At 44.5% G+C, this 57,671-nt stretch carries 47 protein-coding genes and 2 tRNA genes (1 of these 49 running past the window's edge); 30 read left to right on the plus strand and 19 right to left on the minus strand.

Features of this window, described 5'->3' with window-relative positions; translation table 11 throughout:
- Positions 1 to 708 precede the first annotated feature (708 nt).
- The 7 genes from NB504_RS17835 (at position 709) to choV (ending at position 8,576) form a co-directional block, all read left to right on the plus strand.
- Positions 709 to 1,497 carry a lipase family protein gene (locus NB504_RS17835; protein WP_094131632.1) on the plus strand — a complete coding sequence of 263 codons (789 nt, stop codon included), beginning with the start codon at positions 709 to 711 and terminating at the stop codon, positions 1,495 to 1,497.
- Between the two features lie 215 nt (positions 1,498 to 1,712).
- Complete coding sequence (betI, locus tag NB504_RS17840) at positions 1,713 to 2,306, plus strand: transcriptional regulator BetI (RefSeq protein ID WP_017046103.1); 594 nt, start codon at positions 1,713 to 1,715, stop codon at positions 2,304 to 2,306.
- A 21-nt stretch (positions 2,307 to 2,327) separates the two neighbouring features.
- Positions 2,328 to 3,788: a betaine-aldehyde dehydrogenase gene (gene betB / locus NB504_RS17845; RefSeq protein WP_258429520.1), complete on the plus strand. Its 1,461-nt coding sequence runs from the start codon at positions 2,328 to 2,330 to the stop codon at positions 3,786 to 3,788.
- A gap of 18 nt (positions 3,789 to 3,806) precedes the next feature.
- On the plus strand, positions 3,807 to 5,507 hold the full coding sequence (gene betA, locus NB504_RS17850) for a choline dehydrogenase (RefSeq protein ID WP_258429521.1): 1,701 nt from the start codon (positions 3,807 to 3,809) through the stop codon (positions 5,505 to 5,507).
- A 36-nt stretch (positions 5,508 to 5,543) separates the two neighbouring features.
- Entirely contained in the window at positions 5,544 to 6,488 is a 945-nt protein-coding gene (locus NB504_RS17855; protein WP_129533019.1) for a choline ABC transporter substrate-binding protein, read from the plus strand.
- A 49-nt stretch (positions 6,489 to 6,537) separates the two neighbouring features.
- Entirely contained in the window at positions 6,538 to 7,386 is an 849-nt protein-coding gene (gene choW, locus NB504_RS17860; RefSeq protein WP_017048787.1) for a choline ABC transporter permease subunit, read from the plus strand.
- A 2-nt stretch (positions 7,387 to 7,388) separates the two neighbouring features.
- Entirely contained in the window at positions 7,389 to 8,576 is a 1,188-nt protein-coding gene (gene choV / locus NB504_RS17865) for a choline ABC transporter ATP-binding protein (RefSeq protein ID WP_199867367.1), read from the plus strand.
- A gap of 132 nt (positions 8,577 to 8,708) precedes the next feature.
- On the opposite strand, the gene NB504_RS17870 is transcribed toward choV, so the two are convergent.
- The 4 genes from NB504_RS17870 to NB504_RS17885 all read right to left on the minus strand — a co-directional run bounded on the left by NB504_RS17870 (position 8,709) and on the right by NB504_RS17885 (position 12,366).
- A tRNA-Cys gene (locus tag NB504_RS17870) sits at positions 8,709 to 8,782 on the minus strand.
- 37 nt (positions 8,783 to 8,819) lie between these two features.
- Positions 8,820 to 8,906 (minus strand) — tRNA-Leu (locus NB504_RS17875).
- 346 nt (positions 8,907 to 9,252) lie between these two features.
- A complete protein-coding gene (viaA, locus tag NB504_RS17880; RefSeq protein WP_019283198.1) occupies positions 9,253 to 10,698 on the minus strand; it encodes an ATPase RavA stimulator ViaA in 1,446 nt (481 codons plus the stop codon).
- A 9-nt stretch (positions 10,699 to 10,707) separates the two neighbouring features.
- Complete coding sequence (locus tag NB504_RS17885) at positions 10,708 to 12,366, minus strand: ATPase RavA domain-containing protein (protein WP_258429529.1); 1,659 nt, start codon at positions 12,364 to 12,366, stop codon at positions 10,708 to 10,710.
- A 277-nt stretch (positions 12,367 to 12,643) separates the two neighbouring features.
- On the opposite strand from NB504_RS17885, the gene NB504_RS17890 reads away from it, so the two are divergent.
- From NB504_RS17890 to NB504_RS17900, 3 genes are all read left to right on the plus strand, one after another.
- A complete protein-coding gene (locus NB504_RS17890) occupies positions 12,644 to 13,159 on the plus strand; it encodes an NUDIX hydrolase (protein WP_017046096.1) in 516 nt (171 codons plus the stop codon).
- Positions 13,160 to 13,286: 127 nt separating this feature from the next.
- Positions 13,287 to 14,300 carry a low-specificity L-threonine aldolase gene (gene ltaE / locus NB504_RS17895; RefSeq protein WP_094125724.1) on the plus strand — a complete coding sequence of 338 codons (1,014 nt, stop codon included), beginning with the start codon at positions 13,287 to 13,289 and terminating at the stop codon, positions 14,298 to 14,300.
- Positions 14,301 to 14,414: 114 nt separating this feature from the next.
- Complete coding sequence (locus tag NB504_RS17900; RefSeq protein ID WP_013867941.1) at positions 14,415 to 15,125, plus strand: TetR/AcrR family transcriptional regulator; 711 nt, start codon at positions 14,415 to 14,417, stop codon at positions 15,123 to 15,125.
- A gap of 10 nt (positions 15,126 to 15,135) precedes the next feature.
- Here the strand turns inward: NB504_RS17900 and NB504_RS17905 are convergent, their stop codons facing one another.
- Complete coding sequence (locus NB504_RS17905) at positions 15,136 to 16,401, minus strand: DEAD/DEAH box helicase (protein ID WP_094125726.1); 1,266 nt, start codon at positions 16,399 to 16,401, stop codon at positions 15,136 to 15,138.
- Positions 16,402 to 17,009: 608 nt separating this feature from the next.
- Here NB504_RS17905 and NB504_RS17910 point away from each other — a divergent pair.
- On the plus strand, positions 17,010 to 18,227 hold the full coding sequence (locus NB504_RS17910) for an aromatic amino acid transport family protein (protein WP_017047351.1): 1,218 nt from the start codon (positions 17,010 to 17,012) through the stop codon (positions 18,225 to 18,227).
- A 187-nt stretch (positions 18,228 to 18,414) separates the two neighbouring features.
- Positions 18,415 to 19,842, plus strand: coding sequence for a methyl-accepting chemotaxis protein (locus NB504_RS17915; protein ID WP_161437648.1), 1,428 nt, complete (start codon positions 18,415 to 18,417; stop codon positions 19,840 to 19,842).
- A gap of 95 nt (positions 19,843 to 19,937) precedes the next feature.
- On the opposite strand, the gene galE is transcribed toward NB504_RS17915, so the two are convergent.
- A complete protein-coding gene (galE, locus tag NB504_RS17920) occupies positions 19,938 to 20,954 on the minus strand; it encodes a UDP-glucose 4-epimerase GalE (protein ID WP_129533013.1) in 1,017 nt (338 codons plus the stop codon).
- A 208-nt stretch (positions 20,955 to 21,162) separates the two neighbouring features.
- Between galE and NB504_RS17925 the strand changes: the two genes are divergently transcribed.
- From NB504_RS17925 to NB504_RS17935, 3 genes are read left to right on the plus strand one after another with little or no spacing between them, the layout of a single operon-like run.
- Positions 21,163 to 21,906, plus strand: coding sequence for a 5-oxoprolinase subunit PxpA (locus NB504_RS17925; protein ID WP_194567358.1), 744 nt, complete (start codon positions 21,163 to 21,165; stop codon positions 21,904 to 21,906).
- A gap of 53 nt (positions 21,907 to 21,959) precedes the next feature.
- Positions 21,960 to 22,679, plus strand: coding sequence for an allophanate hydrolase subunit 1 (locus NB504_RS17930; protein WP_258429533.1), 720 nt, complete (start codon positions 21,960 to 21,962; stop codon positions 22,677 to 22,679).
- Positions 22,676 to 23,605, plus strand: a complete 930-nt coding sequence (locus NB504_RS17935) for a biotin-dependent carboxyltransferase family protein (protein WP_258429536.1) — start codon at positions 22,676 to 22,678, stop codon at positions 23,603 to 23,605. The genes NB504_RS17930 and NB504_RS17935 overlap by 4 nt, the downstream gene beginning before the upstream one ends.
- Before the next feature lie 44 nt (positions 23,606 to 23,649).
- Here the strand turns inward: NB504_RS17935 and NB504_RS17940 are convergent, their stop codons facing one another.
- The 3 genes from NB504_RS17940 to NB504_RS17950 form a co-directional block, all read right to left on the minus strand.
- A complete protein-coding gene (locus NB504_RS17940) occupies positions 23,650 to 25,131 on the minus strand; it encodes an FAD-dependent oxidoreductase (RefSeq protein ID WP_405054822.1) in 1,482 nt (493 codons plus the stop codon).
- Positions 25,132 to 25,406: 275 nt separating this feature from the next.
- Complete coding sequence (locus tag NB504_RS17945; protein ID WP_258429538.1) at positions 25,407 to 27,848, minus strand: ABC transporter permease; 2,442 nt, start codon at positions 27,846 to 27,848, stop codon at positions 25,407 to 25,409.
- The gene (locus NB504_RS17950; protein WP_064626272.1) at positions 27,848 to 28,522 is read right to left on the minus strand and encodes an ABC transporter ATP-binding protein; all 675 of its coding nucleotides are present in this window, start codon (positions 28,520 to 28,522) and stop codon (positions 27,848 to 27,850) included. Before NB504_RS17950 ends, NB504_RS17945 begins: the two co-directional genes overlap by 1 nt.
- On the opposite strand from NB504_RS17950, the gene tesA reads away from it, so the two are divergent.
- From tesA to NB504_RS17970, 4 genes are all read left to right on the plus strand, one after another.
- Positions 28,521 to 29,123 (plus strand): multifunctional acyl-CoA thioesterase I/protease I/lysophospholipase L1, encoded by a 603-nt coding sequence (gene tesA / locus NB504_RS17955; protein ID WP_017046085.1) that lies wholly within the window; start codon positions 28,521 to 28,523, stop codon positions 29,121 to 29,123. The genes NB504_RS17950 and tesA overlap by 2 nt on opposite strands.
- Positions 29,124 to 29,204: 81 nt before the next feature.
- Positions 29,205 to 30,404 carry an enoyl-ACP reductase FabV gene (fabV, locus tag NB504_RS17960; RefSeq protein WP_258429540.1) on the plus strand — a complete coding sequence of 400 codons (1,200 nt, stop codon included), beginning with the start codon at positions 29,205 to 29,207 and terminating at the stop codon, positions 30,402 to 30,404.
- Positions 30,405 to 30,604: 200 nt separating this feature from the next.
- On the plus strand, positions 30,605 to 32,515 hold the full coding sequence (locus tag NB504_RS17965) for an EAL domain-containing protein (RefSeq protein ID WP_258429541.1): 1,911 nt from the start codon (positions 30,605 to 30,607) through the stop codon (positions 32,513 to 32,515).
- A gap of 87 nt (positions 32,516 to 32,602) precedes the next feature.
- Positions 32,603 to 34,258, plus strand: a complete 1,656-nt coding sequence (locus NB504_RS17970; protein WP_026028209.1) for an ABC-ATPase domain-containing protein — start codon at positions 32,603 to 32,605, stop codon at positions 34,256 to 34,258.
- A gap of 166 nt (positions 34,259 to 34,424) precedes the next feature.
- Here the strand turns inward: NB504_RS17970 and NB504_RS17975 are convergent, their stop codons facing one another.
- Positions 34,425 to 35,048 carry a DNA-J related domain-containing protein gene (locus NB504_RS17975; RefSeq protein ID WP_170900289.1) on the minus strand — a complete coding sequence of 208 codons (624 nt, stop codon included), beginning with the start codon at positions 35,046 to 35,048 and terminating at the stop codon, positions 34,425 to 34,427.
- A 306-nt stretch (positions 35,049 to 35,354) separates the two neighbouring features.
- On the opposite strand from NB504_RS17975, the gene NB504_RS17980 reads away from it, so the two are divergent.
- On the plus strand, positions 35,355 to 36,023 hold the full coding sequence (locus NB504_RS17980) for a DUF2238 domain-containing protein (protein WP_258429542.1): 669 nt from the start codon (positions 35,355 to 35,357) through the stop codon (positions 36,021 to 36,023).
- Positions 36,024 to 36,137: 114 nt separating this feature from the next.
- Positions 36,138 to 36,350 carry a transcription initiation factor TFIIIB gene (locus NB504_RS18485; RefSeq protein ID WP_309303457.1) on the plus strand — a complete coding sequence of 71 codons (213 nt, stop codon included), beginning with the start codon at positions 36,138 to 36,140 and terminating at the stop codon, positions 36,348 to 36,350.
- Here the strand turns inward: NB504_RS18485 and NB504_RS17985 are convergent.
- From NB504_RS17985 to NB504_RS17995, 3 genes are all read right to left on the minus strand, one after another.
- Positions 36,307 to 36,999 carry an HAD family phosphatase gene (locus NB504_RS17985; RefSeq protein WP_258429543.1) on the minus strand — a complete coding sequence of 231 codons (693 nt, stop codon included), beginning with the start codon at positions 36,997 to 36,999 and terminating at the stop codon, positions 36,307 to 36,309. The genes NB504_RS18485 and NB504_RS17985 overlap by 44 nt on opposite strands.
- 140 nt (positions 37,000 to 37,139) lie before the next feature.
- Positions 37,140 to 38,930, minus strand: a complete 1,791-nt coding sequence (locus NB504_RS17990) for an HD domain-containing phosphohydrolase (protein WP_258429545.1) — start codon at positions 38,928 to 38,930, stop codon at positions 37,140 to 37,142.
- A gap of 70 nt (positions 38,931 to 39,000) precedes the next feature.
- Positions 39,001 to 39,510: a hypothetical protein gene (locus NB504_RS17995; RefSeq protein ID WP_013867962.1), complete on the minus strand. Its 510-nt coding sequence runs from the start codon at positions 39,508 to 39,510 to the stop codon at positions 39,001 to 39,003.
- A 188-nt stretch (positions 39,511 to 39,698) separates the two neighbouring features.
- Between NB504_RS17995 and NB504_RS18000 the strand changes: the two genes are divergently transcribed.
- From NB504_RS18000 to NB504_RS18010, 3 genes are all read left to right on the plus strand, one after another.
- Entirely contained in the window at positions 39,699 to 40,175 is a 477-nt protein-coding gene (locus NB504_RS18000; RefSeq protein WP_026028212.1) for a CreA family protein, read from the plus strand.
- 113 nt (positions 40,176 to 40,288) lie between these two features.
- Positions 40,289 to 41,593 (plus strand): inosine/guanosine kinase, encoded by a 1,305-nt coding sequence (locus tag NB504_RS18005; RefSeq protein WP_258429546.1) that lies wholly within the window; start codon positions 40,289 to 40,291, stop codon positions 41,591 to 41,593.
- 292 nt (positions 41,594 to 41,885) lie between these two features.
- Positions 41,886 to 43,601 (plus strand): bifunctional diguanylate cyclase/phosphodiesterase, encoded by a 1,716-nt coding sequence (locus NB504_RS18010; protein ID WP_258429547.1) that lies wholly within the window; start codon positions 41,886 to 41,888, stop codon positions 43,599 to 43,601.
- A 120-nt stretch (positions 43,602 to 43,721) separates the two neighbouring features.
- Here NB504_RS18010 and NB504_RS18015 read toward each other — a convergent pair whose 3' ends face one another.
- The 6 genes from NB504_RS18015 to NB504_RS18040 form a co-directional block, all read right to left on the minus strand.
- Positions 43,722 to 44,441, minus strand: a complete 720-nt coding sequence (locus tag NB504_RS18015; protein WP_258429548.1) for a carbonic anhydrase — start codon at positions 44,439 to 44,441, stop codon at positions 43,722 to 43,724.
- A 158-nt stretch (positions 44,442 to 44,599) separates the two neighbouring features.
- Entirely contained in the window at positions 44,600 to 46,282 is a 1,683-nt protein-coding gene (locus NB504_RS18020; protein WP_258429549.1) for a pyridoxal-dependent decarboxylase, read from the minus strand.
- 53 nt (positions 46,283 to 46,335) lie between these two features.
- Positions 46,336 to 48,246, minus strand: a complete 1,911-nt coding sequence (locus NB504_RS18025) for a methyl-accepting chemotaxis protein (protein WP_258429550.1) — start codon at positions 48,244 to 48,246, stop codon at positions 46,336 to 46,338.
- A 269-nt stretch (positions 48,247 to 48,515) separates the two neighbouring features.
- Positions 48,516 to 49,445 carry an agmatinase gene (gene speB / locus NB504_RS18030; RefSeq protein WP_013867969.1) on the minus strand — a complete coding sequence of 310 codons (930 nt, stop codon included), beginning with the start codon at positions 49,443 to 49,445 and terminating at the stop codon, positions 48,516 to 48,518.
- Entirely contained in the window at positions 49,446 to 51,356 is a 1,911-nt protein-coding gene (gene speA / locus NB504_RS18035) for an arginine decarboxylase (protein ID WP_026027469.1), read from the minus strand.
- A gap of 187 nt (positions 51,357 to 51,543) precedes the next feature.
- Positions 51,544 to 52,368, minus strand: coding sequence for a tetratricopeptide repeat protein (locus tag NB504_RS18040; RefSeq protein ID WP_405054823.1), 825 nt, complete (start codon positions 52,366 to 52,368; stop codon positions 51,544 to 51,546).
- Positions 52,369 to 52,707: 339 nt separating this feature from the next.
- On the opposite strand from NB504_RS18040, the gene proV reads away from it, so the two are divergent.
- The 6 genes from proV to NB504_RS18070 form a co-directional block, all read left to right on the plus strand.
- Positions 52,708 to 53,895: a glycine betaine/L-proline ABC transporter ATP-binding protein ProV gene (gene proV, locus NB504_RS18045; RefSeq protein ID WP_013867972.1), complete on the plus strand. Its 1,188-nt coding sequence runs from the start codon at positions 52,708 to 52,710 to the stop codon at positions 53,893 to 53,895.
- Between the two features lie 2 nt (positions 53,896 to 53,897).
- A complete protein-coding gene (proW, locus tag NB504_RS18050) occupies positions 53,898 to 55,004 on the plus strand; it encodes a glycine betaine/L-proline ABC transporter permease ProW (RefSeq protein WP_105976986.1) in 1,107 nt (368 codons plus the stop codon).
- Entirely contained in the window at positions 55,001 to 56,008 is a 1,008-nt protein-coding gene (proX, locus tag NB504_RS18055; protein ID WP_258429553.1) for a glycine betaine/L-proline ABC transporter substrate-binding protein ProX, read from the plus strand. The genes proW and proX overlap by 4 nt, the downstream gene beginning before the upstream one ends.
- 4 nt (positions 56,009 to 56,012) lie before the next feature.
- Positions 56,013 to 56,543 (plus strand): MarR family winged helix-turn-helix transcriptional regulator, encoded by a 531-nt coding sequence (locus NB504_RS18060; protein ID WP_013867975.1) that lies wholly within the window; start codon positions 56,013 to 56,015, stop codon positions 56,541 to 56,543.
- A gap of 136 nt (positions 56,544 to 56,679) precedes the next feature.
- A complete protein-coding gene (locus tag NB504_RS18065; RefSeq protein ID WP_013867977.1) occupies positions 56,680 to 57,246 on the plus strand; it encodes a mechanosensitive ion channel domain-containing protein in 567 nt (188 codons plus the stop codon).
- Positions 57,243 to 57,671: the start of a magnesium transporter gene (locus NB504_RS18070; RefSeq protein WP_017046070.1), read on the plus strand. It continues 918 nt past the right edge of the window; the window shows 429 of its 1,347 coding nt (coding positions 1–429); it begins with the start codon at positions 57,243 to 57,245; the stop codon falls past the right edge of the window. Before NB504_RS18065 ends, NB504_RS18070 begins: the two co-directional genes overlap by 4 nt.

Below are 57,671 nucleotides of genomic sequence, written 5' to 3' on the forward strand. Positions count from 1 at the left end.
TTTGGCTAAGGTACTGATCTAAATGGATGTTATACAACTTTCTTGATGACATGGATTTCCCTCTCAATTATAAATCTTGGTGCAGTAAAACATATTTCAGTGCATCTATTTAAAGGGAAACTGTAACTAAATATTGCCTTACGTCAATAGTATTTAACAACCCTTACCTTTTATCAACATGTTGCGTATTTCTACAAGACTAGATAAAGAACTGGTGTTTGGGTCTGCAATATCCGTTAGTTATCGACTCTCATACCAAACTCAAGTGACAAAAACGTTGGGACTAGTACATAAAATCCTCAATTAGTTATGGAAATATCACTTTATTGTTGTAATAGATGAATAAATTTGGCCACTAGATTAGAGATTTTTCGATACCCAAGATAATCCGTTAAATACTAATTTAGTGAAGGATGTAACTCAGAATTGTCCAAACTTTTGTCAGGCCGATCTTCGCTGGCTCATTTTTGCCCCATTATGCTCCAGAGTGGAAGCTGAACCGTTCTGTTCCTCCCCCTTTCAGGGGGAGGTTAGGAGGGGGTGTGCAGGCCCTACCCCTTGAAGGGGAGGGAATTTTGACATTCTGTCCTTCGCATCTTTATGGCTGACAGCATTTAAATATAAATACTCCCCCACCCAAAACTGCATCATTCATAAAGCATTCACATTCAATCGCTACGTTAGCTCAATATCTTCGAGAGCTGTCATGTGAAACCACTTAAACGCTATCAATACGAACGCTATGCCGTGCTGTGCAACCTTGCTTATCCCAGAGTGTTTAGGCAGACACGTTACGGTTTTGATCCGAACGGTCAGCACATCATCCGTAACCAGTTTGGTAAAATCATGATTCGAGTGCTGTGGAGTAAAAACCAAGAAGAGGCCGTGGTGGTCATCAAAGGTTCGCACAGTGTCAGTGATTGGCTTTTGAACTTTGCAATGTGGACACGCAGTTGCAAACACTTAGGATTGGATTACCGTATCCATGCGGGCTTTTACCATCTCCTGCATCAAGAGAGCCTGCCAACGCGCAACGAAGATAAACTCGGCCTATCGGTTTTACAACGGCTGGAAGCCGTCGTTGTTCCTCTGATCGAGAGCGGCAAACGCATTGCCATCACTGGTCACTCTTCGGGTGGGGCTATTGGGTGTATTTTTGCTGACTACATCGAAAAGAAATACCCAAAATGCATCAAACGCATTGTGACATTCGGCCAACCCGCGATTGGTAATTGGCGTTTTCGTCAACGCTACGCGCTTAGCCACAAAACCTATCGTATTTGTTGTGACCTCGATATCGTCACCTTTATGCCACCCATTCCTTTAATCTATTGGCATGTGGGTAAATTGCTGTGGCTTTACAATGGGCGTATTTACGAAAACACACCAACGTTCATTCGATTAGGCAGGTCTTTATTGAGCTGGCTAGTTCGCCCCTTCTCTTACCACCTCATGAGTAAATACATCCGCAATAAGGATTTCTTCGATGAACGATAGAAGCTAGCACCGAACAAAAAACACGGTGACTTCAAATATTTTTCACACTAAGCAATTATGAAAAATTAATTGTAATCAATTGAATTAAAGCAATATTTATCATTAACCATATAAATTTAATGGCAATTATCACTCAAAATAGATTTGAACTCTAAACATTATCGTGGCATTTTATATTTAACTAATCGTTCAATATAAAATAATCAGGATGAATTATGCCAAAGGTAGGGATGCCAGACATACGCAAACCTCAACTTGTCGCCGCAACAATGACAGTCATTGAACGCGTTGGATTACATGGCGCAAGCATCGCTTTAATCAGCAAAGAAGCGGGTGTCTCGACAGGGATTATCAATCACTACTTTGGCGGCAAGCATGGATTATTGGAAGAGACAATGCGTGTTGTTTTACGTGAGCTTTCAACCACCATCACTCAGCATTTAAACCAACTCCCAAAAGAGGCTCATTACGAACGCATTAATGCCATCGTAACCGGCAATTTCAAAGGGTTCCAAGCGGAAAACCAAGTTGTTAAAACATGGTTAGCGTTTTGGGCTTACTCCATGCACGACGCACAGTTAAATCGCCTGCAATACGTCAATGAACAGCGTTTACTTTCTCATCTTAAGATTGAACTCAAGCCGCTGCTCCCATCAGAACAAGTCAACCTCGTGGCTCATGGTATCGCGTCACTGATTGATGGCATTTGGCTACGCGGAGCATTAAACCCCAAAGGGATCGACCCTGCTCAAGCACATTCCATCATTAACGATTACCTCAATAAACAATTAGCGTTTTACGCGCAATAACAACCCACTTCAGGCCTTAAAATGGAAATACAATCGCTTTATATCAACGGAACGCTCCGATCTGCGACTTCAGGAGAACGTTTCGATACCTACAACCCAGCAACAGGTGAAGTGATAGCAAGATTGCAGCACGCCAGTGCCAATGACATTGAACAAGCTATCACCTCTGCCAAGCAAGGATTCGCGGTATGGTCAAGAATGACCGCAACAGAACGCAGCCGTATTTTGCTAAAAGCAGTAAAAATACTTAGAGAACGAAACGATGAACTTGCTGTACTTGAAGTTCTCGATACCGGTAAGCCGATTCAAGAAGCCAATTGCGTTGATATTGCTACTGGCGCAGACGTCATTGAGTACTTTGCAAATTTAGCCCCATCGCTTCAAGGCGAACAACAGCCGCTCAACGACCATCAGTTTTTTTATACTCGCCGCGAACCATTAGGCATCTGCGCGGGCATTGGCGCATGGAATTATCCGATTCAAATCGCGATGTGGAAATCAGCGCCAGCACTGGCTGCCGGCAATGTGATGATTTTCAAGCCCTCAGAGGAAACGCCATTAAGCGCATTAAAACTGGCAGAGATCTTCAGTGAAGCCGGAGTGCCAGACGGCGTCTTTAACGTGGTTCAAGGTGATTACCGCGTAGGTCAAATGCTGACAGCCCACCCTGACATTGCCAAAGTCTCTTTTACCGGTGAATCGGGTACCGGGAAAGCCGTAATGGCGGACAGCGCTCGCAGCTTGAAGTCTGTCACCATGGAATTGGGTGGCAAGTCACCGCTCATTATTTTTGATGATGCCAAGCTTGATCAAGCTGTCTCCGCTGCCATGGTGGCAAACTTTTATACCCAAGGCGAAGTGTGTACCCATGGGACGCGCGTTTTCGTGCACAACAGCCTCTACGATGCGTTTGTCGCTCAGCTTAAGCTGCGTACTGAACAATTAGTGATTGGCGATCCTATGGATATCAACACCCAGATTGGCGCGTTAATTTCCAAACCTCATTTAAACAAAGTGCTCACAGCCATTGAACAAGCCAAAGCTAGCCAAGCAACTTTGCTCACTGGTGGTTATCAAGTTACCGATAACGGCCTAAATAAGGGCAATTTTGTTGCACCAACTGTTTTCATTGATTGCACTGATGACATGGCTCACGTGCAGCAAGAAATCTTTGGCCCTGTGATGTCAGTGCTTAAGTTTAGCGATGAAGACGAAGTGATCGCGCGCGCGAATGGCACTCAATATGGCTTAGCTGCAGGAGTGTTCACACAGAACCTTTCTCGTGCACACCGAATAATTCACCAACTTCAAGCCGGGATCTGCTGGATAAATACCTGGGGAGACTCTCCGGCAGAAATGCCTGTCGGTGGTTATAAGCATTCTGGGATTGGCCGTGAAAATGGCATAGAAACCCTTAAGCATTATACCCAAACCAAGAGCATTTTAGTGGAGCTAGATGATTTTGCTAGCCCATATGCTTAATAGTCAAAGGAGCCTTCTATGTTAAATCACTTTGATTACATTATCGTCGGTGCGGGCTCAGCGGGTTGTGTTCTTGCCGATCGCTTAACCGAGTCTGGCGAACATCAGGTTTTACTGCTCGAAGCTGGCGGAAGCGATAAAAGCATTTTCATTCAAATGCCCACCGCCCTTTCTTACCCGATGAACAGCGAAAAATACGCATGGCAATTTGAAACCGAATCAGAGCCCGATCTTGGCGGGCGTCAGTTACATTGTCCACGGGGAAAAGTACTCGGTGGCAGCTCGTCTATTAATGGCATGGTGTACGTTCGTGGCCACGCTTGCGATTTTGATGAATGGGAATCACTGGGCGCTAAAGGTTGGAATTATCAAAATTGTTTACCCTATTTTCGCCGCGCCGAATCTTGGATAGGTGGCGAGAACGCTTATCGTGGCGGCAACGGGCCCGTCGGTACTTGTAACGGTAACGACATGCAATTGAACCCACTTTATCAAGCCTTCATCGATGCGGGCAAAGAAGCCGGTTATCCAGAAACTGACGATTACAATGCTTATCAGCAGGAAGGTTTCGGACCAATGCATATGACGGTAGATTCTGGAGTTCGCGCCTCAACGTCCAATGCCTATTTACGCCGCGCGATGAAGCGACCGAACCTCACCGTAAAGACAAGAATTGTGGCACATAAGATCTTGATTGAAGAGCAAAAGGCCATCGGCGTTGAGTTTGAAAAATCAGGCAAGATCCAACAAGCGTTTTGCTTGCGAGAAGTGATATCAAGTGCTGGTTCTATAGGATCTCCTCAACTTTTGCAACTTTCGGGTATTGGCCCTAAAGCGCTGCTTGAACAAGTTGGTGTGAAACTGAAGCAAGACCTGCCTGGCGTGGGTCAAAACCTGCAAGATCACTTAGAGATCTATTTTCAATACCATTGTAAACAGCCGATCACACTAAACAGTAAACTCGGTTTAATCAGCAAAGGGCTTATCGGCACTGAATGGATCTTAACTCGTAAAGGATTAGGGGCAACCAACCACTTCGAGTCATGCGCGTTTATTCGCTCTCGCGCAGGGCTCAAATGGCCAAATATTCAATACCACTTTTTACCTGCTGCGATGCGTTACGACGGCCAAGCGGCCTTTGATGGTCACGGCTTCCAAGTTCATGTGGGACCCAATAAGCCAGAAAGCCGAGGACAAGTACAAATTGTCTCTCGCGATCCAACGGTTTCACCCTCTATCGCATTTAATTACCTATCAACCGAACAAGATCGCCAAGATTGGCGCGATTGCATTCGTCTCACCCGCGAAATTCTAGCGCAACCAGCATTGGATAGTTATCGGGGCGAAGAAATTCAACCGGGGGAAGAGATCCAAAACGATGACGATATTGATTCATGGGTCAAACAGAATGTGGAAAGCGCTTATCACCCCTCTTGCAGCTGCAAAATGGGCGCAGATGACGACCCAATGGCCGTGGTGAATGACCAATGCCAAGTGCGCGGAATTCAAGCTTTACGCGTGGTGGATTCCTCGATATTCCCAAGCATTCCCAACGGGAACCTGAATGCGCCAACCATCATGGTCGCAGAGCGCGCCGCCGATCTTATTTTAGGCAAACCGCTATTAGCCAGTACTGAAGCTCCAGTATGGATTGCACCAGACTGGCAAACCAAACAAAGAATAAAACCACCAATGAGAAAGCCGGACGCTTACTCATAAAATTTATAAAGTCAGTCAAAAATACAAGGAAATAACATGTCTATTACTAAAAAAACCGTGCTCACACTTGCAATGACGACTCTGCTCAGCGCCAACGCTTACGCCAATCAATGCGATACGGTGCGCTTTGCTGATGTGGGTTGGACAGACATTACCGCCACGACGGCAATAACCACAGAGCTGCTCAAAGGGTTAGGCTATCAGACAAAAATCGATTTACTCTCAGTACCGGTGACCTACTCATCTATGGCGAACGGTGACATTGATGTATTCCTCGGTAATTGGATGCCAACCATGGAAGGCGATATTGCCAAATACCGTGAAGCTGGAACGGTTGAAACTCTGCGCGCTAACTTGGAAGGAGCAAAATACACACTCGCTGTGCCTAAGTACGTTTATGATGCCGGTGTCCAATCGTTTGCTGATATCGCTCAATTTTCAGATAAATTTCGCGGCAAAATCTATGGTATTGAACCGGGCAATGACGGTAATCGCTTGATCCAATCGATGGTTGATGAAAACGCTTTTGAGCTGAAAGATTTTAGCGTTGTTGAGTCAAGTGAAGCGGGCATGGTGTCACAAGTGGCACGCTCGGTACGTCGTAATCAGTGGATTGTGTTTCTAGGTTGGGCTCCGCACCCAATGAACAGCAATGTTGAAATGGAATACCTTGATGGCGGTGACGATTACTTTGGCCCAAACTACGGTGGTGCAAATGTCTACACCAATGTGCGTCAAAACTACCTAGCACAATGCCCAAATGTCGGTAATTTATTAAAAAACCTATCCTTCTCGCTTGAAATGGAAAACCAACTGATGGAATCCATTCTCAACCAAGGCGTGTTACCAGAACAAGCCGCTCGCCAATGGTTAATCAAACATCCAGAAAGTATTGTTCCATGGCTAAAGAATGTAAAAACCAAAGCTGGAGCACCTGCACAACAAGCTATTAGCAACTATTTAGCGCCATTTAAAGCATAAATTAATTTAAAGGAGGAGGTGAGCATTTCACCTTCCAAAAGGCTATACCGTGAATTTTATTACAGAGAACAAAATCCCCTTAGGTCGTTGGATGGAAAGTGGCGTTGACTGGCTGACCATCCATGCAGCCACATTTTTTGATACTGTTTCCTACTTACTTGAGACCATCATTTTATCTTTAGTTGATGTGTTTAAATGGATGCCCCCTGCCGTGCCGATTTTAGTCACCGCAGCCATTGCATGGTATCTGCATCGTCAGATTTCATTGGTGGTATTTGTTATTGCTGCCCTACTGCTTATTCTAAACCTTGGCTACTGGCAAGAAATGCTGGAAACCTTTGTCTTGGTGTTTGCCGCGACAACGATTTCCGTATTAATTGGCGTACCATTGGGCATTATCGCCGCGCATCGACCATGGCTTTATACGCTGATGCGCCCAATTCTTGACTTAATGCAAACGGTACCAACCTTTGTTTACCTCATTCCAACGCTAGTTCTGTTCGGTTTGGGTATTGTTCCGGGGCTCATTTCGACCATTATCTTTGCCATCGCCGCCCCCATTCGCCTCACCTATCTTGGGATTACTAAGGTACCGGAAGAGTTAGTTGAAGCGGGTAAAGCATTCGGCTCTAGCCGTATGAACTTACTGCTCAAAGTGGAGTTGCCAGCAGCGCTACCCAGCATAATGGCAGGGATCACTCAGTGCATTATGTTATCACTCTCAATGGTTGTGATTGCCGCCTTAGTTGGGGCTGACGGCCTTGGCAAACCCGTGATTCGTGCACTCAACACCGTCAATATTTCTCAAGGTTTTGAAGCTGGTTTAGCCATCGTTTTAGTCGCCATCATTCTTGATCGTTTATGCAAAACCCCACATCAAAATAATAAGGACGCATAATCATGGACGCAATTAACATTAAAAACCTCGATGTTATCTTTGGTCAGAACCCAAATGAAGCACTGCAACGACTCGACGCGGGTGAATCTCGCCAAGAGATTATCGATGCCTGCGGTCAAGTCGTAGGGGTAAACAATGTCAGCCTTACTGTTAAAGAAGGCGAGATTTGCGTCTTGATGGGGCTGTCTGGTTCAGGGAAATCGAGCTTGCTACGCGCGGTGAATGGCTTGAATACCATCAGCCGGGGATCATTAGAATTAAAAGATGGCGAACGCTTTGTTGACCTTGCCAGCTGTGATAAAGCAACGCTTCAGCATTTAAGGACGAATCGTGTCTCGATGGTGTTTCAAAAGTTTGCCCTTATGCCTTGGTTATCGGTTTTAGATAACGTGGCGTTTGGCTTAGAAATGCAAGGAATGAGCAAGAAAAGACGCCACCAACATGCCCGTGCACAGCTTTCGATGGTTGGTCTTGCTGAATGGGAAGATAAATTCCCCCACGAACTTTCTGGCGGCATGCAGCAACGTGTCGGTTTAGCGCGTGCTTTTGCAATGGACAGTGACATCCTGTTAATGGACGAACCGTTCTCAGCACTTGATCCGCTGATTCGTGCGCAACTGCAAGATGAGTTATTAGATCTACAAAGCAAACTCAACAAAACCATCTTATTTGTTAGCCACGACTTAGATGAAGCGCTAAAAATAGGCAATAACATCGCGATTATGGAGTCAGGAAAACTGATTCAGCACGGTAAGCCAGAAGAAATAGTCCTTACACCCAAAACGGACTACGTTAAAGAGTTTGTGGCACACACTAACCCTCTTAACGTACTAAAAGGACGTTCGTTAATGCAGCCCATCGAACAGTTAAAGCAACAAGACGAACGTTGGCAGGTCTGCAAAAAACAGGATGTTTGGGTCGCACAACATGATAAAACTCTGACACTATATGGAGCAACGTCGACCGCTCTTATCCACTGGGATACCCAAGTCAGCGATATGTCGAACATTGATTCATCGATGATGATTATTACAACACCTGATATTGATATGCGTAGCGCGATTGAGTTGAAACATCGAACTCAAAATCCGATTCTTCTGATGGAAAATAATCAGCTCGTCGGCGTCTTAAGCGACCAAGAAATTTACAGTGCCCTACTGGGAAATTATCAAACCGAAAAGGCGGCTTAACACTCACCTCTGTGCATTGCTGTCAATGTCATGTTAACGCCATCATACCGATGGCGTTATTTTCTAAGCAGGCTGTTGATTCTTAATCACACAGATCAAAAAAAGACGCTAAAAAGCGTCTTTTTTTGTTTTTGGAGGCGCGACCCGGAGTCGAACCGAGGTCCACGGATTTGCAATCCGCTGCATAACCAGTCTGCCATCGCGCCTTTAATTTTTTGTTGCTCTTAATGAGCAAAGAATAGATGGTGCCCCGGGCCGGACTTGAACCGGCACGACTCGAAAGTCGAGGGATTTTAAATCCCTTGTGTCTACCAATTTCACCACCAGGGCACGCAATTCTGGATTGCGATGCCGTCAACTGAATCAGTTACACACCATCGAAAATTTTTTGAAGTACATTCGCTAGCTTTGTTATTAACAACATTTGGTTATTAACAAAATTTTTTATTAAACATTGCTTTTCAGCTTTTAATAACTCTGCTCACTTTGCTGAGCAACTAACTCCTGATATTGTTCTTTCGAGCTTTGCCGTGAGAACGAGGCGTACTTTAACGGATTAAGAAAATGAGTCAACAATAAATTTTCCACTTATGAATCAAGTGACTAAGAATCGACCTGCAAAGGATAGAAGGCGAACAATTAGAGCAACAATCCATCAGTTTTTATCAAGTAATCGTTACCATTTTTTCATCAGTCGCCCGACGAGATTAGGATGGTATGCCCAGCAGTGATCAAACATCGCCATCAACTGTGGATTACCATAGCGAGACAAACTCACCGCATGGAAACGATTTTTTTGATGTTTTAAGGTCGCGATTTTTTCTAGCAGAGCTTCCGGCGGTTTAGGTGCGATGAAATCCGACAATACGACCAAATCTGCATTGCGGTATTTGTCACTGTTCATCAGTTCAACCGATTGTTCTAGCACAGGGTCTAAATCCGTTCCGCCGTGAAATGAATAACTTAAAAAATCACTCGCTTCACGCAAGCCATCTTGCTTGGTCAGCTCATAGGTAATTTGCTGAGTAGAAAATAGCATCACGTAGCACTCGCGCCTCTCAGCCAGAGCGATCTGCATCAGAGCATAAGCCATCGCTTTAGCACACTGTTCTGGGAAACCACTCATGGAACCAGAAGCGTCCACACATACGATGAACGGCCCTTTTTCAATCTCAAACTGTTTGTGCTCTGGTTGGTAGGCTTTGACTTTACGCAAGGTGCGAGACTTGCCTTGCATGCGATAGTTCATCAAGCGCTTATCCACTAAATGCTTGTAGAAAACCACCTCAAGTTCAGGATAGGCAAGAAACATGGTTTCGTTGGGTAGCAGTTTGTTCAGATCATCACTTTCGTGGATGCCGACGATGTCATCCGTCGCTTCGTCCGATTTTTCCTCCACCATTTGCAGCGCTTCGGCTGGAGTACGGTTGAGATCCGGGTCATCTACTTCGCCAGCCATGCGCCCAAGCTGTTCAGCAATCTCTTGCAATCCTTTGTTCTTTTTCAAAAATTCCGCATGGCGTTTCATGACACTAATGTCTGTTTTACTGAGCTTCGCCGATGCCATATCCCACAAGCGACCGACGCTGCTTTCATCACCCGATTCCGTGACTTTATCCATGTTTTTCATGGTTTCCATACGCTGGTACAAATCGGCCAACACTTTTTCTTTGTTACTTTCAAGTTCGTTGATTTGCGCTTGTTTAATCGCATGGCAAAGGCTTTGATACCATTGGTCACAAAAGAAATGAGGGAACATGGGGTTATGCAACCCCTTGTTTTTTTCGATTAAACGACGTGCTTGGAGATAAAATGCTGAGTGCCATTCCAACTGTTTGATTATCTCGTTAATCCGGGTAAAGAAGGTCTCTTCATCCCAGTGAATTACTTCTTGGTATAAGGTCAGCTCTTGTTGAAAACGCTCAGTTTCACACACTTTTGTAATGCGTTTTTTGACACTACCACGCCACTTAGTTAGGTGATTTTTAACTGAATTCGCCACGCCGCGGTTTTCAGCCATCATCATCACTTGCGAGCGCGCAAGCAAATCATTCACTGCCGTATCAATGATGCCCGAATCGGCAATCATTAACGCTAAATTTAAACCATCGGCACCAAGCATCTTCTCTCCTTACGCAAAAAACTGGTTTAGGTTTTTAAAACGAAGCACCGTTTTTTCGCATTCGGTATGAGTCGATTCAAGTAATTGCTGCAGATGCTGCAGCGTCGCTTCCATAGCGGTGGGCAACTCCGGATCAATGAAGTTATGCGGCAAAGCGCCGTGAAACTTAGAACGCACTTTACGCAAATGGTGTTCGGCATGTTGCAACTGTGCAACGGCTTGATCCGCTTTCGTAAGCCACTCTTGATAAAGACTTTCGTCTAAACCTTGCTCAGTCACCAAACTCACCAACACCGAGCGATTAGCAATATCTTTCAGAACGAGGTTATTACCAGCATCTAAATCAAATCTTAAACGGCACAAATTGGTATTTTGATTCACATAACCATACACATCGCCATGCCCCTCTTTGATCGTTCTTTCAAGCTCGCTTTTAGGCACATAAACCCAGCGGCTATCGCCTTTTTCGGCCTCAGAGACGGACATATTGCTTTGCAGCAATACCAATTTGACCAAGTCATGAGCGGTGCCTACCTGATAGGTTTTTGCCGATTTGGTATCAAACTGATGCACTTGCTTTTTAATCAAACCCGATGATGTTTCCAGCGAGAGCAACATGCCAAATTCAGACTCTAGCTCTTCTTGAATCTCAGCCAGCTCTTCACGACACACTACGATTTGATGTTCAACTTCTTGTTGGTCAAAAGCATGTTTCAACGCAAAGTCGCGTATAACGCGGCGCACAATATCGCGAGAATCGGGGCTATTCCAAAGACAATCTTGCAGCAGCAGTAAATCAAGCGGGTTGATTGAGTCGCGGCCATTAAAAAACGCACTCGCTTTGAGCAGCTTCACCGCTTTTTTCCAACGACGATCTGAAACGTACATATCAATACTTGCCGCTGCGGGCTGGTTTTCAACGGCATGCTCTAGCATGTTTTTCAGCTCAAATAACTTTTCAAACACGTCATCTGTCAACAGTAAATCGTCAAGTTGTCGCTGCCATGAGTGATACTCTTCATCGGTAATCGCAAGCCCTTCAGGGATGCGCGCTTCTTGTGGCGTACCGACGGTCAGCATCGATTTGAAATTCTGCTTATTTTGAATACGATTGACAAACACACGCACTAACATGCGATCGTACAAGGCGTCTAAACCACTCTCTTCATCCGGCAATTCGTTCGATGCCGAAACCAGAAGACGCATTGGTACACGTTCAATATCGCTCCCATTTTTGAAGGTCTTTTCATTCACTACCGTTAATAAGGTATTCAAAATGGCGGGGCCTGCTTTCCAAATTTCATCAAGAAAAACCACTTGTGCGGTAGGAAGATAGCCTTTGGTTAGGCGAACATAGCGCCCATTATCTTTTAATTCTTGAATGCTTAATGGACCAAATACCTCTTCTGGTGTTGAGAAACGCGTCATGAGGTATTCAAAATAACTGCTGTTATCGAAGGCTTGGATCAGACGTTTCGCAATCAAACTTTTTGCAATACCAGGAGGGCCGAGTAGGAAAACACTTTCCCCCGCTAAAGCAGCCAGTAGACAAAGTTTGATGGTGTCTTCACGCTCATAAACACCATCCGATAAAGACTTAGCAAGCTTATTTATGCGCTCTGAAAGTAGCGCTTTTTGCGCATGAGATGCAGGAGTAAAATTGATCACTTAAGCGCTCCAAATGGTTTGTATACATAACTTTATACGACTGTTATTGTTTTGTTACAAATAGATTTTAGTATAAGCGCCCACTTATAGCAGATCTCTTTTCTGTGAAATTCTTCGAAATCAATGTTTGCATATATGAGACTGACATCACTGATTGTGCAAGCAATATTGATACTTAGGTTATCGTTTTACTTTGTCTTAGCCACAGATTCTCGGTAAGGTTGAACCCTTATCACCATATCAGTCATTGGCTAGCCACAATTAAAGAAGAGTTTGCATGAGCAAAACCATACATACATGGAAAACCATTTCATTAGTGCAAGAGGATGTCACCCTTCCTACGGGCAAAAGCATTGAGCACACCACCATAGTCCATCCGGGCGCGGCCGTGATTTTGCCGATCACAGAACAAGGCGATATTATTCTGATTAATCAGTTTCGCCCCTCACTCAAAAAGTGGTTGTTAGAGCTCCCAGCAGGCACTTTAGAAAAGGGAGAGCTTCCAGCCGAATGCGCGCACCGTGAGCTTGAAGAAGAGACAGGGTACAGTGCAAGTGAGCTGATCACTTTAGGGCAAGTCACACCATTAGCTGGATTTTGTGACGAAATACAGCACCTGTTTGTCGCTAAACAGTTGAGCAAAACTGCACGATTATCATGCGACGATGATGAAGTCATTGAGGTGGTGACGCTTTCGATCCAGGAATTGGAGCAAAAAATCATCATTGGGCAAATCACAGATTCAAAAACCATTGCCTGCCTAAGTAAGGCGAAGCTGTGTGGCTATCTATAAAATACTTAGCTATCGATAAAGTGCTTAGTTATCAATAAAGCACAAGCACAAGCACAAGCACAAGCACAGATAAACATTGAAGTGAAAATGCTTCTAGCAAAAATAGAAAAACGCATGAGGAGATTATATGGATTTTCGATCAGATACCGTTACTAAACCCACCGCTGCGATGCGTGAAGCAATGGCTAATGCCGACGTGGGTGATGATGTGTATGGCGATGACCCAACCGTCAACGCCTTAGAAGAGTGGGCCGCGCAGCGACACGGTTTTGAAGCGGCGCTATTTACCACGTCAGGCACACAAGCCAACCTGCTGGGTTTAATGTCACATTGTGAGCGTGGCGATGAGTACCTGTGTGGCCAACAAGCGCACAACTACAAATATGAAGCGGGTGGCGCCGCGGTTCTTGGCTCTATTCAGCCGCAGCCAATCGAAAATAACCCTGATGGCACGTTAGACTTCGATAAACTGCGCGCGGCCATTAAACCTGATGATGCCCACTTTGCTCGCACTCGATTACTTAGCCTTGAAAACACCATCAATGGCAAAGTTCTACCACTCGCCTATTTAGCGCAAGCGCGAACGTTTGTTGATCAACACCATTTGGCACTGCATTTAGATGGCGCGCGCGTATACAACGCCGCTGTAGCGCTGGATGTGGATGTTAAAGAGATTGCGCAATACTTTGACTCAATGACGGTCTGTTTATCTAAAGGGCTTTCAGCTCCTATCGGCTCGCTGCTGTTGGGTTCAAAAACCTACATTGCCAAGGCTCGACGTTTAAGAAAAATGCTCGGTGGCGGCATGCGTCAAGCAGGCATTTTGGCCGCAGCAGGCCATCTTGCATTGACTGAACAAGTCACTCAGCTGAAGACTGATCACGACAATGCCCAATATTTAGCGCGCAAATTAGCGGACTTAAACGGGTTTTCCGTCAATCCAGATTTAGTGCAAACTAACATCGTATTTGCCAAATTAGCTGATTCTATCGATATCCATACAATTACCAATCAGTTGGCGCAAGATGGAATAAAAGTTTCGCCAGGTAATCCGGTACGTTTTGTGACCCATAAAGACGTCTCACGCGATGATATTGATTTTCTAATCAGCAAACTCTCCCTTTATCTCCGATCCAATTAACATTGTGCAGTCATAACCTTATCATCGGCTATGACTGCCAAAGCGTTTTTTCCGTGAAACTACCTCTCAAATCTGGTACAACTGCGCTCGTTAAAAAATGAGACGAGTTAAAAAATGACCAAAAGACAAGGCCGCCGAAGTGCCACTGATGCCCAAAAAACCAAAAGAGACATTCTAGTGGTCGCTGCGGATCTGTTTTGCGAGCTAGGTTATGCACGAGTGTCATTACGAACGATCAGCGAAAAAGCTGGGGTTTCGCACAGTTTGCTGCGTCATCATTTCGGTAGTAAAGAGCAAATATGGCGCAGTATCAGCGATGGTCTCCATCTTTATATGGAGAATTATTTACGTCATATATTGAAAGAGATCCCAGCCAACACCCCCGCCAACGTGCAGTTGTATTTGTTCATTGTACGGCTGCTCGCGCATATGCTGACCGTCAAACAGCCGATTCAACTGATCGCCGATGCGGTAAGACAAGAAGATGCTCTTTTTGATTATTTTATCGACAGTGCAGGTGAAATTGAGCAGCTCGTCGAACAACTTGCCGAGCAATATAACCGTGAATTTTCAGCCACACCAATAAAGGTGTGGGAGATAAAATGGCAGATGATCATGTACGCGCACGGCGCGGCGAGCCTCACGCCATTTTTAAAAGAAACATGGTCAGATGAAACTCAAGATGTGAACCAATGCTTACTAAAACATTGGCAACTCTTTAATGACTTGATGATCGCCAAGTTCCATATCGACGAAGCTCAGACGCTCTGTCCGAACTCCATCAATGAGTTGCTGTATGATATTGAATGTGACTGGGCCAGATAAAGCGGGCGCTTTATCGCTTACCTCTACCTGCATGGATGTTTAGTTTTGCTTTCATCTTTCTTTTTTCCGCTGAACGGCTAGGTTTACGGCTGCTACGCTCAGTCGGTAAGGCTTCCAACAAACTCGGCTCAAACCCTTTTAACCACTCTTGTGGCAGGCGTTGATTGAGTAAGGCCTCTATCGCTTCAAGCAGATACTCTTCATCTCGGCTCATCAAGGAGACCGCGAAGCCCGTTAGCCCGGCCCGGCCTGTGCGACCAATCCGGTGCACGTAATCTTCCGCTTTATAGGGCATGTCGTAGTTAACCACTTGCTCAAGTTGCTGAATGTCAATTCCACGAGCCGCAACATCGGTAGCGATCAACGCTCTAACTTTACCTGATTTAAAATCATCCAATGCTTTTTGGCGCGCCCCTTGGCTTTTATCGCCATTGATCGAGGCCGCTTTGATGCCGTCCAATTTCAGTTCTTTGGCTAGTTCATCGCTACCTTGTTTAGTTTTGGTAAATACCAAGACTTGCTGCCAATTACGTGAACCAATTAGATAAGCTAATAACTCGCTTTTACGTTTTTTATCCACTGGATAAACGATCTGTTTTACAGTATCAGCGGTCGCATTGGCTGGTGAAATTTGCACGCCGACAGGGTCACGCATCATTTTGTGTGCTAATGCTTTGATTTTGTCATCAAAGGTGGCCGAGAAAAATAGCGTTTGGCGTTCATCATTCATGCGTTTCAAAATACGTTGGATATCAGGCAAAAAACCCATATCGAGCATGCGATCGGCTTCATCCAGCACCAACACTTCGGTTTGCGTCAGGATAATGTTGCGCACAAACAGATGGTCAATTAACCGCCCAGGCGTCGCAATTAAAATATCCGCACCGCCACGTAAATTACGTGTTTGCACTTGCATGCTGGTTCCACCGTACGCGGTGACGATCTTCAATGTAGTGCTTTGTGCATAAGCACTTAAGCTATCAAACACTTGTTGAGCCAGCTCACGAGTCGGAACCAAAACAAGCGCGCGCACAACTTTACTATTGGTTTCTCGCTCGGCTTGGTTATCAAGAAAACGTTGCAAAATAGGTAAACCGAAAGCTGCCGTTTTGCCGGTACCCGTTTGCGCCCCAGCCATGACATCTTTACCAGCCAAAACATGCGGGATAGCTTGAGATTGAACATCCGTCGGTTGTTCAAAACCTAAAGATTGCAGAGCGCTAACTAATGTGGTTGAAAGTCCTAAACGTTGGAATGGGTGCACAGTATCAGACATTGCAGCTTACCTATTGGAAATCAGGGCGCGGATTGTAACAAAGCACAAGGTAATCGCCTATTCAAAATCAGCGGAAATCAATGGTGTTAGGGAATTGATACACGAGGGGGGAATGTAAGGAGCATAGCCAGCATAGGCTGCTGGCTGGTACTATTCTGCGCTCTGTTCAGAGCATTCATGAGATACAGAGTCATAATCGGATAAATCAAATCCGATCTCCATGGCGTCGAGCCACTCTAAGCACTCATCGTTTTTATATTGGTCACTCATTAATCGACCTCCTTTGATATTTACTGAGACGGGATTATCACGTCGCAAGATCCTTTTTAAATGATTTATATGACAGTTTTTTGAAAGCGAATAGTCAAATTAATCATCACCACAATATCTATCACAGCGAAACGATTTCGACCACTCTTATTTGTGCCGCCATCTTGCCATGTAAACAAAAAAATACACTCATGGATTTTTATTTTTACAAAGCTGTTGAAAATGAATCCGAAGTTCTACAATATAGTCCAAAATGAGTGGATTAATGGTCAACACCCCGTTGTATTCATATATATCACTCCCTGAAACACAACATAACGTATAAAGAACTTTACACCATGACTCAATCAAAGATTTTCGGCAGTACTTTGATCATCGCAGGGACCACTATCGGTGCAGGCATGCTAGCTCTACCGCTCGCTTCTGCAGGTATCGGCTTTGGCACATCATTACTGATTATGATCGCCCTCTGGGCATTAATGGCTTTCACTGCATTGTTAATGGTTGAAATCCATCAATATGCAGACAAAGACGCCACCTTACATACATTGGCTAAACAGATCTTAGGGCAAAAAGGAAAATGGGTAGCGAGCTTTGCTATGCTATTTTTGTTCTATTCGCTTTGTGCAGCTTACATTGCCGGTGGCGGCGCACAATTCACTCATCGCCTGACAGAGTTTGCTGGCATTGAGATCAGCAATCCGCTAGGCACCTTGCTTTTTACTTTACTGGTTGCACTTGTGGTGACGATCGGCACCAGCACGGTTGATAAAGTGAACCGCCTGCTGTTTGCCGGTAAAATGGTCGCGATGATTATAGTGCTCTCATTTCTTGCACCTAATGTTTCTCAGTCATACTTGCTTAGTATGCCACTTGAGCAAGGCTTAATCGTTGCTGCAATTCCCGTCATTTTCACCTCATTCGGTTTCCATGGCAGTATTCCGGCGATTGTGAATTACTTAGATGGCGACACCCCTTCGCTGCGCAAAGCCATCTTAATTGGTTCTGCTATCCCGTTGATTATTTACATTTTTTGGCAGATCGTCACGTTAGGTGTCGTTAGCCAACCTCAGCTGGTTGAGAATTCCGGCCTGAGTGCGCTAATTGTGACATTAGGGCAAACCGTTCATCAATCCAATTTAAGCAGCATTATTGGCGTGTTTGCCGACCTTGCACTTTTGACGTCATTCTTAGGCGTAAGCTTGGGCTTGTTTGAATTCATGGGCGATACGATTAAGAAAAAGAACATTCCATTGCACCGTATGGCTGCCTCCGTCATCACCTATCTGCCACCATTAGTCTTTGCGCTATTTTACCCTCAAGGCTTTATTATGGCGCTCGGTTACGCGGCTATTGCGTTGACTATTTTGGCCATATTCTTACCGATTGTGATGGTGATTAAAGTGCGTTCAAACCAAGTATTCCAACCGCAGGGTGGAACACAATATCAAGTCAGAGGCGGCAAACTGGCTCTGACCATGACAGCAACCATTGGTTTGATGATCGTCACTTCGCAAATCTTTATTAGCCTTGGTGTACTACCCGCTCTGGGTTAATCAATTAAAGTTAAAAGTGGGGAGAGTAATATTACTCTCCCCACTTTTTTTAACCTAAAATAAGATCAAAGTCTCAATCTTGATATTTAAGTCAACATTCATTTCATAAAATTCTGCACGAACACACACATTTAGCCTTAGTATATTTATAAAATTTACTATTACTTTTTTGCATATCGGAGCAGCAATGAAAGAAGTTCAGTTCAGGACGATTGACCGCGTGTTCATTAAAATGTCAATTAATGACAAGATGTGGGTGATCTTCGCTTTATTCCTCACCGCTTTAAGCTTTGTCGCAGGAAATCGCTATGTTGATTCACTGGCCCAGATAGAAGCGCAATCGAAGTTGGCCGTTGAGTACAAACTGCAAGGTCTGCTTGCCAGCGGCGCAGATCCACAAACCCTTTCAGCGGTTGAAACTCGCCATTCTTTAGCCGCAACTAGTTATCAAAAAGGGGTGATTACCGCCACAGCAAAACACAGCGATGGCAAAGTTTACGCACTGACAGAGAATCTCTCTTATCTTGAAAAAGACGCTCAGCGATCGGCACTCTCGACTTTTCTGTTGAGCTATTTGTGGGCAATCCCTTTTGCTATTTTCCTCTATTGGGTCGCTACTTTTATTGGCGGTGCATTGTGGGTGCTATACACAACAACCTTGAAAATTTCAAAAGGTGATTTAACTTCACGATTAGGTTTTCATCCCGGTCGAGATGAGTTTGGTACCATCGGCTGCGCGCTCGATAACGCCATGGATACCTTGACCGAACTGGTAGTTTCAGTAAAACAAAACGCTACTACTCTCGGTGAAACATCCAGCTCTTTTGCCCATGAGATGAAAGAGAGCGAGCAACAAATCAGTAGCCAATACGCTTCCTTGGATTCCGTCGCCACGGCCATGGAAGAGATGACGGCCTCGGCGCAAGAAGTGTCCACCATTTCCCAACAAGCCAATCGGCAAGCCGATCAAGATTCAAAACAAGCGGAAGAGAGCTCACAGCTAGTCCAGCAAGCAATTAATGAAATTTCCCAGTTGTCAAAATTCATTGAGCAAGCTTCTCATTCGGTTTCAACATTGAATGAAAATACGGCGCAGATTAACGATGTGATCACCACCATCAATGCCATTTCGCAACAGACAAACTTACTGGCATTGAACGCTGCGATTGAAGCGGCACGTGCTGGTGAACAAGGGCGCGGTTTCGCCGTGGTAGCCGATGAAGTTCGCACCTTAGCTAGCCGCACGCAAGCGGCTACTGTTGAAATTCAATCCATGATTGAGAAGCTGCAAACCGAAAGCCAAGATATCGCACGCATTACTGAGCAAACGGTTAGTCAAGCTCAAACCAGTAGTGATTTAGTCGCTAACATCGGCAATAACGTCAATCAAATTGCTGAATCAGCAAAAATGATCAATGACATGAGTATTCAAATTTCAACTTCAGCCGAGGAGCAAAGCGCCGTTGCTAATGATATTGCTGCTGAGCTGAGTGATATTCGTACACAATCCAATGCGATTCGCAGTGTTGCGCAAACCTCATCGCAAGGTGTCGCTAGCCTTGCAAACGCTTCGCGCAACCTTGGTGAAATTTTAAGCCGTTATCGGACCAACTGATCATTGGATTGCTTGAGTAACCAAGTCAGATCAAAATAGCCAGTCATTTGACTGGCTATTTATTTCATTCATCGCAGAGAAGTTGAAGCAAGAGCTTAAGACTCAGGATAACCTTGTGGATTATTTGACTGCCAACGCCACGTATCTTGTGTCATCGCTTCTAGGCTGCGAGTCGCTTTCCAACCTAGATCCGCCATCGCTTTGCTTGGATCTGCCCAACACTCCGCAATATCACCAGCGCGGCGTTCGACCAATTGGTACGGCACGCTTTTACCTGACGCTTGTTCAAACGCTTTCACCATCTCTAGTACACTGTAGCCATTTCCTGTGCCTAGGTTATAAATGTGCAAGCCTGCTTGTTGGCCTACTTTTTCCAGCGCAGCAATATGACCATCGGCTAGGTCCATTACGTGAATATAATCGCGAACACCTGTGCCGTCTTTAGTTGGGTAATCACTGCCAAAAACAGAGAGAAATGCTCTTCGACCCACGGCCACTTGCGAGACAAAAGGCATTAGGTTGTTCGGAATGCCTTGTGGATCTTCACCTAACTCGCCTGATGGATGTGAACCTACAGGGTTAAAATAGCGCAGCAGTGTAATGCTCCAATCTGGGTTGGCTTTATGGAAATCGGCCAAGCACTCTTCAACCATTAACTTACTACGGCCATAAGGGTTCGTCGCGCTGGTTGGGAAATCTTCGGTAATAGGCACTGAGGCTGGGTCACCGTATACGGTTGCAGATGAACTAAAAACAAGTGCCTTCACGCCAGCTTCACGCATGGCCGCCACCAGTACCAATGTGCCATTCACATTGTTATCGTAATATTCCAATGGCTTTTCTACTGACTCACCGACTGCTTTTAAGCCTGCGAAATGGATCACCGCTTGAATATTTTGCGCTTTCATCACTTCAACCAGTTGTGCTTGGTTGCGTACATCACCATGGACGAACATCGGCTTCACACCGGACACTTTTTCGATGCGCTCTAAAACCGATGCTTTACTATTGTATAAGTTGTCAAAAATTACGGGTGTCATACCGGCGTAGATCATTTGAATGCAGGTATGGCTGCCGATATACCCCATCCCGCCTGTCACTAATACTTTCATTGTTTTTACCTTCTGACATTGGTTGTGCAAGTTTAACGACTTTCAACCTAAACTTCACTTATAAATCAATCTGCTTTAATGTTTGTCTATCAGGCCAATTCGCTCTCTTTCGGCCCATACTTATCGCCAAACAATGAATCGGATCACTGTATATTGCTTTTGATTACGGCAAGTTACTCAACATGGACACTCAAGGATGATGCAACCCGTGACAAAAAGAACAATCACTCTCAATTGTGACATGGGCGAGAGCTTCGGTGCATGGCAAATGGGCGCTGATGAGTTGGTGATGCCTTGGATTGACATGGCCAATATTGCGTGTGGCTTTCATGCCTCTGACCCACACGTGATGAGCCGAACGATTGAGCTGGCGATTCAATTTGATGTAATGATTGGCGCTCACCCGGGTTACCCCGATTTGCAAGGTTTTGGTCGCCGTTCAATGAGTTTTAACGAAGAAGAGATATGCGAGTTACTGATTTACCAGATTGGCGCACTCAAGGCATTATGTGAGAGCAAAAATGCCGAGATAAGCTACGTTAAACCTCATGGGGCTTTATATAACGATATGATGCGTGACAAATCTGTCTTTCGCGCAGTGGTCGATGCAGTTTCTTGCTTCAATGTGCCCTTGATGATCTTAGCTTCAGGCAATAACCAAGATTACCTTGATATCGCCGATGCTTATGACGTGCCATTGCTGTTTGAAGCCTTTGCCGACCGAACTTATCTCGCTAATGGTATGCTCACTCCAAGAGGCCAAGCCAATGCAGTGCTGACGAATGAAGAAGCGATCATCAATCAAATTAAACAACTGGTTGATTACGGAAAAGTGACCAGCTCGGATGGCTTTGTGATCCCTATCGAAGCCGATACGATTTGCGTGCATGGCGATAACCCGGCGGCGATTGAACTGATAGAAAAAATCCGAATTTGTCTACGAGAGCGTTGAACCATTACTCGTATATCTCCTAGCAGCCACAACGTCATCACAAGGAGTGTTCAGTGACATTGAACTACAGCATTGAGCCCGTTGCGGAATGCAGCCTCTTATTGCGTTTTGCTCACCCGCCATCGGCCGAACTGTCACTCGATATCGGACAAATTGCGCAACAGATCATGGTGCAGTTTTCTGCTTACCTGATGAATGTCACCCCTTCTTACACTACCATTTTGATCGATTACCTTCCTTATCGTATAAGTCAAAGGGAGCTAGAGCAGCAATTGATCACAGCGATCTCGGCCTTATCTTTCGCTGTGGAAGCCACCCACAATTTGGTTGAGCTTGGCGCTTACTACGATGAAAGTGTCGGCCCAGATTTAAAGCGCTACCATGCGCTTGGTTTATCCACGCAACAAGTTATCGCGCTGCACACTCAAACGGTCTACACCGTTTGTGCCGTCGGTTTTGCACCAGGCTTTGCCTTTATGGCTGAAGTAGATGAACAATTACGCTTACCGCGCCATGCCACCCCACGCCTTAGTGTGGTCAAAGGCAGCGTCGCGATTGCAGAACAGCAAACGGCCGTCTATCCGAACAACTCTCCCGGAGGATGGAATATCATCGCCAATTGCCCCCATGCGCTCTTTTCTCCTCATCAAACAGCGATGACGCCTTTTTCAATTGGAACTAAAGTGAAGTTTACAGCGATGACTCGCGAGGAATTTTTATCATTGGGAGGTGAAATACCTCAATTAGCCGCGCAGTGGGAGCACCATTCATGAGCCCCCTACTACAGGTGATAAAACCCGGTCAACTGAGCTTAATTCAAGATTTTGGCCGCTTTGGTCTCAGTCATATCGGTGTTACTCAATCAGGACCAGTCGATGATTACGCCTACAGTTGGGCCAACCATTTACTGGGTAACCGAGTCAATTTAGCAACGCTTGAAATCACGCTTGGTCAGGCGGAATTTCATGTTAAACATCCATGTATGCTGGCAATTGCAGGTGGTGATTTATCGGCCACGTTAGATGGCAAAGTTATTGGTAATTGGCGAAGCTTTAGCGCGCAAGCCGGGCAAACACTGAAATTTGGCCTAGCCAAAAATGGCTTAAGAGCTTATTTGACCGTGCGCGGAGGGTTCATTGTGCCTCACCATTTAGGTAGTGTTGCCACCGTACCCAAAGAACAGCTTGGTGGGTTAACGCAAAACGGTGTACCACTGCAAGCGGGCGATTCACTGCACTTTAATCCCCACGCTATCGATAACAAACCCGTACACATTACTTTTCGTTATAAGCCTGATTATAATCTGCCACTTAAATTACGCGTCATTGAAGGCTACCAAGCCCTGCAATTTTCATCGCAGCAACTCGATCGCTTTTATCAAACCAGCTTCACTGTCAGTCAGCATGCCGATCGCATGGGCTATCGTCTTAATGGCGATACGGTTACCCCACCCGCGACACCTATTTTATCGGAAGGAATTGCTTTGGGGGCGATTCAAATCCCGCCAGATGGCCAACCGATCATTTTACTCAACGATCGCCAAACCATCGGCGGTTACCCTAAATTAGGGTGTGTGGCTCGCATTGATCTGCCCCGTTTGGCACAAGCAAAACCGGGGCAAAAAATACGTTTTGTCAAAGGTGATATACAAGGCCTGCAAGAGGTTTGGTGCCAATGGGCGCGTTATTTCGGCTACTAACAACTATCACCTTGCTCCTTTAGAAAACCGCAAGGTGTCACCAATCAAACCATACCGACAATTTTTGCCAATGCTTCAGGATAAGCGCGTGCCTTAGCTAACGCGATAGCTTTCTCTTCCACCTGTTCAAGAGCCAAACTCATGCTGATTGGGTGACGAGCTTCTATCGATTGTAGCAAGTCTTCATCGTTCACTAACTGCCAATGCTGAACAATTTTAGTTGCCGCTTCCAACGCGGATGAACCTTTAACCACTTCGATCCGCGCATAATTATGAGCTTCAAACGTAACATCAGCGGCTCGTAATGTGGCATCTTGGCCGGGAATTTGCTGCGCACCAAACAGTGGCTTACCAGCCACTTGTGCTTGAATATACTGTGGGATGAACTGACTCATGTGGTGTATGGCTCGTTCACTGCGCTCTTGCAGTGCGTCCTGTTGCCAACCGTTCTTAATTTTGCGTTCGAGATAATCAGGCAATACGGGCTGTGATGATCCAGCTTGCGAGGCCACTAACCCATCTTTAAATAACGTGATTCCCTCAGTCATACCATGCAACTGAAATAGACCATCAGCATACGGTGTTAACTGAGCCATTCCTTGTGGGGTGCCTCTTGGCCCGTGAAAAATCACTTCTGGCCATTGCTGATCGCATTCTGCCCAACGGGTAACGTAGGCCGCTTTAAATTCCACCAAGCGTTGACGCGGAGCCTTAGCCAAATCATCGACTATTCCCGTTTCATAACCACATGCATTGACTAAATAATCGGCATGAATAACGTGTTCATGCTTTTGAGCATCCAGATAAACGAGCTGCCATTGCTCATCAATAAAATCAGATTTGATTAATTGAGCGTGCGTTAAAACTTGGCAATGAGGTATCGCCGCTAACGCAAGCTCAGCACTGGCCGCCAGCCGAAAAACACTCCAACCGTATTCTTGCACCGCAATGACTGGGTACTTCAACTGATTTAAATCTGCATGTTGAGCAAAAGGGATCACCCAATCATCGAATGATGTCGGTTGATCACTCTGTTGCTGAGTTGCTAATACCTGCAGTGCTTCACGGCTGTAGAGTTTGAAATACTCTTGGGGTTGACCAAGCTGCTGATTACGTGGGTCTTCATCAACCAATTGTTGATAGCTGCGCTGAATAAGCTCTAGCCTTGGCAATAAGGCTTGCGGCTCACCGCCATCACTATGCGGAACAGCAATCACAGTCGGTCGCTTATTCAGCGTGTGGGGATAGAGCCTGACGGTTTCAATCGACTGCTTAAGTAACTCAAGACACTGCTGCTGCGAAATTTCGCGATAGAGGTTACCGCCCGCGTGCAGATGGCAAATCGGCGGCCCATTGACGAGACCGGCGCTTTTTTCCAAAAGCAGCACATTGAGCCCCAGTTCTCCCATATGAACGGCGGCAGTGGCACCAGCCACACCCCCACCAATAATTGCGACACATGGAGAATCTGTATTGAACTTTTTATATGACATAAGATACGAGTACTCTGGAAAACCCGGATGCATTCTAAAGCTTGTAAAGCGTTATTAAAATCACATTTTTCACGTGGTCTTATCTGTTTTACGACTAACAAGCAATACGCATAATCGACAAATAACTTAAAAAATTGCTTGACTCAATAAAGCCAAAACGACGTTTTTTCAACCTTGTGAATAACAAAACTGCGCAACCCAAGGTAACTACGGGGCTAAGCGCAAATAGGCCGTTATCAAGCCGTCGAGTTATCCCAAACTTTATCCACTGTTTTTGTGGATAACTCAGTCTGGGATTATGGATATCGCTAGTTAAACTCTTTATTTATAGGGGTTAACAGCCGCTTAATTAAACTACTCACGACCAGCGATAATGTGCAAAACGTCGCCAAGGGTAGCACCAACCACATGCTGTAATGCGCCATAGGTTCTAGTTCAAAACCGAACTTCATGACGCAGGCCACCACCGCGTCAGAGCCAAGGCTTGCGACAACTCCGGCAATGAGCGCCATCAAACCGTATTCAGCCCAAATAGTCTGCTCGACGCGGCGCTTGCTGGCCCCTAAAGTGCGGTATAAGCGAATTTCTTGTTGCCTCTGGCTTAAACTTAAACGCAACAGAGTAAAAATCAGCAAAATACCAGCAATCACACCCATTGCAGCCAGCACTGTCACTGACCAGATAATTTGCGTCAGCAAAGTTTGAATCTTATCGCCCATTGCACGGATATCCATCAAACTGACCGTAGGGTAAGTGCGAGCAAGGGTGGCAAGCAAGGCGTTATCTTGATCTTGCGCTCTGAAACTCACCAGCCACGTGGCAGGGATCTCCTGCAATAGGTCTGGGGTAAAAATGAAATAGAAGTTAGGCTTCATTTCTCGCCACTCGACTTGGCGAATGGAATTTACTTTCGCTTCCACGGTTTGGCTATTGATCACAAACCCCAAACTATCACCCAGTTTCAGCCCCAAATCACGAGCAACGTCGGATTCAACCGAAACGCCACCTTGCTCTGTCCACGCTCCTGCCGTCAGTTGGTTGTTGCTGGGTAGCGATTCTCCCCAAGTGAAATTGAGCTCTCGCCTCAACGCATCACTCCCCTCTTCACCTTGAGCTTGTTGCTTGGCCTCTATGCCATTAATAGTCGATAAACGCCCTCGGATGATCGGATAGGCTTGCGAACGCACAATGTTGGCGCTGTCTAACGTGTTAAGGTAATCATTAACTTCATTTGGTGAAATGTTGAGTGCAAATGCGTTATGAGCATCGCTGGGTAAGGTTCGCTGCCAATCAGAGAGTAAATCGGTACGCACCAACCAGATGATCGCCAATAACATTAACGATAATCCTAACGCACCAAACTGGACTCCGGTCGTGATTGCCGAACGATTGATTCGGCTGAGCGCTAATTTAAGCGCGGTAGAGAGCGGAAGACGTCCTAAACTACGAGCCACCAAAACACTGACCACAGCAAGCACCGCAAAAAGCGTCACGATCCCAGCCAACACAATCCACACTAAGAGATTATTCCAATAAGCCCACAGCATCGGCACTAACGGAATCAAGATGAGCAACCCATTACGGCGATGATTCGGTTTCGCTCGCTCTGTTTGCATGACATTGAGCGCACTGGTATCTAGCAAATGCAGTAAAGGAATGCCGAGTGCAGGAAAAGCGATCAATACACTCGCCATCAGCGCAATAAAAGCGGGTTTAGCGCCATAACTCGGTAAAGGCGTAGGCAATAAATCCACCAGCGGCACGCGTAATAAAGACTCTAGGCCAATGCCGATCAATACCCCAAGCACCGCAGCAGAAACAAACAAAATCACCACTTGTACGATCAACCATTGGCGGATCCAACGTTTGCTCGCTCCAAGGCTTTTTAACATGGCGATGGTTTTTTGCCGCGTAGAAACATAGTGCTGACAAGTCAGGACTAATGTGGTTGCCGCCATGATGATCACAATCGCTACGGTTAACGACAAATATTGCTCTGTGCGTTCAAAAACCTCATTCGTTCGGCTGGCGCTATTTCGGTCGCGCCAACGATCGCTAGGCGTTAAAGTAACGGGCTGTTTTACTGCTTCAATCTGTCCATCATCACCATTAATGAACACGCTAAATTGCACTCGGCTCCCCAATTGAAGTGCACCAGTACGAGCCACATCGTCTTGGTGGATCAACACCGCTGGCATCTGTTGAAACGGATTAAAGCTGAGTCCCGGCTCCTCAAGGATGCGTCCCGATACCGTAAAGTCGGCATCGCCCAGCGTGACCTGATCACCAATTTGAACGTCTAATTGCGCAAACACTCGTTCATCTAACCACAGTTGATTCGGCGCAAGGTGCTGAAATGTCGTCACATCATCAGAAAGACGCATTTCACCGCGTAGCGGATAAGCACTATCCACTGCTTTGACAGTGACTAACTGCATACCGCGCTCACTGAATGCCATTGTCGCGTAACGCGTAAGTTGTGAAGACGGCAGTTGCAAGCGCTCGATCTGATCGAGCAATGACGCTGGGGGTGGGTTTGCGGAAACAAACACACTATCGGCAGTGAGTGCGTCTTTACCTTGTTTAACAATCACTTGCTCCATACGCTCAGCTAAGGCAGTCAGCGCAAAAATACAAGCAATGATCAAGGTTAACGCCACTGAAATAGGCCATAGCTGTCCGTGGCGGATCTCACCTAAGCTCCAGCGAATTAATCGTTTATTGAGTGAACGGTTCGACATCTCGCTCATTACCGCTCCTCCAACATACCGGCTTGCATGTGGAAAATGCGGTCACATTGCGCCGCAAGAACGGGATCATGGGTAACCAGCACTAAGGTCGTTCCGTGCTGCTTATTTAATTCAAACAGCAATGAAACCACTTTCGCCGCGGTTTCTTGATCAAGGTTGCCAGTAGGCTCATCGGCAAACAGCACTTTCGGATTGATCATAAAGGCTCTTGCTAGCGCGACTCGTTGCTGCTCGCCCCCTGAAAGTTGTGCAGGAGAGTGATGCATTCGATGCGATAAACCAACGGCCGTCAACAAGGATTTAGCACGATCCACATCCTCTTTTTCGCCTTTTAACAAACAAGGTAGCGTCACGTTCTCTAACGCAGACAAGCTTGGGATCAGCAAAAAGCTTTGAAACACAAAGCCAACAGATTGACTGCGGATCGCCGCACGTCCTTCATCGTCCAGTTGAGACAATGGCTGACCCAATAGCTCTACCTCTCCGCGTGTCGGCGTATCAAGCCCAGCCAACAGCGTCATCAGGGTTGATTTCCCCGCACCAGACGTTCCGACTATCGCCACGCTTTCACCACTTTTGATCTCTAGGTTTACCTCTTTTAGGATTGTTAAATGCTCTTGATTGGTAGAGACTGTTTTAGATAATGAATGTGCTCTAATAACGGATGTTTGCATGACTCGACTTCTTTCCTTGATTTGTATTTTATTATTCTCGGCTAGCGCTAGTAGTACCACACTCTTGATATTGGGTGATAGTTTAAGCGCCGGTTACCAAATGCCGATTGAAAACGCTTGGCCTAGCTTGCTACCTAATGCGTTGCAAGCTGAAGGTAAATCAGACATTGATGTCATTAATGCCAGTATTTCTGGCGATACAACGGGCAATGGCCTAGCCCGCTTACCGTCACTACTCACCCTACATACCCCTGATGCGGTGCTTATTGAGCTTGGTGCAAACGACGGATTGCGTGGCTTTCCACCTCAATTGATCAGCAGCAATTTAACCGCCATTATTGGCCAAATAAAAAAAGCAGGCTCAACCCCTCTTTTGATGCAGATTCGCATTCCACCAAATTATGGCAAACGCTACAGCGATGCCTTTTATAGCCTCTATTCTGAGCTTAGCCTCCAACACACTGTGCCGTTGCTGCCTTTTTTCTTAGAGCAAGTGATCATTAAACCCGAGTGGATGATGGCCGATGGCTTACATCCGACGGTCGACGCTCAGCCGTGGATCGCCAATTTTGTTGCGCAACATTTAGCAGAGCATCTCTGATTTTAATGCCTCAGCTCAATGAACTTTACCTAGTTTTACGATATTTTTTAGACCATTCCCCTAACCGCAAAGGTACAAACTATGCACATTGAACCTGTGATCAAAGGTGTGGTCGCTCGCTCTGCTCATCCACTCGGATGCGAACAAGCTGTGTTACAACAGATTAATTACGTAAAATCTTGCAGACCGATCACTCACGGGCCAAAACGAGTTCTCATTTTAGGCGCATCTTCAGGCTTTGGGCTCGCCGCCCGCATTGCCCTAACCTTTGGTGGTTCAGAAGCCGATACGATTGGCGTTTCCTTTGAAAAAACGCCATCAGAAAAAGGGGTTGGTAGTGCTGGTTGGTACAACAATCTCTTTTTTAAACAACAGGCCGAGCAAGCGGGTCGAGTCGCCGTCAATATCGATGGGGATGTTTTTTCACCATCAGTACGCGAGCAAGTGATTGAAGCGATAGAGACCTATTTTGAAGGGGAAGTCGATTTAGTCATTTACAGTATCGCCAGCGGCATGAGACCAAAACCCAATTCAGATCAGTATTGGCGCTCCGCCATCAAACCGATTGGTGAGGCCGTTTCTGGTGCGACGATATTACTAGAAAACGATACGTGGGTAGAAACCACCATTGCCCCTGCAAATGACGAAGAGATCGAAAGTACACTGAAAGTGATGGGTGGCGAGGATTGGGAAAACTGGATAGATACGCTGATCAACGCTGAATCGATTGCACAAGGGTGTAAAACCATTGCTTTTTCATACATCGGCCCTCAGATTACTCACCCCATTTATCTTGACGGTACACTGGGACGCGCCAAAATTGATTTGCACCAAACCAGCCACTCTCTCAACCTAAAATTGTCTAACTATGGCGGCGGGGCTTATGCAACTGTTTGTAAAGCTTTAGTCACGAAGGCGAGCGTGTTCATTCCCAATTTAAGCCCTTACATTGTCGCATTGTATAAGGTGATGAAAGAAAAAGAGACGCACGAAGGATGTATCGAGCAGATGCAGCGTCTGTTTAGCGAAAAACTCTCTAGCAAAGGCAAAGTACCCGTTGATAGCGAACGACTGATCCGTATGGACGATTGGGAGCTCAACCCAGATACTCAGCAAAAAGTGGCCGATTTACTGGAGAAAATGGATCAGTACAACTTTAAGCAACTAGGTGACTATAAGGGCTTTAAGCGAGAATTCATGCAGCTCAATGGCTTCGACTTTGACTGTGTTGATTATGCTCAAGAAATTAATATCGACCATTATATCAAGCAAGCCGATTAACTCCTTCCGTATCATTTACGAGACACAGCTAACTATCTCAATGCCCCAATATTTTATTGGGGCTTTTTTTTGTTACATTGGCGGCGCGTTCTTATTCTTAATACCATACTATGGTCATAGGAGCGGATCTTGTCATCGTCAGTCTAGAGCAATGAATGCTCGGCTTTTTTAAGCTTTGTCGTCCAAAGGAATTTGATAATATGTCGAAAATAAAGACACATGAGATGCTCATCCCCTCTTCAATGATGGATGGATGGCAACGCATTGTGAATTTACTCGCTGAAATTTTAAACGTCCCGAGCGCATTGATCATGCGTGCTAGCCAGCAAAAACTCGAAATATTCTGTAAAAATACCAACGTCGACAACCCCTATCAAACCGGACATAAAGAACCCTTAGGACAAGGTCTGTACTGTGAAACTGTGATGCAAACACAGCAGGAACTATTGGTCCCGAATGCTTTAGCCGATAAAAAATGGATGCATAATCCAGATGTACCACTGGGCATGATTGCCTATTGTGGCATCCCATTAAAGTGGCCGAATGGTGATATGTTTGGCACCATTTGCGTACTCGATAGCAAGGAGAACCATTTTGGCCCCACCTATCGGCAGTTACTGGAGAGTTTTCGCGATACCATTGAATCCCAGCTCACCACCTTATACCAACAAGTAAGACTTCAGCAGCTCAATGATGAGCTTCAGCTTCGCGTCGATAACCGAACACAAGATCTTGCTGATCTCAACTACTCGCTCACGCAAGAGATCGATAAACGCCGCGCCGCAGAACAACAGATTCAATATCAAAAGTGGCATGACGTCAGCACAGGTTTTTTAAATCGCAACGCACTTGAATTGGAACTCAAAAATAGCCTTTTACAAGCAACAAAACAGCACACCGAAGTTGCCGCCATTCATATTGGTTTCACTAATGCTCGTCATATTCAATCTCACTTTGGCTACCGAGCATGGGATCAAGTCATCGCTCGATATCGTGAGCGACTAGGCCGCTGCGATAAAATTGAAATATTGACCGCTCGACCCACGTCGACAGATTTAGTCTTGATCGTCAAAACAAAACTATTAGCGCGTCACTTGGAAAAGTTGTGCCATAAATTGGTCGAAATCGGTCATTCTGAATTTAAGCTCGATGACCATAATGTTCATCTTCATTCCTATATTGGTATTGCAACGAGTTTAGACACTGACAATGCTATAGAACTGCTCAAACAAGCTTCTGCTGCCATGGTCTCTTGCAAAGATTCCGGTCATAAGTTTTGCTATCACTCGCAAGTGTTCAGTGACTCACTCCGGCAAATCAACCAATTAGAAAGCTACTTATTACGAGCAGTGCGCAACGATGAGCTCATGCTCTATTTTCAACCTAAGGTCTCTCCAACCACTCATCGCTGGACGGGGGCAGAAGCGCTACTACGTTGGCGGCATCCCGTATTGGGCGATATATCCAATGAAACCTTAATTCACATGGCCGAACAAAATGGACTGATTTTTGAAGTGGGTAACTTTGTCCTGCGATCGGCCATCGAAAAAACGAGCCAATGGGCAAAACAGGTCGATAATTTCAAAATGGCTATTAACGTTTCAGCCGTCCAATTGAAGAATGCCCAATTCGCAGACCAAGTTCGTGAGCTACTGAACACCTACCAACTTCCAGCTCGATACTTAGAGTTGGAAGTAACAGAAAGCTGTTTGATTGCGGATGAAGTGGTGGCTCGCAACACACTGCGAATTCTACACCAACTAGGCGTGACGTTGTCACTTGATGATTTCGGCACGGGCTACGCCTCTTTCAGCTATTTGAAAAAATTTCCCTTCGATTGCATAAAAATAGATAAAAGCTTTGTACATCAATTGGATCAAAGTGAGGAAGATAAAGAAATTGTTCGCTCAATCATTCACGTTGCCAAAAAATTAAAGCTGAAAGTGATCCTCGAAGGGATTGAAAATCAAAGCCAAGAAGACTTTATCATCAGTGAAGGGTGTGAGTTTGGCCAAGGCTATTTCTATGGTAAACCAATGCCTTGTGACGAGTTTGAGGCTGGGCTACTGAACCAAAATTATGCACACCCTGTCGAGACAAAGGTTTTGTAGGATAAAGGAATCCCTTATCATGTCTTTACTCTCAGTGTGGCGGTTCCTATAATCGCCGCCTTTCCTTTCCAAACGAGCGATATCGAGATGGATTTATTAACATCAATTCTCAAAAAGCTAGAAAAACAGAACTACCGCGCCTATCAGCAGATCAAAGGTCAATACGAATTTGGTGATTTCACCTTGCATATCGATCATATCCAAGCGGACCCTTACGCTTCTGCATCTCGCTTTCGCGCTACTCGAGCATGGTCTCTGACCGGTCTGGAATGGTTAAAAGAGAAATCACCGGCTTATCAAATGGCTGCAAGAGATTTTATCGCTCGTAGTTTTGCGGAGTTTGCTAAGCAAGAGAACCATATTGCCATCGCATTGACGGGCCAAACGGTGCTTGATAGTACAGCTGTTCTCTTTACGGAGCATGGTATTGAGCTTCGTTTTCGCATCAATTTACCCGCTGAAGGTCGTGACATTCTGGCCAAGAAAGCGCTCAACATCATCACCTTCTACCTGCCAAAATTCATTCGCAGGGCCACCATTGAACGTGAACTGGATAAAGATGCCCTACTTGAGCATTGCGCTGTGATCGAAGATCAAGAAGCAATGCGTGCACAACTGGCACAGCACAATCTGGTTGCTTTTGTGGCCAATGGCAGCGTATTACCTCGCTTAGCAGGTAACTGTGATCTGCCGATGAAAGACGCCGTTACTTTCCAAGCCCCCACATCGTTAGAAGTTGAGCTTGAGACACCAAACCAAGGAAAAATTAAAGGACTCGGCATCCCCAAAGGTATAACCCTTATCGTCGGCGGTGGTTTTCACGGTAAATCGACTTTGTTAACGGCGATTGAGCGTTCAATTTACAACCATATTCCCGGCGATGGCCGTGAGCGAATTGTTACGGATCATCAAGCCATGAAAATTCGCGCTGAAGATGGCCGTTGCGTACATAATTTAAATTTGTCCAACTACATCAATCACCTACCTATGGGTAAAGAAACCTCCGATTTCAGCACTCAAGATGCGTCTGGTTCAACATCGCAAGCTGCGTGGTTACAAGAATCCATTGAATCTGGCGCTAGTACATTACTAATTGATGAAGATACTTCCGCCACCAACTTCATGATCCGTGATGAGCGTATGCAAGCGCTGGTTAGTAAAGGTGATGAGCCCATTACACCATTGGTTGATCGTATCGGGCAACTTCGCGATGATTTGGATATCTCAACACTGATTGTTATGGGGGGATCCGGTGATTACTTAGATGTCGCCGATACTGTCATCCAGATGCATGACTACCACGCCGTTGATGTGACTAACAAAGCTAAAGAAGTCATCAAACAGCATCCAACTGCTCGTCACAACGAGTGTGAAACGCCACTGGCTATTTTCCCAGAACGCGCGGTGAATCGCACTGCGCTGCAAAAATTACTGGTTGATGGTAAATTCCGAGTCTCTGCCAAAGGCGTTGATTCGCTTCGCTTTGGCAAAGAATTTACCGATTTAAATGCGTTAGAACAATTGGAGTCACCTTCTGAAGTCAATGCGATTGGCTGGACTTGGTTCCAGTTTGCGCAGACACCGGGGTGGTCAGCGCAACCAAGCAAAGAGATGATGGCTTTATTAGCAGGAACATGGCACCAAAATATGCCAAACCACGGTGATTTGGCGAAACCACGCGTCATCGATGTGATGGCGGCGTTGAACCGTATGCGCAAGTCGCAATTTAAAAACCACCAGTAAAGATTAACTCCCCTACAACAAAAGCAAAAAGAAGCGAGAGATCGCTTCTTTTTTACTTCAATACCTTATTGCTTCAGTACATTACAGGTAGTTAGCTTAGGTATGCCTTACAGTGCCAGTTGACCTTATTCGACAAATATCTTGTCTAGAGTTTAAGGTTTGGGCTTTAACTATTTTGCCGCAAAATATTCCATGCTTCACACAACACTCGAAACGTTTCAGCATTGCCATTGTCTCTATCTGGATGCCACTTTAGTGCCAACTTGCGCCATGTTTTTCGGATTTCAATTTGCGTCGCTTCCACTGGTAATTTAAACAGCCTCAATGCTTGAAGACGATTCATATTAAGGTTACTCGTTCCACCCATTGCTTTACGGTAACGAGTCCAAAATTCGTTCAACAAGCGGCGCACTTCTCCTTCATCAGCCTCATAATTTTTCCACTGAGTGTAATAATCACGCAATGGATCATCTGGGTCGATCTCGCAACTAACGGCACGATGCGCAGGCATTAGTACAATGTCCATTGCTGATACTTGTAACCACTTTTCAGGGTAAAGCGTCTCTTGAAGCTGATAGAGCGCGTTCATGATCAAAAAATTACGCTTAAAGAGGTCTTTTTCAGGTGCGCTATCAAGTACAGGCATGAATCCCTGTTCACTTAAATGTGCCGCTAACGTATGGACTTTCCAACCGGAAGGCTGTTTACGCAACACCTCCAACATTGGCCAAAGCAGCGGATTTTCCATGTAAGATTGAAACTGAGCGGTAAGTTCTAAACTTTCAGACATACTTTCGGGCCTACTTTGGGACATAGTCTCGACGTTCACATTAAGGTTCTCTCTTCATTCAAATCCAATATCGCTTTTTTGTCGAGTTTCTTACCGCATATTATCTTGGCTTTTTGAACTAGAGTCCGTTTATCACACGCACTATCTATCAATACATAAAAAGAGAAAGATCGAGTTGTTGCATGATCTTCTCCACCTTGCTGATCTCTTTGCCAAGACAATGCGAAAATCAATCACAAAACGAAGGTAGATACGCACATCTCAAACACAAATTTCTACGTCTATAAGATACAGAATTCAACAAAATTGAACATCGTGCAAAATAGTGGCACTATCCATCGGTATTTTGTGATAGGAAAAAACATGTCTCTCAACTTCTCACGCACGCTTTTATTTTTGACGGCGATCTACGGTGTACTCTTTCTATTTTCAGCGATCGCGCCGGTTTCTCGTGCTGTCTGGTTAGCAGAAATCATCCCAGCGCTAGGGATCTTAGCACTCGTCTATTGGGCTTCAACAAAACTACGCTTTAGCTCAACGGCTTATATTCTGATGTTTGTGTGGCTTAGTTTGCACACCATTGGGGCTAAATATACATTTGCAGATGTTCCGTTTGCTTGGTTCAACGAACTGATCGGATCATCTCGTAATAATTTTGATCGCGTCGCTCATTTCTCAATTGGCTTTTATGCCTACCCTATCGCTGAATATTTAATTAGAAAGCAGCTCTGTAAACCGCTAATTGCCTCATTGTTCGGGCTTTTCTCTATCATGAGTATCGCAGCAGGTTACGAAATTATTGAATGGTGTTATGCCTCAATCGCGGGTGGTGATGAGGGAATCGCTTTTCTGGGTTCACAAGGCGACATTTGGGACGCACAAAAAGACATGTTATGCGATACCCTTGGGGCAATGACGGCACTTTGCCTATTATGGTTTAGGCCAAAATCAAACATTCCTTACAGTGAAGTATGAAATGCCTCTAATTTTTGGAACTAAGGTAAATATTACCGAGAGCAAGTTTTGATTAGTGTTTATTCTGTGAGTACGGAGAACATGACTCTCCCTTTTTGCTGCTGAGAATTGATTATGAAAAATATAAATAAAACACTTGAAAAAATAGACTGCTGTCCACTTTGTCAACATGACGAATACTTTATTTCCACAAACAATGAAAAGTTTATCTGCGCACAATGTGGTTTTAAAACCGACCACTTACAAAGCGTCCAGCAAATGATTGGTGTACACACAGCGCTAATCAGTCATAAACACATTCATTGCTTGTCCAACAATGTGCATTGAGCCATGGTTTAAGCTCGAGTAATGTGTCGATAACAACGACATTAGGCGCTTGAGAAAAACCCTGTGGGTTAAGAGGTGCTAGCTGAACGGTTGGTACCTCTGCATTGATACCCGCTTCAACCCCTTTTGCTGAATCATCCACATAAATACATTCTTGCAAAAGAAATCCCATATTCATCGCACAATAACGAATCAAATCAGGTTCAGGCTTCCAGCTATTCGCATCAAAGGCTGAAAAAATGCGTCCTTCAAACAAAGGGAGCAAACCGCTCCGTTGTAAAATTGATGATATTTTTTCTTTAGGTGCATTAGAGGTAACACAGTATTCAATACCCTGCTGGCGTAAATACTCAAGTAGTTCTATCGCACCATCCATGGGTGAAAGATATTGCTCGAAGAGCTCATTAACTTTATCCCGATAAAGGTTCTCTAAAAGATCAAGATCGGCGTTAATGTTCGTATGTTCAAGTGCCTGAAACAGTATGTCCGCAATCTTCCCACCTTCAAAATGGTTACTCACTTGTGCAAAAGTAAGGTGGGCTCCTAGTTGGTTCAATACATTGACTAGCGCTTCGCAGCACAAACGCTCACTATCAACTAAAGTACCTTCACAGTCGAAAATAATACATTTTATTTTTTTCTCAGTCATAAACACTTCCTTCATCCAATGCTTAATTTTAACCGCTGGGTGAATGTATAAAATGATTGAGTTAACAGAATGAAACGAAGATAAGAGTTGATATGCATAACTTATAGCCACATCACTCTTTGATACTCAATGGGGCGTATTTAGCCGGCTCTGTAGTAGCTTGTCGTATCGGGATACAAATTACGGATTTGGATAAAATCATCCAAATGATTAAGCAATAAATTGGCTAAAGTAGGGTCAAACTGAAAACCGCATTCACGTTCAAATAAACTTACTACATTCTCAAGCGGCCACGCTTCTTTATAACAACGTTCACTTAGCAAAGCATCAAACACATCCACTATCGCAGTAATGCGAGCAAATATATGAATGTCTGTGCCTTTTTTCTGATTAGGATAACCTTTACCATCCCAACGCTCATGGTGCTCATGCGCGACAATCGCAGCTAATTTAGTTATATCACCTTCGCTTGTATTGAGGATGTTATAACCAGCGGTAGTGTGAGTCTGCATGATTTCCCACTCATCTGGTGTTAATTTTCCAGGCTTATCCAAAATCGACTCTGGAATCGCAATTTTTCCCACATCATGCATTGGGCTGATGATCTCGATCATTTCTACCTCGCGCTGCGTTAACCCGCACAAACGAGCCAGCAGCGCAGAGAGCCTTGTTACCCGCTTAACATGATTACCGGTTTCACCAGAGCGCGTTTCTATTGCTTCTCCGAGTAAATGAATCATTTCCCGCTGTACGGCTAATGTACGCTCTTGCAATACCACTATTTTACGGTTTTTGACGCCAAGCTCTCTTTTTTGTCTGAGGGTCACCCCTTGCATAACAATCACAACCAGCAAACAGAGAATAATAAAGCTAGCCGCGAGTAACACTTTCCAATGCTGTTCAAAATAAGAGAGAGGACGATTAAGAACCAACACATCCTGTGGCAAGGCTTTCATGTCAATCTGATGTCGCTGCATGGCTTGGTAATCAAAAACCGCTCTTGCACTACTGATTTGCATGTCAACTGCGGAGGCTAAATCTAGTGAGACAAATTGGTTTAACGCCATCAAGATATCATTTCCCAGTTGCTCAGAACGGTTAACATACCCTCCAACAATACCATCACGAATATAAAACTCCCACAGTACAAAAATGGGGGCAGCGCTAGCTTGTGCTAGGCGGTAGGAAATCTCTTGATAAGTATGGTAAACACCTTGATTTATCTCTGTATTAAAGTGCGATAGCAGTACCGCATCATCAGGGGAAATCTGGAATAGAACCTTTTCTGCTTCAGCCAAAGTGATGGAGTTAATATCGATAAACTCGATACCTTTTAAAAGATCCGTAGCCAGCACTTCATCGACTTTTTTTCGGATCAATTGCGAAGTATGACTTTGATCTGATAAATAATAGATTTTCTTGAGTTTTGGCCGTAATGATTTGATTAAATGGAAGTTTTCTATGATAGCTTCAGATTCATAAATAATTTTATTGTACTTAGTCATGTCATCGAGTGTGGCACTTTTGTCGTTGATGCCAACCGCAACCATAGGCGTATCTGGTTTAAATAGGCTTGAGAGCCCTTTAGTGAACTTTAACGCATTGTCATCGGTAATAATAACCGCATCGAATGGATAATGACGGTATTTAACGTGGAGGTATTTTTGGGCTTCATCAAGATACTCTTGGCTATAAATTCTTTTTGTATCAAGGTATTCAATGGAGAGCTTAATCGGTGTTTTGCTGCTCTTAACTACAGCATCAATGCCCTTTTGAAATTCATATGTCCATTGATAAGATGATTCGTATGAATGCAGCACAAGAATATTTTTAGGCTCCCAGCGAGTTGACTTAGCAGGAAACGACAAAAACAGCGCATAACAGACCATAGCAGTCCAACTAAGCCAATATGTTATTTGCTGTTTATTCATACATAGCTCTCCGTGCAGGCTAAAATTAATACCAAACCAGGCGCTATAGTACCAATTTCATCAGGACAAGCTACTGTTCTATAAAAACATTACCATTGCACTCATGATTAGCACGCCATTTTGCGAGCAACAACCGCGTGAATACATCTTCACCTCCAAATGCATTTTTATCCAGAGTCACGATGTCGGAGATGAGTATCTCATGTGAAGTGGAGGTGACGATACCAGCAGCCACAGGCTCCCCATTTTGAAAACCTAAGTAAAGCTCGCAAGGTGCTGAATAAATGATTTGGGTAAAGAATTCGATAACTTTTGATTGATCGTTTTTATCGCTCCATAAGCTTGCTTGCAACAGAGCAAACCATATTGTCATCCGATGAAAATCAACCAAATAAACCTCTTCAAGCAACGATAGGTTAGGCTCCTCAGTGAGCTCAATAAAAGGGCGAGAACTGCGTTGAACAACCGCTTTTTGGTAGAGATCTCGACCTTGTAAGCTCTCTTCTGTTGGAAATTCGACATTCACTTGGTCAAATAGCCATTGGTTTTTAATGGCGGCAACGTCAGGTTGGTTAATCATTGTTATTTACTTCTTCTTCTAATTGTTGCAAGCAGGATACTGACCAGATCGATATGCGACAAGCCATTACTCACATTATCCTCATCTAAACTGCAGATATGCTGGCCAAAACATCAACATAACAGCCTATATCATTCTCCTTTGATGCTGCTATCATGTGCAGAAAGATGGATAAATGGATTATAGACATGAACAAGAAACTCATCACCACCGCATTCATACTTAGCTTTGGTTTAGTTGGCTGCGATAGCAATGAAGTTGGCGATGTATCGCTCGGATTTTTCACGCTTAAAGACGTAAAAATCGAAAATCTAAGTGATGATATTGTGACTGGTGTTACGTGCCATATTGCTTCAATTGAGGCTAATTTGAGTCTTTCTGATCCAAGTGATAGCTCAATCTCGTGTCGTCAGACTGGTGACATTACCCCAGAGATGATTGCAAAAATTGATAAGAGCAAATCAGGCGAAATCGTGTTTAAGAAGTCAAAAAGCATTTTCTTCAAGTCAATGAAAGTCAGACGTATCTACGATGCAGAAAATCAAACCCTGATCTACTTGTCTTATACTACCAAAGAAACAGATGGTAGCTTCAAGCACAGCCTATCGACCGTACCGCTTTGGGGGACTAAGGCTTATAGTACGGACATAACGCTCACTAAATAGCCGCTAACGCCTCGGCTATCTGGATTTGGCTCACTTTTTTATGTAATAAAAATGAAAGTAACCTTTCATATCCGTGATATGATGCGGGAAATTTTCAATTCTCATTTTTCAACATGAAGTTTCCTGGACAGCGTAAATCTAAGCACTATTTTCCGACTCATGCTCGTGACCCTCTCGTCAATCAAATTCAACAAACGGCTATGCTCCACCGCCCAACAGTGGTCGGTGTTGGGCAAACCATTGTTGATATTGAAGCTCGTGTAGACAATGAGTTCTTAGAGAAACATCAATTGAGTAAAGGTCACTCACTGGTGCTCGAAGAGAGCAAAGCCGATGCGCTCTATGAAGAGCTAGTCGAACGAGGTTTAATTACTCACCAATACCCGGGAGATACGATTGGCAACACACTGCACAACTACTCTGTGTTGGCCGATAGCAAATCCGTTTTGCTCGGCGTGATGTCCAAAAATATTGAAGTCGGCTCATACAGCTATCGTTATTTGTGCAGGACTTCATCACGCATGAATTTAAACCACCTACAAACCGTAGATGGACCAATCGGGCGCTGCTACACCTTAATCTCCGACGATGGTGAACGCACTTTTGCGATAAATGAAGGGCATATGAATAAACTTCGCCCTGATAGTATTCCTGAAGAAGTTTTTGAAAAAGCGTCTGCTTTGGTAGTCTCTTCTTACTTAATGCGTGGTAAACCCGAAGATCCGATGCCACTGGCTGTCAAACGCGCGATTGAGATCGCTAAATCCAAGCACATTCCAGTGGTGTTAACCCTAGGCACTAAGTATGTAATTGAAGGTAATACGAAGTGGTGGCAAGACTACATCAAAGAAAACATTACAGTCGTCGCCATGAATGAAGAAGAAGGTGAAGCGTTAACTGGTGAGAAAGATCCACTGCTTGCGGCTAACAAAGCACTCGAATGGGTAGATTTAATCCTCTGCACCGCGGGGCCCGTGGGTCTTTATATGGCTAGCTACACTGATGAAAGTGCAAAGCGCGAAACTGAACTACCTCTCCTACCGGGTAATATTGCTGAATTTAACAAGTACGAATTTAGCCGTGCGATGCGAAAACAAGACTGCCTCAACCCAATAAAAGTGTATTCACACATTGGCCCTTACTTGGGTGGCCCATTGGAAATCAAAAACACTAACGGAGCGGGAGACGGAGCGCTATCGGCTTTATTGCACGATATGGCCGCGAATAGTTATCATCAACGTAATGTTCCAAACTCTGCCAAACATGATGTGCCGTATCTCACTTACTCTTCGTTATCTCAGATCTGCAAATATGCAAACCGTGTCAGCTACGAAGTGCTCACACAGCACTCTCCTCGTTTATCGCGAGCATTACCAGAACGTGAAGATAGCCTAGAAGAAGCGTATTGGGATCGTTAAATCGTATGACTTCTACATGAATAAAAGCGACAATTTGTCGCTTTTATTCTTTCCACAACGAATAAACCGCACGATGCGATCCTACGTTATTTAAGTCTCACCATTTCGTTTCAGAAATAACAACTTCCGTGAAATAAACTGATAACTTGTGCCTAATTGATGAATCAATAGTTTTATAATTGAGACATCTTAGTACAAGCGTTATAGTACTCTTTAAAGATGAGTCATAAAGGTTTTGGATCAAGACTCACAATTATCATCCATTGCTGCTTTCGCTTGAATTAGGATTAACATGACAATGTCATTTCCGCAGGAAGAGTATTCAATTTCAGACCTAGACAGTGCCGTTGCAAAGCAGCGTCTGGTTCATATTCTCGATTTTTTTAGTCAAGGTCTGTTTTATATGAGCAGCGATGGAAACATGGTGCTCTATAATCCAACATTTTATGTACAATTTGGTGTAAACAGCGAAACTATTTCCTATGCTGATTGGCTGAGTTTGGTTCATCCTATGGATCGTGCACTGCTCAATAGCCGCGTCGACGAGCATATCAGCACCACTGAATCAAGGGAAACGATTCAATACCGAGTCAAAAAAGCAAATGGTCAATATATCTGGTTAGAGGGGAATGCGGTCACAAAAAGTGTGAACGGTGAACATTTTATGGTGGGTAGCCATAAAGATATCTCCGATCAAAAATTGATGGAAGATTACATTCATCAAGCTGCATTTTTTGACAGTTCATCAGGCCTCTATAATCGAAGTAAATTACTGCTCGATATTGATGAGAAAGCACTCAAAATTGGAGAGCCTTATTCACTTATCTACATCCAACTTGAAGATATTAAGTCTTATCTCAATCAATACGGCTCAGATATTGTTAAAGATTTACTGAATCACGTCGTCAGTGCACTGCGTGAACTGCCCGATGAATTTGCTGATTTTTACCGTATTCGCTCTGACGATTTTGCCATATTACTTAGAGGAGAACGCTCATACGATGAGCTCAAGCATATCTGCTCTCAAATAATGAAGCACTATTCGAAATCAGCCACGGAGCATGGGCACCTCTATGGTAATGATATTAGCATTGGTGTCTATCCTGAGATAAACCGTGCTATATCTGCCGATGAGTTGTTAAATATTGCATCACGAACTTGCCAATTTGCTAGTGCCAAAAATCATTCTCGTATCGAAATTTACAGTGGCCGAATTCAAAAAAACGTTGATCGTTATTTCTTCATCGAAAGAGGCTTAAAGGAAGCATTAGATCAACGTTCATTGTCCGTGAAATTCCAACCCATTATTCATGCACAATCAGGGCAGGTATCCAGCTTTGAAGCCTTAGTCCGCTGGCGCTCAAAAGAGTTTGGTGAGATTTTCCCGGACGAATTTATTCCCGTTGCAGAAAAAAAGGGGCTGATTGTTGATTTAGGCTATTTTGTCTTCAAAAAAGCCTGTGAGTTTATTGGCCGTTACAATAAACAAAATGGGGTTAATATTCGGGTTAATATTAATGTTTCAGTCCTTCAACTTCTGAAAAGTGACTTCCCACAACAGATACTAACAATGGCTAAGACTTCCGGTGTATTGCCCTCTTCTATTGTGTTAGAACTGACGGAAACTGTCATACTCGATGGCGATAAAAATGCGATTAACCAGCTTCACTCCTTAAATGAAATGGGGTTTCAACTGTCGCTGGATGATTTTGGAGCTGGTTTTAGCTCACTCAATAGCTTCTTTGATTTGCCCCTCAATCAAATTAAAATAGACAAAAGCATTGTATGGAAAACACTGACTAACCCAGCATCAGAACAATATTTAGCCTTTCTCATCCAGTTTTGTCACACCAATGGCGTCGACATTGTTATTGAGGGGGTTGAAAATGGCGACATGTACCAAAAATTTAAAGAGATGGGGGCAACTTATTTACAAGGCTATTGGTTTTCAAAACCACTATCTTTAGCCAGTGCAAGCCGCTATACATTAAATGCTGTTAATGAATAAGCACAAAAAATAGCTTAGCTAAATTAAGCACTTACACCTAAAATTTGAAGAAGCAGAGCGGAAAGGAAATAGTAAACCCTGTGAGCCCGACTGCGACTTCAAATCGTTCAAAGAGCGTTGTTATTCTTTTTCTAGCACTAAGCGAGCATTGTGAGCTTGTATGGGCCGATTGTTATTTCCCATCACACTATGTAGTGCTGCACTTTGTTGCTGTGACAAACTGTTCGGCTGCTTGACCACCAACCATCTCACGCCTTCACTGCAAGGCGGCGTTGTGAGTGATCCATTAAAACGGTAATACTCATCTAGCTTAGGTAACAGTAACTGTACTGCTAACTCTTTTGCTAACGGCACACTAGCCCCAACTTTAGGCAACTCCGCAGTAAGCTGGGCTAATGGTTCGTTCTGTGCGCCCGTTTCAAACATCACCGCCAAAACTGCCAGATTGCCAGCCGCATCAGCATGCACAAAATGCGCTTCTAAAGGATATTGATGTCCTTTAATTAAGTTTTCAGAAGGGGTATGGAAGTGAAATTGTTTGAGTTCAAATTCTGTACCATCCACTACCAGTGTATTTTTCCCTGAAACTGAGGCTTGCAGCGTGTGTCCATTGTTGGTCAATGTACCCACAACGCCTGAATAGTGGATATCTAAAGATTTTAAATCAGCTTCAACGAGGCCATTGATATCAATTGGGCTTTGATTTTTGCCCATTTCACAAATTTTAGAAACATGTCCCCAATGTTCAGGACCACGTTCACCTTCATATCCCCATTCATTTGCTTGCGCCACATAGGTAAAGCAAACGCTAATTGCTAGGGTCAGCAGTTGTTTTTTCATTATCGTTCCTTGAGACAGCTTGTTATCTAAAATGTAACATTCAGGTTAATATCACGCGCACATGGTAATACATTCTTCATACCGCATCCGTGGTGAAAAATAACATTACATTGACGTGACTAGTCATTCATTTCAGTTCGCGCTCACCCTTTCCATGGCTAGCGCCGAACAATGTTTTGGCAAAACTGTTCGATATGTTTTCGGGTGGTATTGGGGTTCATTAAAACCGCTTTTTCTCCCGGAATATGTAAACAATGTCCAGTGTCATCATAATGAGTGCGCGCAATCGAATCGACCCAATTGGTGTTGAGATGCTGGCCTTTATGAGATAAGAACTGATGACGATGGTAGAGCGTATTCTCTACTATCGAATCAACCATAGAACCCTGACGTGCGACGTTCATTTCTTGATCAAACATCGATTCAGCACACGTCACTTTCTGTGGGTCATAGAGACGAAAAGTAACACTTGGCCCTTGGTTTTCTACTGCTGCCACCTTGCAGTGTGGTAGAGCGGCTAATTGGCAGCGTAAATAATTAGCATTTTGCAATGTATGACCAATCACGGTTTGGTAGCCTTCGATACCTAAATGTTGCAGTGCTGAATAGGCAGAAAAAACACCCACGGCACTGCGTGAACATTCAATGGTCGATTGCAAATGGCTCTCTTCTCTTTGAGCATGTTCAAAGTAGGAGTAATAACCGGGATCTGTTTTTAATACCGCGAGATCGTGTTTGTTTTTGAGCATCACCAAGCTGGAAGTATAAGGGACATAACCCCATTTTTGAAAATCGACCGTAAATGAATCCGCTAATTGTAAACTTTTAATCCTCGGCAATAAGGATTCAATACCCGTCAGTGTTGCCCGATTAAGCGATAAAGGGTTGCGTTCAAAATCATACTCTTGAAAAAACAACATACTCCACCCAACAGCAGCATCAACATGAATATGTGGTTTTATCGAAATCGCATATTCTTGGCATCTTCTTTCTCTTATCGCATAAACCTGTTCAATATCATCAGTTGCGAAGGTATCGGTACTGCCAAATGTCAGCATTATGCTAGGAACAGCAATGCCATTTTTAAAACAGAAAATCAATTGTTGGTCTAATTCAGCCAAATCCATTTCATTGTTATCTTTAACTTTGATCCGAATCGCTTTACCTTGAACATCAACCCCCAACAACGACAAATTTGTCATGTTTGAATAGTGACCTGCTTCTGAATTGAATATCCTGTAATCTTCTCCCGCCAAACCATTCAGAGCTGACTTTGGCAACGCTTTTCGAATACCTAATAGATAGCCGTACAAATTACAAAATGTACCTCCTTGTGTGAATACTCCAGTCGCTTGATCACTATCATAACCAGCTAAATGCGCGATCTGCCGCACGACTAATTTTTCCAGTTCAATGGCATCTCCCGCATATTCGCTATAAACCAAGTTAGGGTTGGCAATAGTCGCAAGTAGCGCACCGTGAATAGCCGGATCACAAGGTGTCGAGATCACATTTTCCACTGAGCGAGGGTCATCCCAGTTTTTTGAACGTTTCGCGGCATAAAGCGCTAAGTCGTTAAAAGGGTGAATGGCGTGGCTCGAGTGTCGAGGAATGGTGCTTGAATACCGTAATTGTTGCTGCAATGCAGTATTTACCACGGTTGGCGCATCAATTTTTCGCTCTTCAAGCCAACGGGCGATCTCGTGAATACGATACAAAGGCCAACGATTGGGATCGCGAGCAAAAAAATGCGCTTTCACTGTCTGGAAAATTTGCTCAAACGCAGGGTTCAGTTGGTTGGCGTGCTCATCTAGCCACACGCTATAATACGCTGTTTTCATGATGCTCTCTCCGTGCTTAATCCCAAATAAAACGCCGCGTTAGCGGCGTTTTATTACTTTAACTTAAAGTTGGAGACCAAGCGGTCAAGCTCATGGTTTGAGTAAGAGAGTGACTCCGTAGCACTGACGGTTTGTCTGCCACTCACCACCAATGATTCAACGATGTCTCTTATCGCTAGCATATTGCGACTGAGCTCTTCTGCGACTGTACTTTGCTGTTCGGTCGCAGCAGCAATCTGCGTACTCAAATCATCAATTTCGGAAACGGAAGTACTCATGATGTTTAAACTGCCAGAAACTTCAGACGTTTTATCTGCTGTGGTTTGACATTGGTTTTTAGTTTTGTCCATTGCGGCTACAACGCTATCCGTTCCTTCAAGTAGCTTGGCCAGCATATCTGATATTTCAGTAGTGCTGTTTTGCGTTCTCGCCGCTAAAGCACGAACTTCATCTGCAACCACCGCAAACCCACGGCCTTGCTCACCCGCACGCGCCGCTTCGATCGCTGCATTCAACGCAAGTAAGTTCGTTTGCTCTGAAATAGCGCCAATCACGGTCAATACTTCGCTGATCTTGATCGCATCTTTGTTCATATTGGCAATGCGCTCAGACATCTGTTCAACATCACTCACCAATGAGCTGACCGTTTCAACCGCATTATTCACAATAATAATCGATTGTTTGGCCTCTTGGCTCGCCGAGTCAGTAATGTGATTCGATTGAGTGACGCTCTCTGCCACAGTACGTGCACTTTCACTCATTTCAGTAATAGCCGTCACTACTTGCTCTGTTTCAGATGAGTGCGAAAGCAGCATCCGCTCATTTTCCTTTGCCGTTTGACCTAACTGTTCAATATTAGAGGAGATGTTTTGACTGGCATCAGATATTTGCAACATCATTTTTTGTAGATTTTCTGAGAATAAATTGAAGCCTTGGCTTATCTGCGCTAAATCATCATCACCATTCACCTCCAAGCGGCGTGTCAAATCACCGGAGCCTTTCGAAAGATCAAGCACCGCTTTTTTCAGGCGCAACAAAGGCTTGTAGATATAATTAAGAATGACGAAGATTGCCGCGACGCTGATAATGAGCAAAGTCACTCCAGTGTAAATAGCACTACTTTGCGCTTCATACACATTAGCTAACGCTGTACCTTTGTCGACGAACACCATCATGGTCCAGTACATGTTATCGGTTAGGCTAACGCGCTTGAAATAACCATCAAACTCAATACCTAAATAAGGAAATGACAAATGACCAGCATCTTGCTGGCTAAAAAGTTTCTCCATTTCGAGGAAATTAGGGCTGACTTGCGAGGGCGTTCGTCCAATATCACTAGGATCATCACTAGCAAAAAAGACAGCATGCTTGTCGGTTAGTGTCGCTGCACCGCCGGCAAAGCGCATATTACTGACTTGGACAATAACCTCATCCAGTTGGATATCTCCCAGCAAAACACCAATGAAACGGCTTTGTTGGTAGACAGGCATAACTACACTAATAACCTGTTTACCGGTGATTTTATCTTCATAAATTTCAGTTACCTGAGCAGTTCGAGAGGTTTTTGCTTGCTGATACCAATCCCTACTGGTGAAATTTTGTTGACCTGTAACAACTCCGTTGTCTTTGTCAAACGACATATAGGCACGGCCATCGTCATACGCCATAATGACATTTGAAATTTGCGCACTCTCAGCTAACAATCGAACTAAGTTGACATTCTCTTGATCAGAAAGAGCAGATCGGAAATGTTGTGAACCTTTAACTACGGCTTGATAACGTGTTTTCACCCAAGATTCGAGTTCAGAAACGTGATAGTTGAGCTTGTTTTGAGTTTCTGTGGTTAAAGAGGTAATCATCTTCTCTTTTAACGACAGCATGTTGATGGTGCCCAAAACGATTAAAGAAATCGCAACGAGCAGTGCTACGCTCACATATATTCTGCTTTTAAAACCTAAAGTCATAGATTCACCCTCACCGTATAACAGCTAGAAAGATTAAGGTGAAACTTGATCATATTATTAATATGAATGGTAGACCAATGAGACACCTAGCCAACCTAATAAAATTGGTACACGGCGAACACTTATGCAAGTTATGTCATTAATATTTATTATTGAGTGCGCAAAATGAATTTTACATTGAAAGACAAGATGATGATTTTTAATGGAAATACGTTGAGATGATGGTTAAGAAAAACGCGCAGTGGTGATGCTGCGCGCTGACTTATTTTTTATGACGCCACGTTTGGCTTAGAAGCCCAAACGTAAAGCAGCTCTAGAGCAATTGTCGCACCAGCCAAAGCAGTTAGCTCACTTTGATCGTACGGAGGAGAAACTTCAACAACATCCATTCCCACCAAATTAATACCGGCCAATGCACGAATGATTTTCAGCACTTTATCGGAATTCAATCCACCACATACTGGCGTACCCGTTCCAGGAGCAAAAGCGGGATCTAAGCAGTCAATATCAAACGTTAGGTATACGGGTTTATCACCAATAGTTTGACGAATATTAGCGACGATCTCTTCCACTGACATATCATTCGCTTGCATCGCATTGATGACATTAAAACCGTGCCCTTCCTGTTTGTATTCGGTACGAATACCCACTTGCACAGAATGCTTGGCTGAGATTAACCCTTCCTTCGGCGCATGATAGAACATAGTGCCGTGATCATAAGCGCTGCCATTGGCATAGGTGTCTGTATGAGCATCAAAGTGAATCAATGCCATTTCGCCATAATATTTGGCATAAGCGCGCAATATAGGCAGCGTGATAAAGTGGTCACCACCTAAAGCAAGCATGGTTTTGCCACTTTTTAGAATTTCGCTAGTCGCCGCTTCTAAGCGATAAGTGAAATCTTCAGCGTCACCACAATCAAACACCAAATCACCCGCGTCGATCACTTTGGTATCTTGGAACAAGTTAAAGTTCCAAGGAAACTTTTTACCTTCCCATGCAAGGTTCACTGAAGCGCGACGAATCGCATCTGGACCCATTCTCGCCCCCGGGCGACCTGATGTAGCCATATCCAAAGGTACGCCCAGTACCACGACATCGGCATCTGCACTTACTGGGTCTTTAACATAAGGACGACGTACAAACGTCATCGCATTGGAATACAGGGAATAATCAGTTTTAGTAAACAAATCATTCATTTAGAAATCCTCTAGATAGGTATAACCGCTCAAGCCTTGCTCAAGCTCTTGCAATACATTTTCTTGTTCTTCAACCGCCACACGCTGGCTAACTAATTCGCGGTAGTTTTTACGGATGGCATCCACATCAATATGAACATAGCGCATCATATCTTCAACCGTGTCTCCTTCGTTGATCGATACGATTTCGGTTTCTCCATTCTCTGCCATGTTCACCACCACGCTGTGTGTGTCGCCAAATAGGTTATGCATATCGCCTAAGATCTCTTGATAGGCTCCTACAAGGAAGAATCCCATCAAATACGGTTCATCAGCATTCCATGCTGGCACTGGCAGCGTTGTTTCAATACCTTGCCCCTCGACGTATTGCTCGATGGCACCATCAGAATCACAGGTGATATCCAGCATCACGGCGCGGCGATCTTCCACTTTTTCAAGGCCAGACAATGGCAACACAGGGAAAACTTGGTCGATTCCCCACGCATCTGGCAATGATTGAAACAGTGAAAAGTTAACAAAAAACTTATCCGCCAAACGCTCATTCAGTTCATCCAAAATAGGACGATGGAAACGGTTTTTGGTACTCATTTGCAGTGTCAATTCGTGATAAATGCGCAGCGATAGCTGTTCAGCCCAAGCACGGTGCTGAAGGTTAATAACGCCAGTCGAAAACTGGTTGTGCGCTTCCGACAGATCGCTTTGCGTATCGTTGTAAATTTCAATCAGTGCACGCGCATCAGAGCCTTCACTTAAGCTTTGCCAGTTACGCCACATGTTTTGTAGCAATACCGGAGCTTCTTCACCGACTTCTGGAATCTCTTCTGGGTAATACGCTTCTGTACCAATAACATTAGTGATAAGTACGGCGTGGTGCGCGGTAATCGAGCGGCCTGATTCAGAAATAATGACTGGCCTTGGCTGACTATATAACTGGCACACATCGCTTACCGTGCTTACGATATTGCGTGCATATTCAGCTAAACCATAGTTCATCGAGTTGGATGATTGACTGCGTGTACCGTCGTAGTCCACCGCCAAACCGCCACCCACATCGAAGAAGTCAATCTCCGCACCAATATCACGCAGCTCGCAGTAAAAACGCGCCGCTTCGTTCACGCCATTACGCACATCACGAATATTCGCCATTTGCGAACCTAAGTGGAAATGCACCAGTTGCAATGCTTCTAATTGCTGCTCTTTTTTAAGGCGTTCGATAACGGTCAACACTTGAGAGGCAGAGAGCCCAAACTTCGATTTTTCACCACCACTCGCCTGCCATTTCCCCGCGCCTTGAGAAGCTAAACGAATACGGAGCCCTAAACGTGGTTTCACGCCTAGGCTTTTCGCTTCTTTCAGCACGAGATCCAGCTCAGACAATTTTTCCAAAACGATGAATACTTTATGGCCAAGCTTTTCACCAATCAGGGCCAGACGAATGTACTCTCTGTCTTTGTAGCCGTTACATACAATCACTGAACTTGCTTGTTGGGCTAAAGCCAATACCGCCAATAATTCTGGCTTACTGCCCGCTTCCAATCCAAGCTGTTTAGTCTCTAGCTGCGCTTGGCTGGCTAAAATCTCATCTACCACCTCTTTTTGTTGGTTCACTTTGATTGGGTAGACCAACAGGTAGTTGTTTGGATATTGGTATTCTTCAATCGCCTGATTAAAGGCGTCACAGATGTTATGTACGCGTTGATGCAGGATCTGCGGAAAACGTACAAGCACAGGCAAATTTAAATCACGCGCTTCAAGCTGCTTTACGATCGAACTCAAGGGGGTTTGGTGCGCCTTATCATGGCGCGGCGAAACATAAACTTCGCCTTGATTGTCAATACCGAAGAAGCCTTGGCTCCAATAATGAACATTGTAGTCAGCGCGAACGCGATCTAATTTGGATGGTTGTTCCACATCTAATCTCACAAAAACAGAGAGTAAAAAGTGAATCAGAAAGTCTGATATCACGACTTGACGCCTGTAACGTCAGGCGCATTAACGGTTAAAAGCGTATGTGTGTCTAATGATAATAATTTGTCGTTAAGATTACGTTTGATTATCACAAGTTCGTTATAAAAAGTGGATGAAATTTAATACAAAATCAAACGTTGCCACTGATCAGCTCGTCAAACTTCTTATTGCCGTGTAGCCCTTCTAAATCAGCTTCTTCTGCAATTAAATCTCGCAATGAAGCGCTAATTTCCGTGGCTCTTTGTAAATCCTCAACCGCTTGTTCTTCAGCTCCGATACGCGCATACGCACATGCTCGTTGGTACAAGGCTGGTGCATTAGCATCATCTAACTCTAGCACGCGATTACATAGGCTCAGTGCCCAGTAGTATTCTCGAATTTCCATCGCAGCATCTGCTTTGTATGTCAACGCTTCCAAATCTCCGGGACGGATTTTTAAAATTTCGTCATACACTTCAATACGCTGTTCTGGTGTTTGGACACTTTGCGCTCTCAACCATAAGTTATGGATTTCATTAATAATTTCAATTTCACGGTTGTTTTCAGTAATGATGCGTGTTTTGCGCTTAAGATCTCGCTCCAAGGCGAGGAATTTTTTCTCATATTCCTGCGCAATTTGATTTAGCCGTTTATCGGCCAGCTCACGCGTGTTGTGCTTCACTTCTTTAAGTGACTGCCAACCAATTAATGCAACTAATGAGGCAACACCAGCGATGACATAGAAAAAATAGGTCACCGTCACATTCGAGTAATTCAGTGACTTGTCTGCAACGGACAGTTCTCTGTCGGTAATTTGAATCGTGAGTCGCCGTTCAAGATCTTGTTGATCTTGTCTTAACGCTTTCAGCTCATCCAATATGTAGCGCTCAACCAAAGGACGATCCAGTATTGGCGATTCAGAATAAGGCTCTTCCTGTGCCAGGGTTGGGAAAGACGTTAGCACTATCAGGAACAAGAATAGCTGCAATAATTGCCGCACAATCGGTTGTTCATTTATTTTTCTCACTCTCTACCTCTTTCATCAGACACGTTGTCGATTTATTCGTCGCCATTTTCAGTTCTTCACACCAATAAAGCCAAGCCTCTCAGGCTTACCATTTTCACACAACAATTTCAGCTCAAACTATTTTTCATTTCTTGCGTTTTATTTTATACACAAAAAATCAATAACTTAATGACAAAAAGACCAATAAATATTCAGTTAAAACTTGAAATCCGTCAAACTAATGTTTAGTGTACTATACATATTTACGGCTAAACATTAAATAGCCATGAAGAACAAAGGATGTAAATCATGTCACCCGTGTTAGAAGTTAAGAACCTCTACAAGGTATTTGGAGAGACTCCACAACAGGCTTTCCCGCTGTTAGAAAAAGGGTTGGATAAGGACCAAATTTTCGAGCAAACCGGGCTCACTGTTGGGGTCAAGGATGTGTCTCTTTCAATCAATGAAGGGGAGATTTTTGTCATTATGGGTTTGTCCGGTTCGGGCAAGTCCACTTTAGTTCGATTGTTGAACCGCCTGATTGAGCCAACCCAAGGAAGTGTTTTACTGAAGGGTAAGGATATTGCTCATATTTCAGAGCAAGAGCTGCGCGATGTAAGACGTAAAAATATCTCAATGGTATTTCAGAACTTCGCACTCATGCCACATATGACCGTTCTTGAAAACGCTGCCTTTGGATTAGAACTATCAGGAGTGGTGGCTCATGAACGTAATAAAAGTGCAAAAGAAGCGCTCGCTCGGGTTGGCTTAGACGCCTACTGTGAGTCATTCCCTGATGAGTTATCGGGTGGGATGAAACAACGCGTTGGTTTGGCCCGTGCACTCGCCAACGACCCTGACATTTTGTTAATGGACGAAGCATTTTCCGCACTCGACCCGTTAATCCGCACCGAAATGCAAGATGAACTAATCCGCCTGCAAAATGATGATAAGCGAACCATCGTTTTTATTTCTCATGACCTTGATGAAGCAATGAGAATTGGTGACCGTATCGCCATCATGCAAGATGGCATCGTCGTACAAACGGGCACGCCCGATGAAATATTGCATCATCCTGCTAACGATTACGTCAGTTCATTCTTTCGTGGCGTTAATGTTGCCAGTGTTTTTTCAGCTAAAGACATTGCCCGTAAAAAACCCGCGGCCGTTTTTAAAAAACACGACAATGATGGCCCGGCTGCAGCAATGCAGTTACTGATGGATCATGACCGAGACTACGGAATTGTAGTTGACCGTACGAATAAATACTCTGGCATTGTGTCGCTCGACTCTCTGAAACAAGCTCTCAAGCAACAAACATCACTTAGCGCGGCACTACTGCCTGACATTGTGACGGTTGATCCGGAGCTGTCTGTTAGTGAATTAATCAGCCAAGTGGCTGAAGTCCCCTACGCCGTGCCTGTTGTCGATCAGCAGGGAAATTATTACGGCGTGATCACCAAATCACGCTTATTGCAGACTTTGGATAGGGAATAATTATGACAACGGAAACCAACATTCAATCCACAGAGGCGCTTGACCCATGGGCGTCTGCCGCGCAAACGCCTGTCAGCAGCGATCCTTGGTCAGCGACCACTGCGTCTCCAACTACAGCAGGTGATTGGTTAAATGGCGCAACCGACGCTCCCGCGCCTTTCGATTGGCTACACCCATTTCAAGATGCAATTATCCCCTTTGATCACTGGGTTGAAACCGGGCTGGGTTGGTTAGTGGAACACGGTAGGCCATTATTTCAAGCTGTCAGAGTACCTGTTGATTTTATTTTAAGTTCATTTGAAACCACGTTAGTTTCAACGCCAGCGCCTGTGATGTTGTTGATTTTATTTCTGATCACATGGCAACTTGCTGGACCTAAAATGGGTATCGCTTCATTAGCCTCGCTGATTACGATTGGATTAATCGGAGCGTGGTCACAAGCAATGGTCACCCTCGCCTTGGTCATGACCTCGGTATTCTTTTGCCTATTGATTGGCTTGCCACTTGGGATTTGGCTGGCCAGAAATCAAACGGCTGCAAAATTCATCCGCCCCGTTTTGGATGCGATGCAAACCACGCCCGCATTCGTGTATTTAGTCCCGATCGTGATGCTGTTCGGAATTGGCAACGTACCTGGCGTGGTGGTAACCATTATTTTCGCCCTGCCACCGATTGTTCGTTTAACCATCTTAGGTATTCAACAAGTTCCCGAAGAGCTTATCGAAGCAGGCCATGCATTCGGCGCAAGCCCAAAACAGATGCTCTACCGTATTCAGTTACCACTAGCCATGCCGACCATTATGGCCGGTGTCAACCAAACACTGATGCTATCGCTGTCGATGGTTGTAATTGCCTCCATGATTGCTGTCGGTGGCTTGGGGCAAATGGTTTTGCGTGGTATTGGCCGACTTGATATGGGACTCGCTGCCGTGGGGGGACTTGGCATTGTCATTCTCGCCATCTTACTTGATCGCCTAACTCAGCATATCGGTACAGAAAATCGCGATCAAAAAGTACGCTGGTATCAAACCGGCCCTATCTCACCCTTTTATTTACTGAAGCAAAAACTGACTCATCAGAGTGCCAACAATCTAGGAGAACAGAAATGAATTACGCATGGAAGACGTTAATCTCAACCAGTTTAATCGCATCGGCGGCATTACCAATCAGCGCTTGGGCTGATAAACTTCCTGGCAAAGGTATTAGTGTACAACCCGTACAATCGACAGTGGCTGAAGAAACATTTCAAACTCTCATCGTGAACAAAGCGATGGAAGCGCTGGGGTACGATGTCAAACCGACCAAGGAAGTCGACTACAACGTGGCTTATACTTCGATTGCCGAAGGCGATGCAACCTATCTCGCCGTTGGGTGGTTTCCTTTACACGCCGACAAATACTCGATGGCGGGCGGCGACGCTAAGTTCTATCGAAAAGGTCAATATATATCAGGAGCAGCGCAAGGCTACTTGATTGATAAAAAAACGGCAGATAAGTACGGTATTACTAATATTGCTCAGTTAAAAGACCCTAAAATCGCCAAGCTATTTGATGCAAATGGCGATGGTAAAGCAGATTTAACTGGCTGCACACCCGGTTGGGGTTGTGAGATGGTGATTGAGGAGCACTTAACCGCCTACGGTTTACGACCGACCGTTACTCACAACCAAGGTAACTATGCCGCTATCATTGCCGATACAATTTCACGCTACAAAAAAGGCGACCCTATCCTTTATTACACTTGGACACCTTATTGGGTGAGTGGGGTGTTGGTCCCTGGTAAAGATGTCACTTGGCTTGAAGTCCCTTTCTCTGCCCTACCTGGTGAGCGCAAAAATATCGATACAACCCTACCCAATGGAAAGAACTTCGGCTTTGAGATGAACAGTATGCTGATTGTCGCCAATAAAAAATTCACTCTAGAAAACCCAGCCGCAGCAAAACTTTTTGAAATCATGAAGTTGAATATTAATGATATCAGTGCGCAAAACATGATCATGAGTAAAGGTAAAAACTCTGCCAAAGATATTGAAGCTCATGCCAATGGTTGGATAAAAGCTCACCAATCTGAATTCGATTCGTGGATAAAAACCGCCAAAGAAGCAGCGAAGTAAGAGTATAGAGCCACCCATATCAAAAGGGTGGCTCTGCTTATTTTCAAGGAGGAAAGTATTGGATATTCATGAAGAAGTACTGGTCGCTATACGCCAAATTATTCGTGCGACAGATCTCCATTCCAAAAAAATAAACAAAGATTTTGGCCTCACTAGCCCCCAACTATTGTTAATGCGTGCGATCCAAAACTCGGCCGATATGACCATAAAGCAACTCTCCGATCATACGAATATGAGCCAAGCTACAGCGACCAGCATTTTGGATCGCTTAGAAAAGCGCGCACTGATCATTCGAGAGCGAGATCAACAAGATAAACGTAAAGTTCATGCGTTGTTGACCCCAACAGGAGATGAATTATTACTCAAAGCACCCACACTGCTAAAAGATAGCTTTATTGAACAATTTCAGGCGTTAAACGCATGGGAACAAACTCTCATTCTCTCCACTTTACAGCGGTTATCGATGATGATGAAAACACCAGAAATAGAAGCATCGACGCTATTGTCTAGTCTAGAACCCGATGATCCTCTCTAGTTTTTATTCGACCGACTAAAGCAAATTGGTTACTTTTTTCTCAACCCAATTCCAATTATCAACCTCAGCCAGATTAGAGGTTGTAATTGACTGAATTTCGGTTATTTTGAACCAAATCTCCTTTTTCTGATTCGTCATGGAATACTTAGACTTATTTCAAAAAAATTATCAATGGATCATCACGATCATGGCGTTGCTTATTTATCCTAAAACAGCCAGCTACACCGTGCGATGGTTTGAGAATATGGTCATAGGCAAAGTCGATATTCATCGGCTTAAACGAGCACGTTGGCTGGTGAAGACCTTACTTTTCTTGGTGTTAGTGTTGACTCTGCTAATGATGTGGGGCGTGGAACTGCGTGGGTTATTGGTTGTTGGCTCATCACTTTTTGCGTTGCTTGGCGTCGGTTTGTTTGCAGGTTGGTCTTTGCTGAGCAACGTCACCTCATTTCTGGTTTTATTTGTACAAAACCACTGTCGCATCGGTTTATGGGTACGAGTGGTGGATGGCGCAAATTTTGTTGAAGGTAAAATCGTCGACATGAACCTACTCAATGTCGTACTAGAGAATGTTGATGGCAATACAGTGCTCTATCCAAACAACCTCTTTATTGTTCGTCCTGTGATTGTATTAAACAAAACTCCAGAAAAAGCCGTGAAAAAAATCGAGAAGAAACAACTTCCTATCGGAGTAAAACGTTGAACGAATATCAAGACCTTTCACTGCATATTGAAACGATTTCAAAAGCCGATGAGCAGCAACAAATCGACTTACTCGGCGAGTACGTGGAAAGTGGGCTTGATGAAAGCTCGATCGCAATCATCTTAGAAGCTTTTCCTGTCGAGCAGCGGGTACGTCTGTGGCGTAGCCTACCCTTAGAGCTACACATTGATGTACTGACAGAGATGCGTGCTGAAGTACGTTTTTCTATCATCAATGCACTGTCAGAAATAGAACTAAAACTGACTCTCGCCAAACTCGATAACTTATCTCTACTCGAATGGGCCGATTCTCTGCCTGATGAAATCATCAGTGAAGCGCTGCGCTTAATTAGTCGCGACGAGCTTGAATTGTATGATCAAGCCAATGCCTATGAAGATACTGAAGTTGGCCACTGGGCAAACCGT

Source organism: Vibrio sp. RM-69-4 (assembly GCF_024743775.1).
Lineage (GTDB): Bacteria > Pseudomonadota > Gammaproteobacteria > Enterobacterales > Vibrionaceae > Vibrio > Vibrio anguillarum.

Excerpts from the sequence above, each read along its gene's own strand:
- betI (WP_017046103.1), top strand. The coding sequence starts at position 1,713 with ATGCCAAAGGTAGGGATGCCAGACATACGCAAACCTCAACTTGTCGCC.
- betB (WP_258429520.1), top strand. The coding sequence starts at position 2,328 with ATGGAAATACAATCGCTTTATATCAACGGAACGCTCCGATCTGCGACT.
- betA (WP_258429521.1), top strand. The coding sequence starts at position 3,807 with ATGTTAAATCACTTTGATTACATTATCGTCGGTGCGGGCTCAGCGGGT.
- NB504_RS17855 (WP_129533019.1), top strand. The coding sequence starts at position 5,544 with ATGTCTATTACTAAAAAAACCGTGCTCACACTTGCAATGACGACTCTG.
- choV (WP_199867367.1), top strand. The coding sequence starts at position 7,389 with ATGGACGCAATTAACATTAAAAACCTCGATGTTATCTTTGGTCAGAAC.
- viaA (WP_019283198.1), bottom strand. The coding sequence starts at position 10,698 with ATGCTTGGTGCCGATGGTTTAAATTTAGCGTTAATGATTGCCGATTCG.
- NB504_RS17890 (WP_017046096.1), top strand. The coding sequence starts at position 12,644 with ATGAGCAAAACCATACATACATGGAAAACCATTTCATTAGTGCAAGAG.
- ltaE (WP_094125724.1), top strand. The coding sequence starts at position 13,287 with ATGGATTTTCGATCAGATACCGTTACTAAACCCACCGCTGCGATGCGT.
- NB504_RS17900 (WP_013867941.1), top strand. The coding sequence starts at position 14,415 with ATGACCAAAAGACAAGGCCGCCGAAGTGCCACTGATGCCCAAAAAACC.
- NB504_RS17905 (WP_094125726.1), bottom strand. The coding sequence starts at position 16,401 with ATGTCTGATACTGTGCACCCATTCCAACGTTTAGGACTTTCAACCACA.
- NB504_RS17910 (WP_017047351.1), top strand. The coding sequence starts at position 17,010 with ATGACTCAATCAAAGATTTTCGGCAGTACTTTGATCATCGCAGGGACC.
- NB504_RS17915 (WP_161437648.1), top strand. The coding sequence starts at position 18,415 with ATGAAAGAAGTTCAGTTCAGGACGATTGACCGCGTGTTCATTAAAATG.
- galE (WP_129533013.1), bottom strand. The coding sequence starts at position 20,954 with ATGAAAGTATTAGTGACAGGCGGGATGGGGTATATCGGCAGCCATACC.
- NB504_RS17935 (WP_258429536.1), top strand. The coding sequence starts at position 22,676 with ATGAGCCCCCTACTACAGGTGATAAAACCCGGTCAACTGAGCTTAATT.
- NB504_RS17940 (WP_405054822.1), bottom strand. The coding sequence starts at position 25,131 with ATGCATCCGGGTTTTCCAGAGTACTCGTATCTTATGTCATATAAAAAG.
- NB504_RS17945 (WP_258429538.1), bottom strand. The coding sequence starts at position 27,848 with ATGAGCGAGATGTCGAACCGTTCACTCAATAAACGATTAATTCGCTGG.
- tesA (WP_017046085.1), top strand. The coding sequence starts at position 28,521 with ATGACTCGACTTCTTTCCTTGATTTGTATTTTATTATTCTCGGCTAGC.
- NB504_RS17950 (WP_064626272.1), bottom strand. The coding sequence starts at position 28,522 with ATGCAAACATCCGTTATTAGAGCACATTCATTATCTAAAACAGTCTCT.
- fabV (WP_258429540.1), top strand. The coding sequence starts at position 29,205 with ATGCACATTGAACCTGTGATCAAAGGTGTGGTCGCTCGCTCTGCTCAT.
- NB504_RS17965 (WP_258429541.1), top strand. The coding sequence starts at position 30,605 with ATGTCGAAAATAAAGACACATGAGATGCTCATCCCCTCTTCAATGATG.
- NB504_RS17970 (WP_026028209.1), top strand. The coding sequence starts at position 32,603 with ATGGATTTATTAACATCAATTCTCAAAAAGCTAGAAAAACAGAACTAC.
- NB504_RS17975 (WP_170900289.1), bottom strand. The coding sequence starts at position 35,048 with ATGTCTGAAAGTTTAGAACTTACCGCTCAGTTTCAATCTTACATGGAA.
- NB504_RS18485 (WP_309303457.1), top strand. The coding sequence starts at position 36,138 with ATGAAAAATATAAATAAAACACTTGAAAAAATAGACTGCTGTCCACTT.
- NB504_RS17985 (WP_258429543.1), bottom strand. The coding sequence starts at position 36,999 with ATGACTGAGAAAAAAATAAAATGTATTATTTTCGACTGTGAAGGTACT.
- NB504_RS17990 (WP_258429545.1), bottom strand. The coding sequence starts at position 38,930 with ATGAATAAACAGCAAATAACATATTGGCTTAGTTGGACTGCTATGGTC.
- NB504_RS17995 (WP_013867962.1), bottom strand. The coding sequence starts at position 39,510 with ATGATTAACCAACCTGACGTTGCCGCCATTAAAAACCAATGGCTATTT.
- NB504_RS18000 (WP_026028212.1), top strand. The coding sequence starts at position 39,699 with ATGAACAAGAAACTCATCACCACCGCATTCATACTTAGCTTTGGTTTA.
- NB504_RS18005 (WP_258429546.1), top strand. The coding sequence starts at position 40,289 with ATGAAGTTTCCTGGACAGCGTAAATCTAAGCACTATTTTCCGACTCAT.
- NB504_RS18010 (WP_258429547.1), top strand. The coding sequence starts at position 41,886 with ATGACAATGTCATTTCCGCAGGAAGAGTATTCAATTTCAGACCTAGAC.
- NB504_RS18015 (WP_258429548.1), bottom strand. The coding sequence starts at position 44,441 with ATGAAAAAACAACTGCTGACCCTAGCAATTAGCGTTTGCTTTACCTAT.
- NB504_RS18020 (WP_258429549.1), bottom strand. The coding sequence starts at position 46,282 with ATGAAAACAGCGTATTATAGCGTGTGGCTAGATGAGCACGCCAACCAA.
- NB504_RS18025 (WP_258429550.1), bottom strand. The coding sequence starts at position 48,246 with ATGACTTTAGGTTTTAAAAGCAGAATATATGTGAGCGTAGCACTGCTC.
- speB (WP_013867969.1), bottom strand. The coding sequence starts at position 49,445 with ATGAATGATTTGTTTACTAAAACTGATTATTCCCTGTATTCCAATGCG.
- proV (WP_013867972.1), top strand. The coding sequence starts at position 52,708 with ATGTCACCCGTGTTAGAAGTTAAGAACCTCTACAAGGTATTTGGAGAG.
- proW (WP_105976986.1), top strand. The coding sequence starts at position 53,898 with ATGACAACGGAAACCAACATTCAATCCACAGAGGCGCTTGACCCATGG.
- proX (WP_258429553.1), top strand. The coding sequence starts at position 55,001 with ATGAATTACGCATGGAAGACGTTAATCTCAACCAGTTTAATCGCATCG.
- NB504_RS18065 (WP_013867977.1), top strand. The coding sequence starts at position 56,680 with ATGGAATACTTAGACTTATTTCAAAAAAATTATCAATGGATCATCACG.